Genomic DNA, 57,671 nt, shown 5'->3' with positions numbered 1-57,671 from the left:
TTTTTTGTACGTCATATCTAGTTGTTTTTGATTTAATTGGTCGTTTTTTACATGAGTATGTGACATTAAAGTCGTATCAATTTGCTTATTAAGATGGTGCAACTTCTTTTCTACACGTTGAAGTTCTTTTTTTCGTTTGGTGATATCAGTTTTTAACTGGTGATAATTTGCATCTTTTCTTGATAATCTGTCTTCTGTTTGATAAAGCCTTTTTTGTTGTCTCTTATTTTTTCTAGTTAGTATTCGTAATTCTCGTTTTAATTCGGTTAATTCTTTTTTTCGTTTGAAGTATCGTTTAAATTGACTAAAGAGAATGGTTAAAGCAATCATTGATAAAATAACGATGGCTGTTGTGATAAATTCTTTTGTAGATATACTAGCCATTAATAATAATAACGAAAAGAGATAGAGGAACACAAAGGCTATTTTTACAATAAGGTTCATAGTGTCTCCCACAGTGCTGTTTTTGTTCAAAAATATCTGTATTAATATATTAACAGACTTTAGAAGATAAGGCGAATCGTCTTGAAAAAGAAAAAACTCTCATCGATTAGGATGAGAGAAGGAAGGATTAAAAATGAAAAAAGTTATTTAGCGTTTTATTTCTTTTTGGGGGAAAAGAAATAAAAGTGGATGGTAGGATTCGAACCTACACCTCAATGGATAGAGAATGAACCGTTTGTTAAATCTCAATGAGTCAAAACACCTCGTTCACCCACAAATGATTAAGTTGTATTACTTAACTATGAGACTAGTTTAATTTGATAGTCTTAAATTTAGCTTAAAAAAGTTTGTAGAAAAAATGAAATGAAAGATTATCTTGTTAAAAATGTTTGGACATGCTCTTTTAGAAGAAAGCAGAATCAATTAAACAATCGCTTTAAAATTTGTTATAATGGAGAGAAGACCTTTTTGGAGGGATACGATGAAATTTTTACATACAGCAGATTGGCATATTGGTCGTAAATTAAACGGATTTAGTTTACTTGAAGAACAAAAAGATGTGTTTGAAAAAATGTTGACCATTGCCGTTACTCAACAAGTAGATGCGATTGTTGTGGCAGGTGATTTATATGATCGTTCGATGCCATCAGTTGAGTCAGTTGAATTATTAAACGCCATGATGATTGAAATGAATTTAGAGAAAAAATTTCCTGTATTAGCTATATCTGGCAACCATGATAGTGCAACGCGTTTATCCACTGGTTCTCCTTGGCTAGAGAAGGAACGATTTTATTTATACACACAGCTTGAACAAGTATTTTCACCAGTTGTTATTGGTGATACTCAATTTTTCTTATTGCCTTATATAGAACCTGTTCATGCAAGATTATACTTTAATGATGAAACGTTAGTTACCATCCCACTTGCGATGAAAAAAATTATAGAAGAAATTACCCCATTATTTTTACCTGATAAACATCATGTATTAGTCAGCCATTTTTTTGTGACAGGCGCTTTAAAAGGCGAATCAGAAACACCACTTGAAGTAGGTGGGTTATCTAGTGTGTCAACTGACATGTTTGAGGTGTTTGATTATGTGGCATTAGGTCATTTGCATTATAAAGATGCGATAAGTCAACATGAAAAAATAAAATACAGTGGTTCTTTATTGAAATATTCTTTATCAGAAAGAAATCAAGAAAAAGGTGTCAGGATAGTGACATTGGATGAAACTAGCGTGTCGAGTGAGTTTATACCAATCACCCCTTTAAGAGATGTCTCATTGTTGCGTGAAAAATTTACAACGTTAGTAGATTACGACTATTATCAAACCATTAATCGTGAAGACTACATAGCGATTGAATTGACGGATAAAACAAGTATCCCTAATGCTTTATCTGAATTAAGGCAAATTTATCCAAGGCTCATCAGTTTAGAGCGAATAGGTGAAGAAAAAGTTGTCTCAGATGAGCGATATGAAGCGATTGAAATAAAAAAAGTATCACCTAAAGAATTGATCGCTAATTACTTTGAAGATGTGACAGAAGAACCGTTAACTAAGCAGCAAAGTCGTTGGTTAGAAGAAGCCATGATTGAGGTAAGAAAAGAAAAATAGGAGGAAGACAATGAAACCTTTAACTTTAACACTTGAACATTTTGGTCCTTATGAAAATGAAACCATTGATTTTTCTTCTTTTTATGCCCAATCATTGTTTTTGATTTCCGGGAAAACAGGGTCTGGAAAAACAACCCTTTTTGATGCGATGAGTTATGCTCTTTATGGCAGTACATCTGGAGAATCACGCGAAGCTAAAGAGATGCGGTCAAATTTTTCAACCATTGATGATACAACACGTGTGACGTTTGCTTTTGAACATGATAAAAAAACCTATCATATTGTACGTGAACCAGAACAATTACGTCGCCGGTTACGTGGTGATGGAGAAAAATTAGAAAAAGCCAAATCTGTTTTAACGATATACAACGAAGAAGGAAAAGAAGAAGCACAGTACACCAAACAGATGGATGTCAACATGCGTATTCAGGATTTGTTACAGTTGAGTGCCAAACAATTTTCTCAAATCGTGATGCTACCACAAGGTGATTTTCAACGATTCTTACAATCGGATAGTGACAATAAAGAAGCAGTGTTGCGTCAATTATTTGATACCTCAATGTATCAAGATATTGCAAGAAGCTTAAAAGATAAGAAAAAAGAACAATCCAATCAACTAAAAAAGGAACAACAAAAGCTTTCAACCTTATTTGAGCAAATCAATTGGGATGAAGCATATATAGAAAAATCAACCGATGAGTTAACCATTGATGAAAAATTAGACTTGTATGAGGAACAAAAAGAAAGCAAAGAGCGTCACATTGCTCGTTTAGATGAAACAGTTAACACAACAAAAAAACAACGAGACAATCAGTTATCTGTATTAGAAAAAGCACGGGCACTTGCACAATGCTTTGAGGAAAAAGAAGAAACAACAAAAAAACTCGAAGTAAAATTACTTGAAGAAGAGAATATTCATCTACTAAAAGAAAAAATGAATGATTTTATTCAAGTAGAACCTCTTGAAAAAATAGTAGATGAGATATTGAAAGTCCAACAAACTATCCAAAAACTAAACGAAGAACAAGAGCAAGTCAGTCATTTATTAGAAAAAGTGACACAACAGCTGGTTGAGTTAACGGCTCGAAAACAAGCACTAGAAAAACAACAGCCTGTGATGAAAGAATACGAAAAGCGATTAGTCAAATTAGAAGAGCTCGTGCCACTTTTTGAAGAAGAAAAAAATATTAAAGTAACTCTTACAACACTTCAAAAGACAGAAGAAACACAGTCAAACCAAAAAGAGATATTAGAACAGAGCCTTAATGCTAAACAATTTCAATACACGCAATTGCAAGAATCCATAGCAACTATTCCAACTCGTTATAAAGAGCAAGCAGAGTTAAAAGAAAGATTGTCTAGGGAAGAAAAGTTGTTATCTAAGGTTGAGGCCTATCAACTACTTGAGCAACAAAATGCAACTCTTTCAAGTGAGTTAATCGTGTTAAATCATACACAAAAACAGTTGGATGAAGAATTAGCCCAAATTAAACTCACGTTATCTGATAAAAAAGATCAGTGGGCACGAGGACAAATTGCTCGTTTAAGTTTGGACTTAAAAGAAGGCATGCCATGTCCTGTGTGTGGTTCAATAGAGCATCCTACACCTGCTCATGTGACACAACTGTCGAAAGAAGAATTTAATGATTTAGAAGAGTTAATTGCTCATTTAGAACAGCGACAAGAAGAAGCTGTTCAACAATTGAGCAATATCAATGCCCAAATAACTAGTTCGCAAGAAAAACTGTCAAATGATGAGAAAGAGTTAAACGAGATGAGGAAAACCATATCAGCTGAATTAATGGATAAAGAATCATCCAGTTGGCTTGATGATATCACACAACAAGTTGGGAAAACAACAGAGCAGTTAGATAGATTAAAAGAGCAACTTGTAAATTTGGAGCAACAAGAACAAGAGATAATGACTATAAAAGAATCATCAAAAGAGATAGAACAACAACTTGCTACTGTCACAAAAGAATGGCAACAAACACAAGAAGAAAAACGTCTTCAACAACATAGCTATGAACAATTAAAGAAACGTTTAGGAGAAGAGTTTTCTTCCTTAGATGCCGTGATAAACGAACAAAAAGAATTACAGCATCAGTTAGAAAACTGGAATCAATCTTCTCGTCAGTGCGAAAAAGCTGTTTCTGATGCGACGAATGAACGTACTAAAACTCAAACAAGGTTAGAAGAAATTGAAAAAAATAATCAAATTCAAGAAAAAGAATTAGGTACATTGAAGTCAAGAAAAATAGAGTATCTATCCAACTATCAATGGGATGAAGATAAGTTGCAGGCTATTTTGACAGACAAAACACATAAAGCAAGTTACGAAAAAACAATCAATCAATATGAGAAAGAAGTCTTTTCATTAAGAGAATCTTTAGTAACATTAGAAGAAAAAACAAAAGGGACAGAAAAACCTAATGTTTTAGATATGGAAGAAAGCTACCAAGAAATTTCTCAAATATATGACGAACTAGTGGATAAAAAACGTCAAGAGGAAATACAACTTGAAAACAATAATAAAACAATCGCTACAATTCAACGATTAATGAAAAATATTAAAGAAGAGATGCAATCTTTACATGAGTTGAGCGTATTATCTGATGTATTAAATGGTGATAGTGACCATAAATTAAGTATCGAACGATATGTGTTACAAAGTTATTTACGCAAAATTTTAAACGTGGCAAATCATACATTGAAACGATTGACTCGAGGTCGTTATACATTTGCCTTAAGAGATGCCAAACAATCTTCTAAGAAAAAAACAGGACTAGAGATAGATATCTTTGATGATAACGTTGGTCGTTTAAGAGGAGTAAATACTTTATCAGGGGGCGAAAGTTTTATTGCTTCCTTAACTTTGGCACTAGCATTAGCTGAAGTGATTCAAAGCGAATCAGGAGGCGTTAAAATAGATGCGATGTTTATTGATGAAGGATTTGGTTCGTTGGATGAAGAAGCGTTAGAAACAGCCATCAGAGCATTAGAAACCATGGGTGGAAGTGACCGATTAATCGGCATCATCTCGCATGTTAATGAGTTAAAAGAAAGAATTCCACAACAATTAAAAATATCGGTGTCTAAAGACAACAGAAGTCACGCGACACCACAGCTAGAATTCACGTAAGGAGTGATAAAATGAAGTGGTCCATACCGGAAAAAGTTATAGAAGAAGGACGAGAGTGTGCCAAAGAGGGGCGGGTTGTCTCTTGGTCTAAAAATCTAGAAAGACGTGTATGGTACGCTGAAGTCATCGGAAGTGACATGCTTTATGTTGAACTAGACGGAACAGCTAAAGAAGATGATGTATGCCAGTGTATGTATTGGGAACAACACGGTTATTGTAAGCATACTGTTGCAGTAGAACTTGCAATGCGTGAAAAAGGGGTATCACGATTTATTCCTCGTACGGAAATAAAAGAAGCAGAAGCACCAAAAGTTATTTCTCCAGCTGTCGTGTTTACTAAAGGCTTTGAGCGATTACAAGATGCTGAATTGAGAAAATTAATTCGACAAACAGATGACTTATTTTTAACGTATGGTGTTGATATTGTCCCAACGTCAGACTATCATGAAGAACAATCTGTTTTGGGACTACATTTACGTATTGGTAGACGAGATACACCGAAAAAAACATATATTGTAAAAAATATGGATGAATTTTTAGAGGCTTATAAGCAGGATAAGGAAATTCGGATTAGTACAATTAATTGGAAAGTTGGTCCTAGTGCGTTTAATTCTGAAAACAATGCGTTAATTCGTTTGATGTTAATGATGAAGGATCAACAAACTTTGGTTGTCAATAGTCGCTCGCAAGCTAAATCAGTAATTGACCGTCGATATTTAATTTTAAATAAACAAGTAGCCCGTCAATTATTCGATGAGTTTAAACATGATAAATCATTTATGATTAAAGGATTAGGCTCTCAAATAAAACGAGCGGTCATTCATCAAGGAAAAATTCCGTTGACAGTGACACTCTCACCAGTTGGATTATCTGACTATGAACTAACGATTATTGATCCATTCATCGTGTTTTTAGAGGAATATCAATGGCTTGTTGGAACAGATGGTTTTTACGAATTAACTGAGGAACAAGCAGCAAGTTATCAAGTGTTAACTCAAATGTTAAAGAGATTGGATAAACCCACGATTTATTACACAAAAGACCAAGTGAATTCATTATTTTCATATGTGTTACCACAATTAGCTCTATTATGTGACTTTGATTTACCAGAGTCATTGGATGATGAGGTGTTGCGTTATCCCCTTGATATTAAATTATATTTTCATAAAGAAGACGACTCATTAGTTGTGCGTGTTGATTTTTGTTATGGTGAGTATATTTTTTCAAATGTACCAAATTACAGTACCTCAATTGGAGAAGAGGGGGCTGTCTTACGTGATAAAGTTCAAGAAGAACGGTTAATCACATTGCTCCGTCATTATGGATATGGTACATATGCCCAACGATACAGTAAAAAATTTCCAAATGATTTGGAGCGTTTTTACTTTTTCACTAGAGAAATTCCTACCCTTAAAAAATATACTGAAGTCCATCTATCTGAAGAGGTACAATCACTCTACTTGGCAGCTGATGAGCATCAACCCAAAGCACGTATTATTGAAAATGGGTCATGGTTTGACATTCAATTTGATATTTCATCAGTTGATGAAACTGAAGTTAATGATGTATTAAGTAGTTTAATGCAAAATAAAGAGTACCATCAGTTGCGAAATGGACAAGTTCTAATGCTTGATGACGAAGCATATAAGGAAACCAATCAGATGCTTCGCTTGTTACGTGAAGATATTAGATTAGATGGTAATCGTCTAGAAGTTCCGACTTATCGTAGTTTGGTCTTGAGTGAAGCCATGACACAGCTAACAGATGTAGAGACGAGTGATTATTTTGAAACAATGGTAGATGAGTTAACACATCCTGAAACGGCTGATATCGCATTACCAGCACAATTAAATGCTACTTTGCGTGACTATCAAATCACGGGATTTAAATGGTTTAAAACGTTAAGTAAGTATCATTTTGGTGGGATATTAGCCGATGACATGGGGTTAGGAAAAACGATTCAGACAATCGCTTATTTATTATCTGAAAAAGAAGAAGGCGAACTAACGAAACCAAGTGTGATTGTGGCACCTGCGAGCTTACTTTATAATTGGCAACTTGAATTAGAAAAATTTGCGCCAAGCCTAAAATCTAAGTTGATTATCGGTGGGAAAGAAGAACGAAATGCTCAAATAGCATCACTAGATGACATAGATGTAGCCATTATTTCTTATTCGACATTGCGTCAAGATAGTGCAGAATTAAAAAAAATAGATTGTCATAGCGTGATTTTAGATGAAGCACAGATGGTGAAAAATTCGGCAACAAAAACGTTCCAATCGATTTCTGAGTTAAAATCAGATCGCGTATTTGCTTTAAGTGGGACGCCAATTGAAAATCGATTAGAGGAATTATGGTCATTATTTAAATTATTAATGCCTGGATTTTTCCCAGCGATACGAAGTTTTAAACAACTTGAAACAACTGAAATAGCGACCATGATAAAACCGTTTGTACTCCGTCGAGTGAAAAAAGACGTGCTACAAGATTTACCTGACAAAGTTGAAACAGATAGATATTCACAGTTAACAGATGAACAAAAAACAGTCTATGTGGCTTATTTAAAACAAATACAAGATTCGCTTTCAAAACTGAATGCTAAAGACTTTAACAAACAGCGTATGTCTATTTTAGCTGGCATCACACGTCTGCGTCAGATTTGTTGTCACCCAGGATTATTTATTGAGGATTACACAGGTGGCTCTGGAAAAATGGATCAAGCACTTGATTTGATTGAACAAGCTAAAAGCAATGGTCGACGCGTGTTATTATTTTCTCAATTTACTGGAATGTTAAGTATATTAGAAGATGAGTTAGCTAAAAGAGATGTTGGTACGTTTTACTTACGTGGCAGTACACCTGTTAAAGAGCGTCAAGAATTAGTTGAACGATTTAATCGTGGTGAAAAAGATGTTTTCTTGATTTCACTTAAAGCCGGTGGAACAGGATTAAACCTTACAGGAGCAGACACGGTCATTTTATATGATTTATGGTGGAACCCGGCAGTTGAGGAACAAGCAACAGGGCGAGCTCATCGTATTGGTCAAACAAGAAAAGTAGAAGTCTGGCGCTTGTTAGCTGAAGGCACGATTGAAGAGCGAATGAATCAACTTCAATTAGAGAAAAAAGCCTTGTTCCAAAAAGTCCTTCATTCAGAAGATGCACCAGAATTATCATCCATGACAATGGATGATATCAAACATATTTTAGCTATTGGTGATGAGGATTAGCATGAAAGGAAACTCTTTCATGTTTTTCTTTTTGTATGCTATAGTTGTTTTTACAGTATTTATTTAGGAGGAGTCAGATGGTAAAACGTTTCTTTTCGTATTATCGACCATATAAGACATTATTTATTGTCGATTTTACATGTGCAATTATCGCGGCATTACTTGAATTATCCTTTCCAGTGATTGTCAATCAAGTGATTGATAAAATTATGCCACTGAAAAATATTCGCTTAATTTTAGTGGTTAGTGCAGCGTTGTTTGGGTTTTATGTGATTAATACTGCGTTACAATATGTGGTGGTTTATTTTGGTCATAAGTTAGGAGTTAATATTGAAACAGATATGCGAAATGAATTATTTACGCATTTACAAAAACAACCGTATGACTATTATGATAACCAAAAAACTGGGAAGTTGATGACCCGTTTAACAAGTGATTTATTTGAAATATCAGAATTAGCGCATCATGGACCAGAAGATGTGTTTATCACCATTATGACACTTGTTGGGTCATTTTTATTGATGTATCAAATTCATCCTCAATTAGCTTTTGCAACAGCTGTGATGGTCCCTTTCATCACAATTGCGTTAGTTTTCTTCAATAAAAAAATGACAAAAGTCAATACCACCATTTATGAAAATCTAGGCGAATTTAATGCAGGGATTGAGGCCAGTGTGAGTGGAATTCGCGTGACACAAGCTTTTGCCAATGAAGAACATGAAGTCACTCGGTTTGGGAGACTAAATGAATTGTATCGCCAGTCAAAATTAGCATTTTATAAAACAATGGCTGTGAGTTCCTCTTATAATTATTTGATGATTCGCTTGATTAATTTATTTGCCTTATTATTTGGGTCTTATTACACAATTCGAGGAGATATAACCAATGGTAATTTTGTTGGGTTTATCCTGTTATCCAATGTGTTTGCTAGACCTATAGAGAAAATTAACACGATGATAGAAAGTTATCCAAAAGGTTTTGCTGGATTTAAACGATTTGTCGAAGAAATAGACAAAGAGCCATCTATTCAAGATGGTGATGGGGCAGTTGATTTAAAACCAGTCGTTGGAAATATTACGTATCAAGATGTGTCATTTAGTTACAGTGATGGCACGCAAGTATTTGATCAATTATCTTTGGATATTAAATCAGGTGAAACGGTGGCTTTTGTTGGGCCAAGTGGGGCAGGGAAAACAACCCTGTGTCATTTGTTACCACGATTTTATGATATAGACAGTGGGAAAATTTCGATTGATGGACAAAATATTCAACACGTTACGTTAAAGTCATTACGTGAACAAATTGGATTAGTACAACAAGATGTCTTTTTATTTCCAGGGACGATTAAGGAAAATATTTTATATGGTCGATTGGATGCGACAGAAGAAGATGTGTTAGAAGCAGTGAAACTCGCTCATTTAGAACAAGTCATAGATGGTTTGCCTGATGGATTAAACACAGTGATTGGTGAGCGTGGTGTGAGGTTATCAGGTGGACAGAAACAACGTGTGGCGATTGCTCGTATGTTTTTAAAGAATCCACCAATTTTAATTTTAGATGAAGCCACATCTGCCCTTGATACAGAAACAGAACAAGTGATTCAAGAGTCATTAGGCTCACTTGCAAAAGGACGCACAACGTTAATCATTGCGCACCGCTTGGCAACAATAAAAGATGCAACACGTATTGTCGTGGTCGATACAACAGGTATTGTTGAAAGTGGGACACATGATGAGTTAATGGAAAAACAAGGAGCATATAAAAAATTATATGACGCTCAATTTAGAAGCTAAAAGTTAGGAGCAACTGCTCTTGGCTTTTTTCTTTTTATGGGAAACATATGATAAAATATAACGAAAGAAAGACGAAAAATACTCTATAATTTAAAGGACTGATGAATCAAAATTTGACGTATCAATCCTTTTTAATTTATTTTATTTCAAATGGAAATGCCTTAAGATTTCCAGCCCGTTCAAAGAATACACCTGATGTACCTTCAGCTCTATAACCTTGCTCAGCAACTATTTTACCCATTTCAATATCTCTAATAATATCTTTAATAACTTGTCCAAGTATTCTAGTAGGTACAATCATATTATATAGATGACTATCTAATGTGTATTTACTTGCGTATTCTCTTACGATTGCTTCTTTCTTTTTGCAATAAAGTTTTATACAAGTTGATTCTTCTTTAATCGGTATTTCATTTTTAGAGACTCTTTTTTGAGGAGTCCACTTGTCATTTTCTAAATAAATGGCTAGTCCTAATTGATTCAATTTTTTAATATAATCTTGTATATTACTTTTTGACTTCGTTTCAGATAATTCTACTAACAATTTATTAAGGTTATCTTGTTTTATTTCATCAATTAATTTATCATACTGATTAGTTTTTACTAATACTATAGCATTATCTTCTTTGGAATCATTGAATCCTTGTGAATCGATATGTTTAAGTAATTCTAACAATATAGTTCTATCCACATTGTTATTTTTGCACCACTGATTGAAATATAAAATTGGATTTCTAGAACGCCATGTTGAAAATATTTTTTTGAATTTCTCTGTTAATTCAAATGAATCAAAATAGTTTTGGCTATCAGCAATATTATATATTATTTTAGATTCACTTCCTCCAAATCTTATTCTATTAGTCCCAATTTGTTCATATTTATCACCTATTAATTTATAAATTGCAATAATATCATTGGTATTGACAGATATACCAATTAAATAATCGACTTGACTAGCTTTCTCTGGATTCATAATCCAATCACCTAATACTGATGGATAATTTATAGACTTAATACTAATATCTTTTATACTTTCGTTTGCCTCCAATTTTACGGAATCATTTTTTGTAGTTGTGATACTGTTATTTTCTATATTATTAGTGGGATATTCGATAGTAGGCATAGCATGATCGAATATTTCTTCCAACTCTGAAAAATTAAATTCTTGATAAATTTCTTGTTTAATTTTACTAAAATTTTCATGTATGTATATTTTTTGAAAGATATACTGTTGTTCGGTGACAACTCTAGTTGGGTCTAACATATTCTCTGCATCATCTGGAAATTCTTTTCTTAAATAATCCAACAATTGATATTGGTAAAATAATTTGACGATATCTTTTTTTAATGCGATTTTTTCATCATCTTCTATATTGGAAGACTCTAATCTATGGTAGTTTTCTATTAATATAGGACTTCCTTCTTCCTTTATTTTGAATACTAAATTATCAAATGCTTTTTCTCGTTCTTTTTCTCGTTCTTTTTCTTCTAGAGCTTTTTCTTTTTCTTTATCACTATCTTGTTCAAATAATAATATTAAAAATGCACCTAGAATACTAGCAATAGAGCCAAATACAGACCAATAGTTTTGCCAAGATTCATCATTATTAAATAAAAACAATCCAATTATCCCTAAAACTAAAGACAGACCCAGGAATACACCCAAAATGATAAATCCCCTTTGTAACTTTTCTTTTCTCATATTAGTAGCTCCTTTTTCATATATAAAATATTTCTTTATTATTTTACATAATTATTATCTTGATGTCAGTTATTAACTAACTAATAATTTAACAGAGGCTATGATTACTTTAAAAAGTATTATAATTTCTTATGTTTTATTCAATAAAAGTATTGCTAAAAAAGGAAAACAACGAGAGGAAGACGAAAAAAGAATATAAAAAAACCTTGAATGGTTTAGCCATTCAAGGAAGGAGTTGTTTTTATTTACTTTGGAGGAGTAAATAAAATGAAAAAGTTTGTTAGGGTTGTTTTGTTGGTACACTTATATAATATCCAGAATTTGTGAATTTTTTGTTAACAAACCGTGTAATAATTATAAAGATTTGATTAAAAGTTTATTTTATTAGAATAATAGTAAGTTCTGCATAAAAAAATAGACCTAACAGGATTTTGTCGTACGTTTCACATTGGAGTGCCTTTTGTTTCTCCAATCATTCTTAAACACCTGTTAGGTCTTATTCTGTTAATAAGGAAAATTTCAAATTCCCACGCCTTTCTATCTTGTTTAAACTCTAATTCACTTACATGTGTTTCTTTTAGTACATGTCAACCAGTTACAAATCTTTTAAATATTATCCTTCTCGTTTAAAATTGATAAAATCTAAATATCTTGTTAACTAATTGTGGGAATTGTAGTTCCTTATGAGTTCATATTAACTCATTTTTAAATTAAATACAAGCGTTTTCAATAAGGGTGTACAAAGAATTATCCAATCATTTTAAATAAGAGAAAACAGGAGCGCCAAACTGCTCCTGTTTTTGTTTGATAAATAATCGTTAGGAAGGCTTAGTAAGATTGATAACATCCGACAAGAGTGGGATGAGGATCAAAATCTTCAGATAATACTGGCATGTCTGTTATTATTTCTGTTGCATTATGTCCTACAATATGAGCAATAACAATCGCAACGGCAACAAATATCATCATAATCATCCACCTCCTAAAAACAAAAAAATAATCCTAACCAAATAAAGTGGTTAGGATTTGAAAGAACGAACATATTTTAAGTAATATGTTGAGCTTTAGCACTATGCAACGTAAAGAAGATTCTTAGCTATCTTATGAAAAGCCTTGACGACAATTCCTGTTCTACCCATTGGTGTCTCTCGACGTTTTTGGGCAATAGCCTGTGTTTGCATAGGAGCCTCACCTAACAAAATTCATTTATCGTGTTTTATTTTAACAGAATATAACGAATTGTCAATCTTTAACGTGTTTTGTGAGTAAGAAAATCGTAATGGGAATCGTGATAGCAATACTAATCCCACTAAAAATAATCGCAACCCACTCTGTGACAATTAATTTACTGTTTACTAGTTGTGTTAGACTATAGTTCAAATCAAATACCCAAATCAATAACGCAAACTGACTACCTATAGCTGCAAAAATGAGGGTATTAATTGTTGGTCCTAAAACATCTTTGCCCACTGCTAGACCAGAAGATTTCCATTCAGAAAGAGACAGGTCAGGAAGTTGTTCTTTAATTTCAATCATGGACGAGGTAATTGAAATAGCAATGTCATTGATGGCGCCAACAACAGTCATAAGAAGGACGGATACGCTTAAATCAATAAAAGATATTCCAATATGTAATGAGTACATATCCATTTCCATTAAGCCTTCAAGAGGAATTCCTTGAAGATGCAATAAGGAAGTGGTAAAAAATATCGGAAAAACCATGAGTAAAATAATGAATGTACTACTTAGAAAAGCTGATTTTGTTGAAGGGTTAAACCCATTAATATTAAATAGATTATTTGCGCTGATTAAAATAGAGGTTATAACCGTCAATATAACTGGCGAAAAGCCTAAGTTAATCCCCAAAATCATGAAAAATAACATGGCTAAATTAATTCCTAATGTAATTAGCGTAAGTAGTCCCTTTTTTTTCTGGAAAAACCACAATAACAAGATAAGAACTAGAAGTAATATTAAGTTAACACTCATGTTCATTCCTCCTAGTCAGAAAAATACTTGCAATGAAACTGGTAATGGGGATAGTTAAGACAATCCCAATGCTTCCAATTAAAGCTCGTGTCATTTCAAGAGATAGTGAAATAGGAAAGGTATAATTAAATGACATATCATTCCTTAAGAAAATTAAGATTAATGGAATGGATCCACTTAAGTAAGAAAAAAACATAATATTTATCATTGGTCCTATTACATCAGATCCCACTTGTAATCCTGATTGATACAATGATTGAGAGGATAGTTGAGTCTGCCTTTGAGCAATTTCATTCATGGCAGTACTGAGTGTAATGGAAATATCCATTGATGCCCCCATTGTTCCAATTAATAAACTGGAGATAAAAAGAACGTGTTGGGGCCGAGTAATCAACTCCATTTCTTCATACCGAAGTCCCTTGTGTTTTAATAGTGTTAAGATGCATACACCAATGATAAAAGTAATGAGTGTACTACAAAGCGTGGTTAAAATAGAAATGATAGTTTTTTTATTCCAACCATTTGAGATAATTAATGTACTAGATACAATGAGTGGGAAGAATAATAAGCATAGCCAAACTAGGGACTGACTAGAAAGTTTTTCATAAATTAATAATAGACAATAAAATAGTCCAGTATTTACTAGAAGTCCAAGTAAAGAGGTAATCCCATTTTTTCTTCCGATAATTATTAGTAAAAGAACAAAGCATAGTACCAACATAGCCAGAGCAGTGTCTCGTTTTTTATCAAGGATGGTAGCTTGTGAAAAGTCATTATCTTTGATAGACAGAAAAACTAATTCCCCTTTTTTATATTCTTGGTCTTTAATTTTGGATTGACTAAAAGTATTTGAAAGAGTGATTTTTTTTCCTTTATGTTGAGTAGATAATAAAATTAATTCTATCTTTTGAGTTGTTAGAACGTCTTTATTTTGATGTTCATCAGTGACGTCTTGTTTATTGACTGTTTCTACTTGAGTGATTTTACCTAAAGGTTCATGGTACTGGCTATATTGTAACGTTTGGTAAATCCACCAGCTATTTAAGATTAAAAGGATGACAGCAAAAAAACGCCATAAGTATTTTTGTAACAAAGTAAACCTCCTTATAAATCAAACTATCATCATTATTATAGTTATATTATGATGATTTTTCATTAAAAGAGTCATGATATTTATCATTTGTTAATTATTTAATCGTTTTGTAATGAAGCTAATAATCGCAGAAAAAATAGAAATTAATACAGCTCCTTTAAAAAAAGATAGCCAAAAATTAAGATAAGGAGCAAAGCCTATCCACATCATCCACAAAATAAAAATGATTAAAAGCTGTTGTTTCAAATTGAGTCGTTTGATAAGTAACCATTTTAAAAAATCATCGTTACAAGACTTTGTTTTTAAGTATTGTTGATATAATGTCATTTTAAATTCCTCCTGCAAATAATTTTTGTTTTTATAAAAAAGATAGTTTTAAAAAACAATTTATGTTAAAATTCACATATAGAAAAAATAAGTCTTTATGAAAATTAGCATGATTATATCATAGGATTCATACGAATTTTTCTAAAAATTAAAAAAAATACCAAAAAATGGTTGACAGTTTTATAAGATAAGTCTATATTTACTTTAATAATATTTTAATCAAATTCCAATTTTAAAGGGGAACGTCATTATGAGAGAGTGCAAGAATAATTTAGTCATTATTTTATTACAGGTTAGGAACTAGGACACGTTGGGTGAAAAAACATCTACAGGTCGAGTTCCTATTTGTTGTAAGATAATGGGATTCTTGCCGTTAAGCATTCCATTAAGTGTCATACTTAAATGGAGTGCTTTTTCTTTTATCCTAAGGAGGAAAAATTATGAGAAGTGATAAAATCAAAAAAGGTGTTGATGCAGCACCAGCGAGAAGTTTACTGTATGCAACAGGACAAGTAAAAAATGCAAAAGACATGAATAAACCGTTTATTGCCATATGTAATTCTTATATTGATATTGTTCCAGGTCATGTCCATCTAAGAGAATTAGCAGACATTGCTAAAGAAGCGATTCGTGAAGCAGGTGGTATACCATTTGAATTTAATACGATTGGTGTAGATGATGGGATTGCAATGGGACACATTGGGATGCGTTACTCATTACCAAGTAGAGAAATTATTGCGGATGCAGCAGAAACAGTGATTAATGCTCATTGGTTTGATGGTGTATTCTACATTCCAAATTGTGACAAAATTACACCAGGTATGTTGATGGCAGCTGTTAGAACAAATGTGCCAAGTATTTTTTGTTCAGGTGGACCGATGAAAGCAGGGATAGACCCGAATGGAAAAGCGGCTACACTATCTTCAATGTTTGAAGCAGTTGGTGCATTTAAAGACGGTGGTATGAGTAAAGAAGATTTCTTATTTATGGAACAAAATGCGTGTCCAACTTGCGGGTCATGTGCAGGCATGTTTACAGCAAATTCAATGAACTGTTTAATGGAAGTGTTAGGGATGGCAGTACCGTACAATGGCACAGCTTTAGCGGTCTCTGATGAGCGACGTGAGTTAATAAAACAATCGGCTGTTCATTTAATGAACCTTGTAGAAAAACAAATTAAACCAAGAGATATTATTACAAAAGAAGCGATTGATGATGCCTTTGCTTTAGATATGGCAATGGGAGGTTCGACTAATACGGTTTTACATACACTTGCCATTGCAAACGAAGCAGAGATTGAGTATGACTTATCTGATGTTAATGACATTGCTAAACGTGTACCATACTTATCTAAAATTGCACCGTCATCTTCTTACTCAATGCATGATGTTCATGAAGCAGGCGGAGTACCAGCCATTATTAATGAACTGACAAGTATTGAAGGAGCCATCCATCCAGATCGCATGACAGTAACTGGGAAAACACTACGAGAAAATGTTAACCATGCACTAATTAATAATGAAGAAGTCATTCGACCAAAAGAAAATGCCTATAGCCCTGTTGGTGGGTTATCTATTTTGTATGGAAACATCGCGCCAGAAGGTTGTGTGATTAAAGTTGGTGGTGTGGATCCATCCATTTCAGTCTTTAAAGGAAAAGCGATTTGTTTTGATTCACATGATGAGGCAGTTGAAGCCATTGATAATCATACTGTACAAAAAGGACACGTTGTGGTAATTCGTTACGAAGGACCTAAAGGTGGACCAGGTATGCCAGAAATGCTTGCCCCAACATCAAGTATTGTCGGGCGAGGTTTAGGGAAAGATGTTGCGTTAATTACGGATGGACGTTTTTCAGGAGCAACACGTGGGATTGCAGTCGGACACATCTCACCAGAAGCAGCAGCAGGAGGTCCAATCGGTTTAGTTGAAGATGGGGATGAAATCGAGATTGATTTAGTGAATCGAACCATTAATTTGGCTGTTTCATATGACGAATTGGATGAAAGAAAAGCTAAGAAAAAACCATTTAAAGCAAAAGTAACAAAAGGATACCTTGCAAGATACACAGCATTAGTCACATCAGCACACACAGGAGCAATTATGATAATACCAGACAATTTGATGGGTGAGTAAGGAGGGTAAATAAGTATGAATAAAAGTGGCACAGAGTTGTTTATTGATTCATTACTAGATGAAGAAGTTGAGATGATATTTGGTTATCCAGGAGGGGCAGTATTGCCTTTATATGATGGGTTATACGATAAAAAAATTCCGCATATTTTAACGCGTCATGAACAAGGAGCAGTTCATGCAGCAGAGGGATATGCTAAAGCAAGTGGCAAGCCAGGAGTCGTTTTAGTAACAAGCGGCCCTGGAGCAACAAATGTCATTACAGGAATTGCTGATGCGATGAGTGATTCTGTTCCACTTATTGTGTTTACAGGACAAGTAGCAAGTAGTGGTATTGGGAAAGACGCTTTTCAAGAGGCAGATATTTTAGGATTAACAGTACCTATTACAAAGTATAATTATCAAGTAAGACGAACAGAAGATCTTCCTAAAGTCATCAAAGAAGCATTTCACATCGCTACAACAGGTAGAAAAGGTCCTGTTGTCATTGATTTACCGAAAGATATTACGTTAAATGAAGTTGAAGTCAAACAACTAGATGATGTAAATATTCCAAGCTATCAACCAAACTATATGCCACATCCCAATCAAATAAAAAAAGTGGTAAAAGCGATAAATGAATCTGAGAGACCTCTCTTTTTAATTGGCGCTGGCATTCATCACAGTGATAGCACACAGGAATTTAGAGAATTATTAGAAAATTCAAAAATCCCAGTGGTGTCTACATTACTTGGTCTGGGAGTTGTGCCAACAGAAAATGAGTTATTTTTAGGCATGGGAGGTATGCATGGTTCTTATGCAGCCAATCAAGCCTTAATGGATGCGGATGTTTTGATAAATATTGGGTCAAGGTTTGATGACCGTTTGGCTAGTTGTCCAAAAAGTTTAGCTAAAAATAAAACGATTATTCATGTGGATATTGATCCAGCTGAGATAGGCAAAATTATTCCAACAGATATCCCAATTGTTGGCGATGCAAAAGAAGTGATTCATTTGTTAAATAAGGAAACGTTTAATCCAGAAAATTATTCTAAGTGGCGTCAAACAGTTCAAGACTATCAAGAAGAAGCGCCATTCACTTATGAAGAAACAGTTGAAGAAATAAAACCACAACGGGCGATTGAATTGATTGGAGAGATTACAAACGGCGAGGCAATTGTTGCAACTGATGTGGGACAACATCAAATGTGGACGGCTCAATTTTATCCATTTAAAAATCAAAATCAATTGATTACTAGTGGTGGTCTTGGGACGATGGGTTACGGTATTCCGGCTGGCATTGGAGCGCAACTTGCTAAGCGCGACAAACAAGTGGTTATCATCGTAGGAGACGGTGGTTTTCAAATGACGAATCAAGAATTAGCAATTTTAGAACAGTATGAGTTATCACCTAAAATCGTATTGATTAATAATCATTCATTAGGAATGGTACGTCAGTGGCAAGAAAGTTTCTTTAACGAACGACGATCAGAATCTGTTTTTGATAATCAACCAGATTTTCAAAAAATGGCAGAAGCCTACCACTTGAAATCAGTGAAATTAAATGATGCGAAAACGTTGGAAGAAGATTTGAAAGCGGCATTTAGTCAAAAAGAAGCAATGGTGATTGAAATCAACTGTTCACCAACGGAGCATGTTTTACCAATGGTGCCACCTGGTAAACCTAACAATGAAATGATTGGGGTGGTGAAAAAATGAGACGAATAATTTCAGCAAAAGTAAGAAATACGTCGGGTGTATTAAATCGTATTTCAGGTGTTCTTACAAGGCGTCAATTTAATATTGAAAGTATCTCTGTCGGAGTGACGGAAAATCCTGATGTTTCACGAATTACAATTGTAGTGAATGTCGATTCAGATTTTCAAATGGAACAGTTAATTAAACAACTAAATAAACAGATTGATGTCATTAAAGTCACAGATATGAGTGCAGATTCACACTTAGAAAGAGAATTAGCTTTAATAAAAGTTGCAACAACTAGTGCAAATAGGCAAGAAATTATGTCTATGGTTGAACCGTTTAGGGCAAGTATTATTGATGTGAGTAGTCAATCCATCATTATCCAAATAGCAGGAAGCAGTGAAAAAATTGATGCATTAGTTGATGTATTAAAAGTATATGGAATCCAAGAACTTGCAAGAACCGGAATTACTGGGTTACTTAGAAGTTCTATAAAATAAAAAATAATAAATTTATCGGAGGAATTAATCATGGCAAAAGTATATTATGAAGATTCAGTTCAAGGAGATCAATTAAAGGATAAAAAAATCGCCATCATTGGTTATGGTTCACAAGGTCATGCACATTCACAAAATTTACGTGATACAGGGCATGATGTGATTATTGGTATCAGAGAAGGTAAATCAGCAGATGCTGCAAGAGAAGCAGGTTTTGATGTGTTTCCAGTTAGTGAAGCAGTAAAACAAGCAGATGTTGTTATGATTTTAGCACCAGATGAAATTCAAGGTGAGTTATATAAAAATGAAATTGCACCGTACTTAGAAGCAGGCAATGCCTTAGCATTTGGTCATGGATTTAATATCCACTTTGATGTTATCCAACCCCCAGCTGATGTGGATGTATTTTTAGTAGCGCCAAAAGGACCAGGACACTTGGTGCGTCGTACGTTTGAAGAAGGATTTGCTGTGCCATCATTATTTGCAGTAGAACAAGACGCGACAGGAAATGCTCGTGATATTGCCTTAGCTTATACAAAAGGTATTGGTGCCACTCGTGTTGGTGTATTAGAAACAACATTTAAAGAAGAAACAGAAACTGATTTGTTTGGTGAACAAGCTGTTTTATGTGGAGGAACAACTGCACTAGTGCAAGCTGGTTTTGAAACACTTGTTGAAGCAGGATACCAACCAGAAATTGCTTACTTTGAAGTATTACATGAATTGAAATTAATCGTTGATTTAATGTATGAAGGCGGTATGGAAAAAATGCGTGATTCTATTTCTAATACAGCTGAGTATGGCGATTATGTATCAGGTCCACGTGTAGTAACAGCTGAAACAAAAGCTCGTATGAAAGATGTTTTAACAGATATCCAAGATGGAACATTTGCTAAAGGATTTATAGAAGATAATGAAAATGGATTTGAAAAATTCTATGGATTAAGAAAAGAACAACAAGGACACCAAATCGAAGCAGTCGGAAAAGAATTGCGAGAAATGATGCCATTTGTTAATAACAAATAGGAGGCGTGTCTATGGTTGATTTAGTCACAAGTGAACAAATAGAAAAAGCCTATCACGTGTTGGAGCCAGTGGTAACAAAAACACTGCTCCAATATGATGATTACTTATCTAAAAAATATCAGGCGACTGTTTATTTAAAACGAGAAGATTTACAAATTGTTCGTTCCTTTAAGTTACGTGGAGCCTATTATGCTATCAGTCAATTACCAGAAGAAAAGTTAAAAAAAGGGGTTGTCTGTGCGAGTGCTGGAAACCATGCGCAAGGAGTTGCCTATACTTGTTTTAAAATGGGCGTGTCTGCCACTATTTTTATGCCAGTTACAACACCAAAACAAAAAGTTAATCAAGTTGAAGCGTTTGGTGGTGACCAAGTGACCATAAAACTTGCTGGTGATACGTTTGATCAGTCAAAAGACATGGCAATTTTTTACGGTGAGGAACATGGATTAACATTTATCAATCCATTTGATGATGAAAACATTATTGCAGGACAAGGAACTGTTGCGCTTGAAATTGTTGAACAATTAAACAAAAAACAAGCGTCACCTGCTGATTACGTTTTTACCCCAATTGGTGGTGGAGGATTAATCAGTGGTGTTAGTGCCTACTTTAAGGATAAAAGTCCCACTACAAAAATCATTGGGGTTGAACCAATAGGCGCAGCATCGATGTTATTGTCATTAAAAGAACAACATGTTACACCGTTATCCCATTTAGATAAATTTGTTGATGGGGCTGCTGTACAAGAAGTGGGAGAAATGACTTTTTTACATAGTCAACAATTAGTAGATGCTGTGTGTGACGTACCCGTCGGAAAAGTGTGTAGCACAATTTTAGAGTTATATACTAAACAAGCTATCGTTGTTGAACCTGCTGGCGCGCTATCAGTGACAGCACTTGATGACTATAAAGAAGAAATAAAAGGTAAAACAGTGGTATGCATCATTAGTGGAGGTAACAATGATATTCAACGTATGCCTGAAATTGAAGAACGTTCACTGATTTATGAAGGACTAAAACATTATTTTGTGGTTAATTTTCCACAAAGAGCAGGAGCGTTAAAAGAATTTGTGTCAGATGTGTTAGGGCCACATGATGACATTACAAAATTTGAGTACACCAAAAAATTAAATCGAGGAAGTGGTCCTGTTGTGATAGGTATTTTATTACAAGATCATAATGATTATGCTTCGTTGATTGAAAGATTGACTATTTTTGATCCAAATTATATTAATTTACAAGAAAATGAATCATTGTATACATTATTAGTTTAAGAGGAGAGAGTGTTATGACCAAGACGACAACAAGCATTTACCGATTATTATTAATGCAGGGCCCAGTGTAGAATTATACACTCTGGGTCCTATTCGACTTTGTCTGACATGGGATTCTTTTACTTAAGACTCCTCATGTATTTGCGTGAGGAGTCTTTTTAATTTGTTAAAGGGGAGATCATAATGAAAACCATTCAATTTTTTGATACATCACTAAGAGATGGTGAACAAACACCAGGCGTTAATTTTAATACAGCTGAAAAAGTCAGAATTGCTAAACAACTAGAAAGTTATGGGATTGATGCCATTGAGGCTGGATTTCCTATTACCTCACCTGGTGATTTTGAAGCTGTGTCAGAAATTGCTAAAGCAGTTGATACAATGACAGTTGTTGGATTAGCACGCTGTCGTAAAAAAGATATTGATGCGGCATATGATGCATTAAAACATGCTAAGCATCCACAAATTCATGTGTTTTTAGCAACAAGTGAGATTCATATGAAATACAAACTTCATATGAGTGAAGAGGAAGTGCTAGCCTCGATTAAAGAGCACGTCACGTACGCCAAGACATTATTTGAAAAAGTACAGTTTTCACCAGAAGATGCCACTCGTACGGAAAAAAACTTTTTAGTCCAATCGATTCAGACAGCGATTGATGCAGGGGCAACCATTATTAATGTACCTGATACAGTGGGGTATTCTAATCCAACAGAATATGGTGAGTTATTTAAATATATTATTAGCAATTGCCAAAACATAGAAAATGTTATTTTTTCTTGTCATTGTCACAATGACTTAGGTATGGCAACAGCAAATGCACTAGCTGCAATTGAAAATGGTGCAGGACGTGTTGAAGGAACAATTAATGGCATTGGTGAGCGTGCTGGAAATACCGCGATTGAAGAAGTGGCATTAGCACTTCATATTAGACAAGATTTTTACCAAGCTAAAACAAATATTATTTTAGAACAAACTAAAATGACGAGTGACTTGATTAGCCGTCTGTCTGGTATTCCAATCCATAAAACGAAGCCAATTATTGGTGGCAATGCATTTGCACATGAATCTGGTATTCATCAAGATGGTGTATTGAAACATCCAGATACGTATGAAATCATGACACCACAATTGATTGGATTAAAAACAAATCATTTACCGCTTGGAAAATTATCTGGCAGTCATGCGTTTAGTCAGAAACTAATCGAGTTAGGTTATACAAATTTAACACCAGAAGAACAGCAAACACTATTTGAAGAGTTTAAAGTATTAGCTGACAAGAAGAAAAATATTGTCGATAGAGATATTCATGCATTAGTAGCTGGTAATGCTATTTCGACTAGTCAAAATTTGGAATTAAAAAATTTACAACTACAATTCACTTCAAATGGTCAACAAGCAGCTGTGATTGAAATCGAAACAGCCGATAATGAACAATTGTCTGACTCAGCAACAGGACTTGGAAGTATTCAAGCTATTTATAATACGATTAATCGAATCATGGATAAAAATGTTCAATTAGATGCATTTAGAATAGAGTCTCTCACTAGTGGAGAAGATGCACAAGCAGAGGTTCATGTTGAAGTATCTAATCCAGAAACAGGTGAATCCGTACATGGAGTGGGCATTGATTTTGATATTTTAACAGCTTCAGCTAAAGCTTATATCAATGCATTTAGTAAGTTAAAAGAAGGTGAAACAAATGACTAAAATAACAGTATTAAAAGGGGACGGGATTGGTCCAGAAATTATGGATGCTGGATTAAATATTTTATCCGTCTTTAAAGAAAAAGGATTATTTGATTATGAAATCTCTGAAGAATTAGTAGGAGGAGCAGCGATTGATGCAGTGGGAAAACCTCTTCCTGAGAAAACAGTTGAAAGCTGTCAGTCATCTGATGCGATTTTACTTGGTGCTATCGGTGGGCCTAAATGGGATGATTGTAAGGAACGTCCAGAGGCTGGTCTTTTAGCACTTAGAAAGCAATTATCATTGTATGCCAATATTCGTCCGATTCAAGTATCAGAAGAACTTGTTCATTTATCCCCTATAAAAGAAGATAGAATTGCAGGAACTGATTTTGTGATTGTCCGAGAATTAACTGGAGGCATTTATTTTGGAGAACCACGACAATTAAATGACACAGAGGCACTTGATACATGTGTTTACACAAAAGAAGAAATCGAACGCATTATGCGAGCAGCTTTTGAATTAGCGCAAACAAGACGAAAAAAAGTGACATCAGTGGATAAATCAAATGTGTTAGCGACAAGTAAATTATGGCGAAAAGTTGCAGAGGAGGTAAGTCAAGATTATCCAGATGTCACACTTGAACATCAATTAGTCGATTCATGTGCAATGGTGATGATTACAAAACCAAAAGAGTTTGATGTGATTGTCACTGAAAATATGTTTGGTGATATTTTGAGTGACGAAGCATCTGTTTTAACAGGAAGTTTAGGTGTTTTAGCAAGTTCTAGTCTATCCAAAACAGGCATTCATTTATTTGAACCAATTCATGGATCAGCACCAGATATTGCGGGGCAAAACGTGGCAAATCCATTATCGATGATTTACTCAGTAACAATGATGTTACGAGATAGTTTTAAACAGTATAAATTAGCCGATATGGTGGATGAAGCAGTTAAAAAAGTGATGCAAAAAGGTATCATGACAAAAGATTTAGGTGGAAATTATTCGACTACCGATGTCACAAAATACATTCGTGAAGAATTAATAGAAATTATAGGAGGTTAAATGTATGAAAACCACATTATTTGATAAAGTATGGAATAAACATGTTGTTGCGGGAAATCCTGGTGAACCTCAATTATTATACATTGATCTTCACTTGATTCATGAAGTGACGTCCCCTCAGGCATTTGAAGGGTTAAGACTAGCTAATAGACCACTTCGACGTCCTGATTTGACGTTTGGAACCATGGATCATAATGTTCCGACAAAAGATATTTATAATATTTCTGATTTGGTAGCAAAAAAACAAATTGAAGCACTTGAAAAGAATTGTGCAGAATTTAACGTGTCATTATTTGGTAATGGACATGATAAACAAGGGATTGTTCATATGATTGGCCCTGAAATTGGTGTCACACAACCAGGAAAAACCATTGTTTGTGGTGACTCCCATACAGCGACACACGGAGCATTTGGTGCGATTGCATTTGGTATTGGGACAAGTGAAGTAGAGCATGTATTTGCGACACAAACACTGTGGCAAACAAAACCTAAAAATATGGGTGTTAAAATTACTGGTGAATTACAAAAAGGGGTGTATGCAAAAGATATTATTTTGTATTTGATTTCTAAATACGGGGTAGACTTTGGGACAGGATATGCTGTTGAATACTATGGTTCAACCATTGAAGGATTAACAATGGAAGAACGTATGAGTATTTGTAATATGTCGATTGAAGGAGGAGCAAAAATGGGAATGATTGCTCCTGATGACACAACGTTTGAGTACGTAAAGGACCGCGAGTTTGCACCTAAAAATTGGAATCAAGCTGTTGAAGAATGGCGGACATTAAAAACAGATGATGAGTCATGTTTTGATAAAATCATTGAAATTGACGCTAAAGATATTGCGCCTCAAGTTAGCTGGGGAACAAATCCTGGAATGTGCGTATCCGTTGATGAAGCTTTCCCAGAAATTAAAGATGAAAATGACACAAGAGCGTATGATTACATGGATTTAAAACCAGGAGATTATGCCAAAGATATTGAACTTGGTTATGTGTTTATCGGGTCATGTACCAATGGACGTTTATCTGATTTAGAAGAAGCGGCAAAAATTGTTAAAGGGAAAAAAATTCATGAAGGTATTACAGGAATTGTCGTGCCAGGCTCTCGACCTGTGAAAAAAGCAGCTGAAAAAATTGGTTTGGATAAAATATTTGAAGAAGCAGGATTTGAATGGCGTGAACCAGGATGTTCTATGTGTTTAGGAATGAACCCAGATCAAGTGCCAACAGGTGTTCATTGTGCCTCAACTTCAAATCGAAATTTTGAAGGTCGACAAGGAAAAGGGGCAAGAACTCATCTTTGTAATCCAGCCATGGCAGCAACTGCTGCGATTAATGGTCATTTTGTTGATATTAGAAAGGAGATGGCATAAATGGAGGCAATTAATCATTATGAAGGGTATGTTGTACCAATATTAAATGATAATATAGATACAGATCAAATTATCCCGAAAAACTTTTTAAAACGAATCGAAAAGACAGGTTTTGGAGAATTTTTATTTGATGAATGGCGTTATTTAGATAACCGTGATGAAAATCCTGATTTTATTTTAAATAATGATACTTACAAAAATGCAACGATTTTATTAACAGGTGATAATTTTGGTTGTGGATCATCCCGTGAACACGCAGTTTGGGCATTAGATGATTATGGATTTCGTGTCATTATTGCTGGTGGATACAGCGATATTTTCTATATGAATTCTATTAACAATGGGTTGCTACCCATTGTGCTACCAAAAGAAGAAAGAGAAAAAATTGCTAAAGTGAAAGCATCTGATACAATTAAAATTGAATTAGACAATCAATTAATCAAAGTTGGAGATGAGTCTATCCATTTTGATATCGATAAAAAATGGCGTGATAAATTAATTAGCGGATTAGATGAAATCGATGAAACAATGGCTTATAAGGATCAAATTTTAGCTTATGAAAAAGCACATGGAATTTAAGAAGTAGCGAGTAAGTGGAGACATTTACTCGTTTTTTTGATGGATAGAGGAGAATGGAAAATGACAATTTGGCTTGAACCAGTAACAGAAACAGATACAGAGGTACTCACTGATATATTAATGAAATCATTTAATTCCGATACACAGTATTATTTTGGCGATAATGAAGTTGGCGGACCACCTGGTTATGATGATGGAACAATAGCTCAGAAACTAATCAAATCAGAAAATTTAATTAGTTTTATGATTTATAGAGAAGATGAGCGAGTTGGATGTATTAGTATAAATAGTTATGAACGGGAAATTGCTTATTTTTGTGTGTTACCCGATTATCATCAGAAAGGAATAGGTCGTACAGTATGGCAACAAATTGAATCGATGTATGGCACGAATGAGTGGCTTGTTGAAACGCCAGATTATTCCTTGAAGAATCATGCTTTTTATGAGAAGTTAGGATTTGTAAAGATAGGTGAAAAAATGTATTCACCAGTAGCTAAATCATGTGTTTTTGAAAAAATAGATAAGGATAAATTGACTAGAGATAAAGTAAAAAAGTTAATCAAACAGCAACCTGAATTCATGTCATTACTAAGAATAGTATCCGAATTACAATTAAATGATGGTTGGATAGTGGCAGGAACCATTCGAAATTATCTTTGGAATAGTTTATTAGATAATCATGTTTTAGATACCTCAACAGATATAGATGTTGCGTTTTATGATGTGGCTGTTTCCTATGAAAAAAATAGAGAAATTGAAGAGCATCTTAAACAAGTTTATCCAACGTACAAATGGGAAGTAAAAAATCAAATCTATATGAATGGTCACAATCCAAATACGTCAACTTATATGAGTACAAGAGATGCAGTCTATCATTATCCGGAAAAGTGTACAGCTATTGCAATTCGCTTAAATCAGGGAGAAATAGAAGTCTTTTGTCCCTATGGATTAGATGATATTGAACAATTTAAAGTAACGCCAACTCCGTATGTAATGCGTGATAAGAAAAGAATTAAGTTGTATAATGACCGACAAAAAACGAAAAAATGGCAAGAAAAATATCCAAAGTTAACGATTAATTATGAAGCGATGGTGAAATAAATGAAACAGTATCAAAAAAGAGTATATGAAAATAAAGTAAATCATGGTTTTAACATTACAAATGTTGAAACAGAATTCTTATTACTTTATGGTGAAGTTTCTGAAGCATTCGATGCGTTTAGAAAAAATGAAAACATAGGAGAAGAGCTAGCGGATGTTGCTATTTATTTATTAGGTATTTCAGAGATTTTAGGATTAGATTTAGAAACGGAAATACTCAAAAAAATGGAGATAAATGAGAATAGGGTATACAAATCAAATGGCACTAAATATTTAATAAAGGAGTCAGAAAAGATAGATGATTGATATTTTTGAAGAAATAAATATGCGTGAAAAAGCGGTGATTATCAAAGCCGTTTTAAACGATTTACCAGAGTGGTTTGGTATGCCAGAAGCAATACAAGAATACATCAATTGTGGTAGAGAGTATCCTTTATATGTTGCTTCAGTAGATGGGAAGGCGGTAGGATTTATCAGTTTGAAAGAAACAAGTACTAAAACAGTTGAACTTTATTGTATGGGAGTGAAAAAGGAGTACCATCATCAAGGAATAGGGCGGTTATTGGTTGATAAAGTCAAACAAATTTATACAGAAAATTATGAGTATTTGCAAGTAAAAACCGTCGCAAGAGGTTATTATCCTCAGTATGATAAGACTATCCAATTTTACGAATCAGTTGGATTTTGTGAATTAGAAATTTTTTCAACACTTTGGGATGAGTGGAATCCTTGTTTGGTGATGGTTCAAAAACTAGAAAAATAAACATATCCGTTACAAAATTTCTATGCTTTTTCGTTTATTTAAAGTATAATAATAAAAAGAAATTTTGTTTGATAGATTAGGTTGACGAAAGAGGTGAGGCATGAAGAAGTTTTGGAACGTTTTCTGGATTATAATTTATGCTATAACATTACCACTACAAGTACAGGGACTATTAAAAGATGACGATATTTGGCTAAAATTTGCTGTGTTGTTAGTGACATCAACTATTACAGTTATTGCTTTAATACAATCAATGAAAAATATTAAAGATGAATAGAGTATTGATTATCATTAAAAAACGAATATAGACTATGAGTATGAAATGAAAGCGTTTCTTTTTAGTGGCTAATTGATTTATTGCTAACTTTTATAATCAATTGAATTGATACTAATAGGCTATTTGAATATATTTTTTATAAAAAGACTTGCAAAAAAACGAGAAAAACACTATGATGATTACAATAAATTAAAAATCAATGAGAGAAAGAAACGCCTGAATTGTTTTAGAAAGCTCTTGGTCGATGAAAAAGAGTACATGAAAGGTGCATACACATTCTTGAGTGTTTTCCTGAAAATGAGTAAATGATTAGGGAAAGTCGGTGAATACCGTTAACATGTGCAGTCTATTAATTATATGGTATGACTGATTGAGTATCATTTTGTGAGAAATGATAAAATTTGAGGTGGAACCACGTATCCAACGTCCTCTAGCTTTTTGTAGCTAGAGGACGTTTTTTGTTTTAATCAATTACAAAGGAGAGGTTAAAAATGAATAGTTTAAGAAGAATAAGTCCCTATATACCAGGAGAACAACCAACAGGAGAAGGATTAATTAAACTCAACACCAATGAAAATGCTTATCCACCATCACCAAACATTATAAAAAAAATGGCTCAATTTGATTACACTGATTTACGTCACTATTCTTCTTTAGATAATCAAGAATTGCGGGTTGCGATTGGACAAAAAGAAGGAATTAATCCAGATTATATTTCACTTGGAAATGGCAGTGATGATGTATTAGCTATTGCGTTTCAAAGCTTTTTTCAGTCAGATAAACCCGTTATGTTTCCTGACATCACGTATGGATTTTATAAAATTTGGTGTGACTTGTTTCGAATCCCTTATCAAGAAGTCCCTTTATCTTCAGATTTTACATTTGATTTAGAAAACTTACCTGAGAAGATTGGTGGGATTGTGCTAGCAAACCCTAATGCTCCAACAGGATTGGTTAAAACAGTGGAAGAAATTGAAGCACTATTAAAAAAATATCCTGAAACAGTGATTATCGTGGATGAAGCCTATATCTCGTTTGGTGGTAAAAGTGTGATAAAACTGGTTGAAACCTATCCAAATCTTTATGTAACACGTACTTTTTCAAAGGATTCTGCTTTGGCAGGAATTCGCTTAGGTTATGGTGTTGGAGGAGAAAGGTTAACGTCTGTTGTTAAGGCAGTAAAAAATTCTTACAATCCTTATTCAGTGAATTCACTCACTGAAGCAGTAGGATTAGAAGCAGTCTTGGATGAGTCCTATTATAAAGACACTTTAAAAAAAATAATCGATACTAGAGAATGGTTTACAGGTGAATTATCAAAATTAGGTTTTACAACAATCGAAAGCTCAACCAATTTTGTGTTTACGAAACATAAAACGAAACAAGCAAAAGATATACAAGATTATCTGAAGGGAAAAAATATTTATGTTCGCTATTTTTCAGATAATCCACGTATCAAACAATATTTACGTATTTCAATTGGGACACAGGAAGAGATGGAGAGTGTCATCAAAGTATTGAAAGAGTATATGAATGAAAAATCAGGAGGATAGTACAACATGAAAACAAAGCGATTGCCATCAGGTACGCAAGATAAATTATTTAGACGAGCAGAAGGAGTCTATACTCTAGAACATCAGATTAGTAACATATTGAAAACAAGAGGTTTCCAACGAATAGAAACCCCAACGATTGAATTTGCAGAATTGTTTGATGATAAACCAAGTGATACCTTGTATCGTTTTTTTGACAATCAAGGTCGTTTGTTAGTCTTACGTCCTGATATGACGTTACCTGTCGGAAGAGTTGTTTCAACAACGCAAGTAAAGTTGCCATTAAAACTTTCTTATAGTGGTAAGGTTTTTCGTTATCATGATGACATGAAAGGGTTACAAAATGAGATGACACAAATCGGCATTGAAATTATGGGCTTTTCTTCGATGAAATCAGAGTATGAAGCGATATTTTCAGCTTACACAGTATTACAAGAGTTGAATGTTCCAAACTTTTTTATCGAAATGGGGCATGCAAAAGTATTAGATGCAGTGATAAATGAACTACCACTGGATAAAAAAGGGAAAAAGCAATTAAATCAAGCAATGCTTAATCGAAATATCAGTGAATTACGTGAGTTAACTCAACATTATCCTAGTGAAATAGGGGCATTTGTATCAGAGTTACCAACACTATTTGGTGATATTGTGTCAGTAGTTAACCGAGCAAAACAGTTGTTACCAACAAATCATGAAATCACGATGTATTTAGAGGAACTTTTATTTTTGAGTGAATTATTTGATGAGACTGTTCAAAAAAGGTTGAGAGTTGATTTAGGAATGGTTCGTACGATGGATTATTACACAGGAATTATGTTTGCTGGATATGGTGAGGGAATACCTGATAGTTTCTTAAATGGTGGAAGATATGACGAATTATTAGCGCACTTTGGTGTAGAAAAAGCTTATTCTGTCGGTTGGGCAATGAATTTAGAGAGTATTTTTGATTTACTTTATAAACAGAAAGAAAAAATAAATAAGCCTAAAAAAATGATTCATGTCGAAGATTTAAATCAGTTAAAAAAAATGTCGGCATTAGAAAAAGATGTGGAGCTTTCATTGTTTCATTCTTTAGAGGAAACACGAGAGTTTGCTAAAAAATGGGATTATGAGGAAGTGTGGTATCTCCAAGATAGTCAATTGATTAAGGAGGTGTTGTGATGAGTCAACCATTGACCATTGCGTTTACAAAAGGACGATTAGAAAAACCAACTGTTGAATTATTTGAAAAAGTTGGATATGATATGACTTTTTTATCAGAGAAAAACCGTCAACTTATTTTGAATAGCCCAGATGGTTCACTAAGAATTTTGCTTGTTAAGGCAGCGGATGTGACAACTTATGTTAGAAAGGGAGTCGCGGATTTAGGTGTAGTGGGGAGTGACGTGTTGTCTGAAAATCCCTATGGCTATTATGACATGCTTGATTTAAATATTGGGGTATGTAAGTTTTCAGTGGCTTCAACGAAAGAGTTTGATCCAATCAATCATCAACGAAAACGAATAGCATCAAAATATCCAACGGTTGCTAGTGATTATTTTAAAGAAAAAAATGAAGATGTTGAAATTATTCAAATTCAAGGTTCTGTTGAGTTGGCGCCTATTTTAGATTTAGCAGATGCCATTGTGGATATCGTGGAAACAGGGACCACACTAAAAGAAAATGGGTTATTTATTTTAGATGATATTTGCCGAGTATCAGCCCATTTAATCGTCAATAAATCAGCGTTAAAACATCATTCAGCTGTGATGACGTTAATAAATGATTTAGAAATAGTAATAGAAAAAGGGGTTGAAATCTAATGAGATGGTTAACAGGCAATGTTGAAGAATTATCAAAAGAAATCAGACAAGAACAAGCACAATTAAATGAAAATAATGAATTGATTGAAGCACAAGTCAGAGAAATTATCGAACAAGTAAGAGAAAAAAAAGATATAGCATTATTTGAGTACACTAAACAGTTCGATGGGATAGAACTTGATTCCCTAGAAGTACCTAGTGAGATTATTAATCAAGCCTTTGAACAAATTGAGCCAGATGTGTTAGAAGCATTAGAAAAAGCGAAAGAAAATATTGTGTCTTATCATGAAAAACAAAAAGAATTAGGTTTTGTTGATTTTCCTAAAGAGGGGATTATTCGAGGGCAAAAAATCGAACCCATCGAAAAAGTGGCAGTTTATGTACCAGGTGGAACAGCTGCTTATCCTTCAAGTGTGTTGATGAATGTTTTACCAGCAAAAATTGCTGGGGTATCCGAAGTTGTTATGCTAACGCCACCACCAAAAAATGGCAAATTTATACCAGCTATTTTAGTAGCAGCTCTTTTATCGGGTGTCGATAAAATTTATCAAATTGGTGGAGCACAAGGCATTGCTGCAGTGGCTTACGGAACGGAAACAGTTCCTAAAGTAGATAAAATCGTGGGACCAGGAAATGCTTATGTTGCAACAGCAAAAAAACAAGTATTTGGGCAAGTTGGGATTGACATGATTGCAGGACCGTCAGAAATTGGGGTTATTGCTGATGAGACGGCTAATCCTCATTTTGTTGCGGCAGATTTATTATCCCAAGCAGAGCATGATACACTATCTCGTTCTATTTTAGTAACCAATTCAAAAAAATTAGCACAAGAAGTAGAAAATGAAATAAACAACCAACTAAAACAATTATCACGTGAGTCAATCGCACGAGCATCTATTGAAAATCAAGGTCTCATTATTGTTTCAGAGACGTTTGATGAGATATTTGATTTGATGAACGAAGTTGCACCAGAGCATTTAGAAATAGCATTAGATAACTCATTGGATTATTTAGGGAAAGTGAAAAATGCAGGATCTGTTTTTTTAGGTCACTACACGACAGAACCGATTGGCGATTATTTTGCTGGAAGTAACCACGTATTGCCAACAAGTGGGACAGCTCGTTTTTCTTCGGCTCTAGGTGTACATGACTTTGTTAAACGAATCCAATACGTTCACTACACAAAAGATGCACTAAAACAAGATAGAGACTATATTAGAACACTCGCTTATCAGGAGCAACTTGATGGGCATGCAAAATCAGTTGAAATTAGAGAGGAAGATAACTAATGAGAACAGCCAGTCTTTCAAGAGATACTTTGGAAACAAAAATAACTTTATCACTTAATTTAGATGAATCACAACCTGTTTCAATTGATACAGGAGTTGGCTTTTTTGATCACATGTTAACGTTATTTGCTTATCACGCTAGAATTTCTTTACAAGTTAAGGCTGTGGGGGATTTAGAAGTGGACAGTCATCATGTCGTAGAAGATATTGGTATTTTATTAGGTCAAGCATTGCTTGAGGCTTTAGGCGATAAAGCAGGGATTAATCGGTATGGGACATCTTTTGTTCCAATGGATGAAACATTAGGAATGGCTAGTTTAGATTTATCTGGAAGAAGTTTTTTAGTTTTTGACGCAACTTTTAGCAATCCAAAATTGGGACAATTTGATACAGAATTAGCAAAAGAATTTTTTCAAGCATTGGCATTTAATAGTCGTATGACACTACATTTAAAAATTATTCATGGAGAAAACACACATCATAAAATTGAGAGCCTATTTAAAGCGACAGGTCGAGCATTACGAGAAGCAATTGATAAAAACAGCGCGATTGATGGAGTAAATTCAACTAAAGGGGTGTTGTGATGATTGTTGTCATTGATTACGGTGCAGGAAATACGAAGAGTGTTATACGAGCATTAGAAAAAAATGATATTCAAGCAGTTTTATCCAGTGATAAAAGAGACATCGAATCTGCTAATGGCTTGATTTTACCAGGTGTTGGGGCTTTTCCACTTGCAATGGAAGAGCTAGAAAAGCGACAATTAATTGATGTCATTAAACAAGAAGTGGCAAAAGGAAAACCTCTGTTGGGTATTTGTTTAGGAATGCAGCTGTTAGTAGATGGTAGTGATGAGCATCGTTACACCAAAGGATTTGGTTTTATACCAGGAGAATGTAAGCAACTGCCAGCAAGTCACACGTTCCCTGTACCTCATATGGGATGGAATCAGTTGGATATCAAACAGAATACCCCATTAACAAGAGGGATAGCTAATGAGTATGTTTATTTTGTTCATAGTTATGCAGTTGACGTTGCCCCAATCTATATAGAAGCGAGTTGTCAGTATAGCCAAGAAATTCCTGCAGTGATTAGTTATAAAAATGTTTATGGCACTCAGTTTCATCCAGAAAAATCAGGAGAAGTGGGGCATAAATTATTGAGAAATTTTAAGGAGATTGTTTATGAATATACTACCAGCAATTGATATCAAAGATGGCAAAGCTGTGAGGCTATTTAAGGGAGATTTTAATCAACAAACAGTGGTAAATACCTCGCCAATTGCTCAAGCTAAATTATTTTCAACGTCAGGATTAACGTATTTACATATTGTTGATTTGGATGGCGCTTTGCAAGGAGAGGCAGTCAATGCTGAACTAATTCAAGAGATAAAAAAAGTCAGTAATATGCGCGTTGAAGTGGGTGGCGGTATACGCCATCTATCACAAATTGCATCTTACTTAGAAAGTGGTGTTGATCGTGTCATTATTGGCTCAATGGCGGTGAAACATCCTGAATTTGTTAAAGAAGCGATTGATAGATTTGGCTCAGAAAAAATTGTTATAGGGATTGATGCTAAAAATGGGTTTGTTTCGACAGAAGGATGGTTAGAACAAAGTCAGATTAGTTATTTAGATTTAGCCAAACAAATGAGTGAATATGGCGCAACTATTTTTGTCTATACAGACATTGATAAAGATGGAACGCTAACAGGTCCAAGTTTTCCTCATTATGAAAAATTAGTTGAACAATTACCAGATTGTCAGATTATCGCTTCAGGTGGGGTTCATTCAATGACAGATTTAGAGAAGTTAGAGAAAATCGGTGTGAGTGGAACGATTGTTGGTAAAGCTTATTACAGCGGTGCTATCACATTAGAAGAGATGGTTGAAGTAGAAAAAAATTAGGAGGTGAGTGCATGCTAGCCAAACGATTTATTCCTTGTTTAGATGTGACTAATGGACGAGTGGTAAAAGGGATTAATTTTGTTGATTTAAAAGATGTGGGCGATCCCGTTGAAATTGCTAAAGCCTATTACAACCAAGGGTGTGATGAGTTAGTATTTTTAGATATTACTGCAACTTATCAAGAGCGAGCAACGATGATTGATGTTATCAGACGAACATCACGAGAAATATTTGTGCCCTTTACAGTGGGTGGTGGCGTAAGAACCGTTGATGACATGAGTTTATTATTGAGCGCTGGAGCTGATAAAATTTCGATTAATTCTTCTGCTGTTGCAACACCAGAGTTAATTCAGCAAGGGGCCAAAAAATTTGGTAATCAGTGTATTGTTGTAGCGATTGATGCTAAAAAAGTGGGGAATTCTTGGCACGTTTTTGTCACAGGAGGCCGAGAAGATACTGGATTAGATGTGATTGAGTGGGCTAAAAAAGTGGAGTCACTTGGTACAGGAGAAATTTTATTAACTTCCATGGATAAAGATGGTACTAAGTCAGGTTATGATATAGCATTGTACCAATCTGTATGTGAGGCAATATCTATTCCAGTGATTGCCTCAGGCGGTGCTGGAAATAAAGAAGATATTGTGGAGGTGTTTCAAGAAACACCTGTTACAGGAGCTCTAGCTGCTAGTGTGTTTCATTACGGAGAAATTGATATTAAACAGACAAAAATGGAACTATCTGAATTAGGAATTCCCGTTAGGTTATAGAGGAGAGACATAAAATGACTAAGATAGATTTGGCGTTTGATAAACAACATCAGCTTATTCCTACTATTATTGTTGATTGTGAGACAAAAGAAGTGTTGATGTTAGCTTACATGAATAAAGAAAGTTATGAAAAAACGTTAGAAACAAAAGAAACATGGTTTTGGTCTAGAAGTCGGCAAGAATTATGGCATAAAGGTGAAACAAGTGGCCATATTCAAAAGGTAAAAAAAATAGTGACAGATTGTGATACCGACACACTTTTAATTGAGGTAGAACAAATAGGAGTCGCATGTCATACAGGGAAAAAAACGTGTTTTTTCCAAACAATTTATGATGATAAGAAAGGAGCCGAGAGATGTTAGAAAAACTATATAATGAAATTGAAGAACGAAAAAATGACCCAAAAGAAGGCTCTTATACCACCTATTTATTTGATAAGGGATTGGATAAAATATTAAAAAAAGTGGGAGAAGAAGCAACAGAAGTGGTGATTGCAGCTAAAAATGATAAGGAAGAATTAGTTAGTGAGACGAGTGATTTATTGTATCATTTACTTGTTTTATTAGTTGAAAAAAATATTACATTAGATGAGATTAATCAAGAATTAGACTCTCGAGTAGGAAAGAAAAGTAAAATAAGTGACCGAAAAGAAATCAAAGAATATTGATAGATTATTCGTTATTTTAATGGTATGATTATTGAAAATAAAATGATTTCTACAGGAGGGACACTGCATGACAATTAGACTAGAAGATATGCCAGAAAAAGAGATGATAGAATGGAGACGCCATTTACATAAACACCCAGAATTATCGTTTCATGAAGTAGAAACAGCTAAATATATTAGAAAAGTTTTATCAGAATTTCCTAATATAACCATCTCAACGTTAACTGAAAATAGTGTGATAGGAACATTAAAAGGAAGTAAACCGGGTAAAACGATTGCGTTACGTGCGGATATTGATGCCTTACCAATTGTTGAAGAATCAGATGTTGAGTTTCAATCAGAAAATCATGGTGTGATGCATGCGTGTGGTCATGACACTCATACGGCTATCTTACTCGGGGCAGCCAAAACTCTTTCTGGTATGCAAGATGACATTGCAGGAACCGTCAAATTTATTTTTCAGCCAGCAGAAGAAGAATTACCAGGTGGAGCTAAATTATTAGTTGAAGCTGGCGTGATGGATGATGTGGATATGGTATTTGGGTTACATATTGCACCAAATATTCCAGCTGGTATGGTCGGTATTAAAGATGGTCCATTAACAGCTGCGTCAGATATGTTTGAATTAAACATTCAAGGACGTGGCTCTCATGGTTCGACTCCAGAGTTATCAGTTGATCCAATCTTAGTTGGTGTGGAAATAATCAATAATTTAAATCATATTGTATCGAGAAATGTCAGTCCATTTGCAGATGTGGTGATTTCAATTGGTGAATTTAAAGCAGGACAAAAAGGAAACATCATTCCGGATAAAGCTCTTATTACAGGAACGATTCGGACGAATGATAAGACTATCCGTCAATTTGTTCAAAAGAGAATTGAAGAAATTATTTCTGGTGTGTGTCAAATGTATGGGGCAACCTACGAATTAGATTATGAGTTGGGTTATACACCAGTCATTAATGATGTGGCTGCGACTGATATTGTGAGACAAGCAGCGACAGAAGTTCTTGGAGAAAAAGGGCAATTTGCGATGCCAAGTATGATGGGTGGCGAAGACTTTTCGGCCTATACGGATGTTGTCCCAGGTTCATTCTTTATTTTAGGTGGTGGAACGGCAGAAGATGGGTGTGGATTTATGAACCACCATCCAAAATTTAAAGTATTAGAAGAATGTTTCAAGGTAGGGGCTGCCATGCATACCCAGATTGTTTTGGACAGTTTAAAAGATTAATATAAAAAGCGATTGGAAGTTTTTTTCAATCGCTTATTTAATGTGTTCACTTGTTTGATGAATTAAATCAAATATAATAGGATGAAATAAATAAGGGATAAACTTTTGGTTTGCAACTAAATCCATAAAGTCTTTTTTACAGACAAATTTAACTCGTTGAACTTCTTCTTTTTGTAGACTTAAGTCATCCAGTTGGATATCTTTTTGGATAAAAAAGTAATGATCCCATCCTTCTTCAAAAGAACAAGTAAAACGAATCGGAATATTGGATAAGTCAATAGAAACACCAAGTTCTTCAAATAATTCTCGTTCAGCTCCTTTCAAGATAGGTTCGTGAGCTAGTACTTGACCACTAGCTGAAAAATCCCATAAATTTGGAAAAAAATCTTTATTAGAGGCTCGTTGCTGGATGAGTAACTCATTCTTAGAATTGAATATTAAGACAGTCACAACCATTCGAAATTCTCCCTGACATAATGGGACTCCTCGAACACCTATTTTATCTGTGGTTGTTGTTTAGCATCATAGATAGTAAAGAGTTCTGTCATTGTTTATACAACCTTTCCATAAAAAAATCACAAAACATTTGTTGGTTGTTTTGTGACTTTTTAGTTAATTTAGTTTTTTTATGTAATAAGCGAGGGCAAATAGATTCGCTAATTCTCCTAAAATGACACTTCCTGAAATAATCAGTTTAGAATTTTCGTTTAGTAATGATACCAATAAAATAGCCAATAAAATAATTAAAGTTATTAGGCAAATAATGATGGAAAATTGAAAATAGTGTTTATTCGTTTGTTTCATAATAGGTTTTAACAGAGTGTCATCATCTGCTAAAAATAGGCCATCTAAGGAAAAATCTAATAATTTTGCCAATTCTACTAAATGATTTATATCAGGATAAGCTTTTTCATCTTCCCATTCAACTACAGTGTCTTTTGTGACATGTAATTGTTTGGCTAATTGTTCTTGTGTTAGTTGTTTTTCAATTCGTTTGCTTGTAATAATTGTTCCTAATTCCATGTAGTCTCACTTTCTTTTGTTGGTTAATTTATTTTTCCAATTGAGTTAAATGGAAAGAATCGATAAATCATTTTTCCTACAATATCTTCTTTATTGACCCCACCAAACATGCGACTATCAGTTGAATTTCCTCTATTGTCACCTAGGACAAAATAGTCATGACTGTTTACAACATAAGAAAAATCGCCAGTATAGGATTGATCTCTTATATCAAAAGGTTCTTCTATTGGCTCATTGTTAATAAAAAGTTGATTATTCTTATAACTAACGGTTTCTCCAGGTAACCCAATAACGCGTTTGACGTATTGTTTGTCCTCACCAGTTAATTTATTTGTGTTAAAAATAATGATATCAAAGCGTTTCACTGAATTTCCTTTTAAGACAAGGCTCCGATCATTATGTTGTAGGGTATGGTTCATTGATTCACCAGATACTCTAGTTGGTGAAACGATAAATAATTGTAAAAATAAAATGAAGCAGATACTCAATATGAGTATTATATTATCTTTTAGAAGTTTTTTCATGCCAGACCTCCTATTGTCTATTATAATGCAATTTCAAAAAAAGTACTATATAATTTAGAGTAACTAATCAGAAAAAAGGTGTGTTATCATGAATAACATCTCCTTGCAAAGTGTAACAAAAATACAATAAAAGAATATATAGAAAAATTATGTTGTATTGTTGTGATATGGTATACTATAATAGTATAAAAAAGGAGGGTTATAATAAATGAAAAAAATAGTATCAATTGTTTTTGCTTTGTTAGTGGTTTTCTTGCCGATTACAGCAAATGCTGCTGGAGCAATCTCTGCAGATGAACAACGTATTCTTGATTCTTTAAACTCAGGAATCACAACAAAAGAAGGACAACGTTTTTTCTTTTCAGCAACAGATATTCAACAAGCTGAAAATGATTTAAAAGCTAATGAGTATAGTGCAGCAACAGTGAATACCGTTGTTGGACATATTGAAGCAGCAAAACAATTAGCAGTGGATAATTCAGCAGGTATTCAAGCAACTAGCTTAGAAAACTTTTTAAAGCAATTACCTAAAAATGTTCAAACACAAATTAGAAATCATGTTTTAGAAGCATCACGAGCATTAGGATTATCCGTAAGTAGCAATGGAAATATTACAAATAGTGCTGGTAAAAAAGCATTTGTGCCAACAACAAGTAGCAATCCAGTTATCAAAACAACAGGAATTTCGCTAACAAGTGCAGTTATGACGATTGCTAGTTTAGTAACATTAACAGTAGCAACAGGATTTATGTCAAAAAGAAAAGGTGCTAGTTGTTAATGAATAAAAGAGTACTGGCATATATTTATATGCCGGTACTCTTTTTTATTTCTGCTTATGCTATTTTCACGTTATTATTTTTACCATATAAAGAAACATTTGACTTATTTGTTAGTGCCGTTACGATGACAGAGCAAGCAGAAAATACAAAAATCACCTCAATTTTTAATGAAAAAAAACAAAAAGAGATTAAACCTGTAGACAATCAAATACCATCAACACAAATAGAATATCCTAGTTTGGGAACAGAGTATGGAACAGTCATTATTGATAAATTTAATGTTCAAGCAAGACTAATTTATGGTGATTCACCAGAAGATTTAAGAGTAGGTGTTGGCCAGTTTAATGGGAGCGTGTTTCCTGGAGAAGCAGGTACAACCTTAATAGGTGGTCACAATACCTCAGATTTAGCAGCACTTGATGGTGTGACAGTGAATGATACTATTACAATAAAGACGAGCTATGATACGTATCAATATAAAATTACAAATAAAAAAGTAGCCCGTTTTGATGATAAATCAGCCATTGAGTCACTATATAAAAAATCAGATAATAATCAGTTAATTTTATATACATGCTATCCAATAGATATGATTGGGTTAACAGATGACCGATTATTTGTTTATGCTGAAAGAGTCTCTGGAAAAATGATTAACTCAAGTATATAGGAAGGATATTCAAATGAATAAGACCATAAAACGTGTTTATCAGTTTTTACTAACATTACTTTCTATCTTGTGTTTAACCATTGCGTGTGAAGTCGTTATTGCAAGGACATTTTTGTTATCATCAGAGCATTGGATAACAGTGGCTAAGGAAAGTAATTATACCAAGAGTTTAACTGATTCAATAAATCAATCCATTCAAGATGTTGGAATGGCTAGTGGTATTAAAAAAGATGGGTTAAAACCAGTTGTCACTCAATCAGAGGTGACAAAAGATTTTAATCAATTTTTAACGAGTGCTTTTAAAGGGCAAACTTATGAGATAGAAAAAAGCGTAATTGAAAAAAATTACAAGTTGCTGTGGAAGAGTACGCCAAAAAGGAAAATAAACCAATCAATGAGGTTAATCAAGAGTCTGTTAACCAATTTGTTGAAGAAGGAGTCAATATTTATAATGGCAAAGTTCATAATGTCATGATTTCAACGATTGGATTACGTGTTAGTTTAATTAAAAAAATGACAAATATTTTATTGATTGTCTCTATCGTTTTACTAGGCATTTTGATGCTGTGTTTATATTTTGCTAGTGGTCGATATAAGCATGTCTTTGTCAGAAATGTAGCTTATTTAGTTACTAGTACAGGTTTGTTGTTAGTATCATTTACAATGATTTTATCTATAAATAATCCTTTAACTCATTTGTCGATTATTGATGATCATATGAAAAAATGGATTACAGAAAGCATCAAGCTACTAATGACTGTGCAAATTGTTGTCAGCATAGTATTTTTAGTGTTAGGTATATTGTTAAGTCTTTATTCTTATAAAGAATATAAAAAACTAGAACAACGAGGGTTTAGACGCAAACAACAAACATTTGATGAAATAGAAGGATATTAATCCAACCAAATTACTGGTTGGATTTTTGTTTAATCATAAGGGAGAGACAAAATGATTAGAAAAATAAATTTAACAGATGCCAATGCAATATGTCAGATAAATACAGAAGATTTAGGTTATGCCTTTCCAATAGAACAGACAAAACATCAAATTGAAAGAATTATCAATGATACAGAACATTATTATTTGATAGGGTATGAAGACAGTTCGACGAAAAAAATAGTTGGCTATTTACACGCTGAAGTGTACAGAACAACTTATTTTGAAACCCTTTTAAATGTTTTAGGTTTAGCTGTATTAGGAGATTATCAAAGACAAGGTATCGGTAAACAACTTATGTTAGAATTGGAACATGAAGCAAAATTACGTAACATTACAGCTATTAGATTAAATTCAGGAGAAGAAAGAAAAGAAGCACATTTATTTTATGAATCTCTCGGATATATTAGTAAAAAAAATCAAAAACAGTTTATGAAAAATATTGAATAAAATGAGTATGCTAGGAGTATCAATGATTTGAAAGATAAAAAGAGTGTGACATTAAGAAATGGTCTGTTAATTTATTTAAGAGATTACTAAAATATATTTATCCAGTTAAAGGATGGACTAGAAAAAAGTTAACTGGATAATTTTGTTATGTTTTAATGTCTTAATTTCTTCTTACGGTAAGACGCCATTTTTTGATTCCAAATGTTTTTATCCTCTTCATTCAGTTGGCGAATTATTTTTGCAGGGTTTCCTCCTACGATTGTATTTTTAGGAACATCTTTTGTTACAACTGAACCTGCTGCTACAATAGCATTTTCGCCAATTGATACCCCAGGTAAAATTGTTGCGTGTCCACCAATCCATACATTATCTTCAACAGTAATGGGTAATCCGAATTCTAATCCGGTATTTCTGACATTAGCATCTGTTGGATGTCCGGCTGTGTAAAACGAAGCATCAGGACCTATCATGACATTATCACCAAATGTAATATAGTTTACATCTAAAAAAGTACAATTCATATTGGCATAGAAATTTTCTCCAAGTTCAATGTGTCTCCCATAATCAGTATAAAAAGGTGGGCGAATATAAATATTTGTGCCAGTTTTACCAAATAATTCTTTTTCTAATGCTACAATCCTATCAAAATTTTCAATGGGTTCCATGTTTATTTTTTGATTCAGCTTTTCGCCTTCTAAAGAAGTATTTTCGTCAAATATATCTTGAGCTAGGTATAATTCCCCAGCTAAAAGTTGTTCATAGTCAAAGTCTTTTGTCATGATTTTTTCCTTTCTGTTAGATGTTTTTTTCATGTTAGAATGAGAATACCATAAAAAGAAAAGTTAGGTGACATAATGGAGATATTAAAAATAAGAAATCACCCAGAAATTATTAAGCAAGCATCACATTGGTTTAATCAGAAATGGGGAGTACCTATTGAGAGTTACTATGAAAGCATGAAGTCTAGTATAGAATACCCTGAAGATGTCACACAATGGTATGTAATAATGAATCAAGGAACAATCATTGCTGGAGCTGGGGTGATAGAAAATGATTTTCACAACAGAAAAGATTTATCGCCTAATTTGTGTGCTCTATATGTTGAAGAAAAATACCGTTCGCAAGGTGTCGCAGGTCAGTTGTTGAGTGAAATTACCAAAGACATGGCTAATTTAGAAGTGACAACGTTGTATTTGATAACAGATCATAAAACATTTTATGAACTGTATGGTTGGGTTTATTATGGGGAAGTGGAAGAAGAAGAGACAGGTGAACCAGTAAGAATGTATCGTGTTGATTATAAATAAAGTTAGTTAATATTAAAGGGGGATATTTATGCAAAAAATGATAATCATAGGTTCTCCTGGCACAGGAAAAAGTACCATAGCAAAGCAATTAGCAGGTAGTTTAACAATAAAACTGTATCATTTAGATAAATTATTTTGGAAACCACACTGGAAAATGAGCACGAAAGAAGAGCAACGGGAGATACTATATGATATAGTTAAACAAAATTCTTGGATTATTGATGGAAATTATAGTAGCACGTTAGATATTCGGATAAAAGAAGCAGACACCATCATTTATTTAAAACGTTCAAGAATGACTTGTTTGTATCATGTGTTCAAACGTTTTATCAGTTATCGTGGAAAAACGCGTCCTGATATGCAGGAAGACTGTCCAGAGAAATTAGATTGGGCGTTTATCAGATGGGTTTGGCAATTTCCTAAAAATCATGAGCCGTTGATAGAGGCGTATCTTAAGGATTTGACTAGTGAACAAACTTTAATCAAATTAACGAACTCAAAAGAAATAGATAATTTCTTAAATTCTTTAGAAAGTATGTGACGAAAATGATATTAATTAAACCAACAATTGAATGGGAAAAAGAGATATTAGATTATAAAACAGAATTTTTAAGTCAATCAGGTGTTAATTGGATAGACGGGTCAAGTGGGTTATCAGATTTTGTCAATATATTAGATTGGTTAGAACATCTTGTATTATACGAATCCAACGAAACAATTCCTAATCCGGATTTTGTCACTGGAGAGCAGTATTTATTTATTAGAGAAACCGACCGAAAAATTGTGGGGATGATTCACTTTCGACATGAGCTAAATGAGTATTTGTTTCATTTTGGCGGGCATATTGGTTACTCAGTTGTTCCGTCTGAAAGAAACAAAGGTTATGGGAGCCGAATGCTTAAAGAGATGTTAACCGAGAAAAAAGAAAGTCCTATTAAAAAATTCCTCATCACTTGTAATGATGACAATGTTGGATCAGCCAAAGTGATTGAACAGAATGGTGGAATACTTGAAAATAAAGTATTGGATGAATCAGACGGTCAGTTAGTCAGAAGATATTGGATAGATAATTAAAAAAACAGCAGTGGATAACTGACATTATCTCTGCTGTTCTATTTTTTTAATGATGTCAGATAAGACCTCTTTTATTGGTCTCTCATCATTCATTATTTTATCGTCTTGTGGAAAAGCATTGAATGCTTCTATTATCTCATCGACTTTACTCTCACCCCATTCAATTAATGCTTTAGGACGTTCTTGGAGTCTTGAAATAATCGTTTCTTTTGGTACATCGAGTTGAATATGACAAACTGGTATATTTTCTTCACGTAACTTTCCAAGAATCTCAGAAACAGCTTCTGTTTTGTAAATCGTCATAGGTACAATGATATCTCCATCGTATTCTTGATAAATTTTTTTAAGTAGATAAACATTCCACTGACGCCATTCAGGATAATACTGAAAATCACTTTTTTGCATACTGATTGGTAAGTTTGAACGAAAAATATCACCAATATTTTCTGGATCATACAAAAAGGAAGGTTGAATCTGTTTTACTAATTCAGTCGCCACTGTTGTTTTACCTGCGCCAAATGCCCCATTTATCCAAATAATCATATATTGTTCTCCTTGTTGTTTGTTTGGATAACTATATCATGGAAGGAAAGGAAATATCTAATTCTTTTTTTCATTCAAAGGAATAGATGATAACACTTCACCATCAGGACTGACGATATGGAGTGTATCAATGCCATTAAAGAATTCTTTATCATATGGAATGACGATGCTTTCTTTATGTTTAAAAGACCAGTCAAAACTATATCCAAGAGTTATTTCTATCACGCTACTTTCAGTATCTTTACTAGACATATAAGATGACATGCTACGATAAAATGGAATGGATGTGTTCACTTTAATATCGCCATTATTTAAAACAGTTACAAGTTGAATTTGATCATCTGAAGAAATATCAATATTTCTAATTGATCGGTAACCAAATATTCCCCCAAAACTGATTAAAACAATGATGGTAATGACTAACCATCTAATTTTTTTTGACTGGTCTTTTCTTGTTTTGGTATCATCTGAAATTTGTTCCACTACTTCTTTATCTCCTTTTAATAAGTCATCTAAGGAGATATCAAATAATTCACTCATCGCAATAATGGTTTCCAAATCAGGATAATTTCTTCCAACTTCCCAACTTGAAACAGCAGAGCGTGAGACATTCAACATTTGAGCTAGTTCTTCTTGTGTCCAATTATGTTTTAGACGTTCTTCTTTTATTTTTTCTGAAATAATCATTTTTCTACCTCCTAACAGTATTATTTATTAACAGAGTAAAATATGATAGAAAGTAGATGTATCATGGTAGTTTTTTGTATGATACAATTCGTGTCATTGGTTAAAACGCTTGATAAATAAAGGTTTTTAGATAAATTTAGAAAATGATTTCTTTTTTTGTTGGCTATATAAGTAACTCAATAAATCAGTTGTTAGTAAAGAAAAAACAATCAGTAAGACAAATAATTTTGTGTTTTGTGTAAAAAATAAAAGACTACTAAAAATAATTAATTCTATGCCAAATAGTCTATTTGTAGTAGCCCAACTATTTGATCTATTTAAAAGATACAAGATACCTCTGAATCCAATAACAGATTTGTATTTTGGTGCAATAAATAGACAGTAAAGTCCTAATAGGAAAAATGTAGTGGCTAGTAACATAAAATCGTCTCCTTTTTATTTATTATACCATTTAAATGAAGAGTTGGTGGAAATTAATGATAGTTAGTGTACTTTTTTATGCATAATTGTTAATATATAGTTATAAAAAATGATTATTAGGTGGTGCTGTTAAATATGTCTAATGATTTTGAATATGAAGAGATGTTAAATGGTGAATTGTACGTGTCAAAACATATTTTTGATGAAAATAAATCACTCCACGGGAAAATAATAGCTCAAAAAATAAATATGGAGCCATTAGAGAATCAAGATACAATTAAAGCATTAGTGAAAGAATTATTTGCAGAAACGGGAGAAAATCCTTATGTTATGCCACCTGTTCATGTTGGATATGGGCGACATACAACAGTAGGGGATCATTTTTTTGCTAATATGGATTGTATTTTTTTAGATGTTAATCGCATTACTATTGGTGATAATGTGATGTTAGGGCCACGAGTTGGCTTATATACAGCAGGTCATCCAATTGATCCAGATATCCGAATTGAAAAATTAGAGTTTGGTCATCCAATTGTGATTAAAGATAATGTGTGGATAGGAGCTAATTCAATTGTTTTACCAGGTGTAACGATTGGTAAAAACGTGGTAGTTGCAGCAGGTTCTGTTGTAACAAAAGATGTTTCAGATAATACCATTGTCGGAGGAAATCCTGCGAAAATAATTCGTGAGGTTAGTGAAAAAGATACCGTTATTTGGAATCAAAAAAAGAAAGATTATCATGATAAAAGAGCGAATTAAATAAAAAAAGAAAGTATCTGTGAACGGTACTTTCTTAGTTTGTCTTTTTTTGTTAAGTTCTTTGTTTATAATATGAAAATGCTCATTAGCGAGCACTTTTTAGTTAGGTTTTCCAGTAATAGATTTAACGTTAAAGTATTTAGCCATCCATTGGTTAAACCAAGCGTCTTTATCAGGTTTTACGTTAGCCGTACTATTAAAGGCATTATAGTTTGTTGTTGGACTAGTAATCATTGTTACTGTAACATCTTGATTGGGTTCTGCATTTTCTAAAATAGTCACTTGTTCCATGACTTGTGAATAGGTTGTTGCATTATCTTTTATAGCATAGTAATAGTTATATAGTGAAAATAATAATAATCCAAGTGTTATGAGTATTTGCATATATTTGAATGTGTATAGACGATTCAACAGGTATGTGGCAATGATAATGATAAAGATTGCTGCACCAAATAATACTCTTAGTGGTTTGTATGAAACAAATATTAAACTATAAATACTAGCAAAATGCCCGATAGATAAGATAAAAATGAAGAGAAGATCTTTTTTATTAACTTGTTTCGTTAGAGAAAGAATTAATAAGAGAACCAATACTAAAATATAAATATAGTAAAAATGTATCAAGCTACTTTTAAAAATATCATTTAAATTATTTAAAATGATATCAGTTGTAACATCCATTTTACCTCGTTTTAGGGAGCCAGCAGAGGACATCATAGAAACAAAGCCTATAATGGACGAAATTGCTCCTATAATTTGGTAAGTCTTGAATTTATTGTTAATAAATAGATTAAGAATAAAAATTAACAGTACCATGAGAATGGTTGCAGGTCCTGAATTCTCATTGGTTACACCAGCTAAAAACCCAATGACAATAGAACTCAGAATCACGATAAAACTATCATTAAAATTTTTAATACAAAATAATAAAAAGCCGGTATAAAAAAGAGAACTCCATAAATAATTTCCAGAGCCAGATACCCATAATACGGTTTGTCCAAAACTTGGAATAAATAACCATAGTAATAATATAATTTGAGTAAATAATAAGCCTGTTCTTTTTACTTTAACAACTGAATTTACAATAAAGAAAATTAAAGTCGCTAACAATAAAAAAGCTAGTGTATTAAATATATTAAAAATAATTTTATCATACTGTAAAAAAAATTGTACGATACTATGGGCGAGATACCGCCCATTCCAAAGATTATAGTGGTTTATTTGTGATTTAATGATAGATTTAACACCATCTATTTTTTCAATATCTGGTGTAGGCATATGACCTTTATAGATAAAATGATAGGTATAATCATCAGATGTAAAATAAGTCAGCTGATTTAATATAAATACAGCAATAAAACTAATAATAAAAACAATCCCAACGTGTATTCTTTTCCTATTAATCATGTAAAAATAAACTCCCTCGTATAATTATGGTAGATCAATTCATTATATACATTTTTTGGAAAAAGTGAAATATGTAATGGTAAGTTTGGTAATTAAGTAGGATAAAAATAATATTTACCAATAATTATATTATTTTGGAAAGTAATAAAAATGTTTAGGTGGGATATTGTTATTTTTCACATGGAATCTTGTTAGTAATATTTTTTGAGGATTAAAAAGATTAGGACAGTTTAGGTATCTGGTAAGAAATATATGCGTAGTCAAAAAAGTATCATTTTTTCATCAATATGATTTCTACTAATGTAAATAATTGTGTGTTATGTTTGATAAATTGAATAAATAAGATTGAAATGAACTGATAAGTAGTGTATACTTCGTTTGTATATAAAAGGAGGTTAAAATAAAATTGAATAAAAAGATGAAACATTTAATGGTGGGTGCAGTTATTGTTATGTTAACAATGTTTACAGGAAGTTTAGTTTATGCCAATGCAATGAATGATTATAATCAAGATGATTATTCTTATTCTCAAAGACATCGAGGTAGTAGACAAGGTATGATGAGACAACATCAAAGAATGACGACGCAAATGAATCATTGTCATGACAGCATGGATTCAAATGGTTATTATCAATAAAAAGTAAAATGTGCATACCGATAAAATGGGATATTATTAAAAAAAATAATTTTTAGACTATAGATTACCGATATTTTATCGGTGATGTATAGTCTAATTTTTGTTGAATTCAAGTTTTATCTTTAATGGGAATGAGTTCTTCTTGTACCCATCAAAACAAATTTTACTTAATTTAGTTTAATGGAATTTAACAGAAAGTTCATTTTATTTATTGTGTTATGTAAATTAATAGTTTATTTAGTGTAATGTATAGTAATTATTTTTTGTTAATTGTTATTTATGTATTGTTTTCAATGATTATATAAATAGTATTGTTAAAAATTTGCTAATTTTGAATATGAAAAGATAAAAATACTAGTTAATAGATATTTTGAGTTACAATAAGATTATTGTTATAAATTATTGGTAATAATTTAAATAGTTTTACTTACATTAATTTAAAATGTTTCAATAGTTTATATTAATTAGTAATAAATATCATGTTGATTCACTTGTTCAAAAAATGTATACTATAAATATAAAAGTTTATAAAAGGGGATATTTTATGAAAAAAAGGAGATTTAAAGTCAATTTAGTAACAAGTTTGTTAATAGTAGCTACTACATTATTTGGGAATGTTGGTCTATTAAATCATAGTGCTACTTCAACAGTTGTTGAAGCGGCACCTGCAAAAGTCGTGGGAGGACCAATAGCTGATGAAACATCTGAACGTTCATTAACTATTTATAAATATGTTGCAAAAGATGTCTCAGAATTCGATGAACGAGGAACAGGTGAAGCAGTTGATGGTATAACAAAGGAACCGCTTCCGGGGATTAAGTTTAAAATTCAACGTGTAAGACCTATATATGCTCCAAGAAGTACGCCTAAACCATTGGAGGATCCATTGACTGTTGTAGAAGGGGTGGATTATGACATTGTTGAGGACTTTGAAAAAATAGTGACAACAGATAGTAATGGAAAGGCAACTTATTCATTTGGTGTTGGTTTAGATGCTGATGGTACATACTTAGTGACAGAATTACCCGACGATCGTGGAGTAGTACCGAAAGTTGTTAAGCCGGCCGATCCATTTTTTGTTACTATTCCGCAAACTAAGCGTGAAGACACTGGAAAATTAATCTATGATGTCGTTGTTCAACCTAAAAATATTTTAGAAACATTAATGAATGCAACCAAAACAGTCAATGGCGGAAATGGCTATTCAATTAAAGCGGGTCAAGAATTTACATGGGAAGCGCAAATGAATGTTCCATCTGGTTTATATACAGTAGCTTCACAAGATATGAAAATTAAACCTATTTATGATGATAGTGGGAATGTTATTGATGGTACTGAACTAGATGTCAATATGGGTGATGAGATTTTTGCTAATTACTTTAAAATTTTAGATACTCTTGATAAAAACTTGGAATTATTAGATGTTACTGTTCAAGCAAGAGGTGGTGGGCAACAATCTGTTCCTGTTGCCGAAGCAAAATGGGTGGATTTAACATTTAAGACGGATTATTCTGTAGCAGTCAATGGAGTAAATAAAACAACTAAACCAATTACAGAATCTGGAACAGCTGCTACTAAGGAAGTAGAAGTAGTTCTGACAAAAGAAGGAATGAAGAAGGTTGACATATATGAACAAATAAGAGTTGTCTATAAAACCAAAACAGATGTTAATTATAACGGTACAATTAAAAATGCTTTTCAAGTTAAATTTTTGACTCCTGGTAATAAACCAGTGATATCTCGTAATGAGAATGACCCTAAATATTATACGGGCGGTTTTGATTTAACTAAAAAGGGTGAAACAGAATCAGGTGCAGAAAACCTTCCAGGTGCAGAATTCCATATAGCTGATAGTGACGAAGATGCTAAAAAGAATATCTTTTTAGGAGTAGATGGCAAACGATATGGTAAAGTATCTGGTGGTAAGATAGTTGGTGGAACATTGCAAGATGCCATTTCTGCAGCGTCAAATGCAGGAACAACATTGATGAAAAGTATCAGTGATGCAAATGGTAAAGTAACATTTAATGGATTGAAATTGATTTGGTTTGATGATGCAAATGATAACGGAATTCAAGAATCAGGTGAGGAAGATAAAACTGATCCTGCGTATATTGAAAAAACATATTGGGTGGTAGAAACAAAGTCTCCGGATGGCTATGAATTAATAAAAGATTCTATACCTATTACTGTGACGTTGGACACTGCATCAAAATCTTATCTGGAAATTACCAATCAAAAGGTAACAAAACTACCATTTACAGGTGGAACTGGGACAACAATTGTAATAGCTGTTGCGATTGGATTGATTCTTACAGGAACAGTAATGTTAACCGTTGATAACAAGCGTAAACGTGCTTAATAATAAAGGATGGCTGGCAATTAATAGTGCTGCTATTAATTCAATAGCAGCTGGTTGCCAATCTTTCTTTAGTCATAATGATGGTAACCAAACTGGTTATCATCTTTTTATTTGGATATGACATTCGTTGTTCTATTCCAATTTGTTATGAAAAATAATAGCTAAGTAGAGGTTAATTGGATCTATTTATAAGAATGATTCAAATGGAGTCATTCAAATAGTGTGATTACTTGAGAGGAGGAAAGTCATAAAATGAATTTAAATAAAAAACAAGTATTATGGTTAGTTTATTTAATTGGTCTATTCGCTTTCTTCCCTATTCAATTATATGCTGAAGATGGGTCATATGGCATTCACATTGTAAAACTAGGTATACGTGAAGATACAAAACTTCAAAATGAATTGATTCATAATGGATTGAAACTTGATGAGGTTAAGGATGAGGAAGGAAATATTTTAAATGGTGTTTCTTCTATTCAGTATACTGTTACACGAGTGACATTGAAACACTCTAATTTAGATGCGACACAAAATAGCTCTTATGAAGTTGTTAGTGGTAAAGAAGCCTTTACAAAAACAGTTACAACAAACCAATTTGGAGAAGCTGATATTGTTGGATTATCGAAAGGTATTTACCAAATAAAAGAGTTACCTAATGATTTATTATCTAATTTAATGGAACCTATTATAGTTTCTCTCCCTATGGATAGTAAAAGTGGTTTATTAAATGATGTGTATATCTACCCTAAATCAAGTTTGGTATCTAAAACCTTCGATTCAGAACCAGAACTACCAGATAAACTGCCACAAACAGATGGAGATATAGGTCAATCAAATCAATTATATTGGATGATAGGATTAATTGGTTGTATGGGGATGGTAGGTTTGCTTCAATTTAAAAAAATAAAAATTTAAATGATAGAGAACTAAAAGACATTATTTCTTTTTTAATGGAATAGTGTCTTATTTAGTAATATTCACTAAGTTAATAGTTGCTAAAAAAGTACATATTAGGTGGGTAGAAAATGAGTAGTAATAAAATGAATAAAAAAAGCAAAAGCACAAGTAAAAATAAAAGTAAAAAAAAATCTAGAAAACATGGTCATAGAAAAAAAAGCTCCTCAAAAAAAAATAATGGATTTAGTTTTTTAAAAGTAGGAGCCGTGGTAATGATTTTGTTAGGTTTAGGGGCTTTACTTTACCCAATAGTAGGTAACTATTTAGCAAATAGAGATCGTAGTGAAGCTGTAGATCAATATAATAAAGAAATGAAAGATACCGTTCAAAAAGATATTGATAAAAATATTGAGTTGGCAAAGGAATACAATAAAGAGATATATGCTAATCAACAAGGTAATCGAAATACTAAAAAAATTGATTATAACGGTTTTTTGGAAAATCAAAATGTCATGGGAACGATTGAAGTTCCTGCACTTAATATAAAATCACTTCCCTTTTATCATGGTACTAGTTACAAAACACTTGATAAAGGATTAGGTCATTTTGAACAATCTTCAATTCCAATTGGGGGAATAAATACTCGATCGGTGATAACTGGGCATAGTGGCATGAAGAATCAAGTTCTTTTTTCTGAGATAAGAAATTTAAAAGAAGGAGATATCTTTTTTATTAATATTTTAGGTGAAAAATTAGCATATGAAATAAAATCCTTTGAAGAAGTTCTTCCGTCGGATATTGAAAGTGTAGCCGTTATACCAGGAGAAGACATCGTTACATTGCTAACTTGTACACCTCCAGGCATTAATACTTATCGGTTATTAGTAAATGGCCATCGTATTAGTTATAAAGAAGCAGCTAAAAAAGATATTGTACGAAGAAACTTATTAAGTTATCAAGTCATTGTTTTGGTATTGTTAGCTGTATGTATACCACTATTTGTTGTTTTGTGGTTATTGTATAGATATTATAAAGAAAAAATGATGACGAAAAACAAAAAAATATTTAAAAAATATCGTAGAAAACTTGTTACACTTGTTAAAGTGATAAAAATGTTTTTTATTGCATTATTAATTATAATGATAGGTGTATTGTGTTATGCAGTGTATGGATTTACACAGATGCAACAAAGTGCAGAATTTGGCAAAATAGATGTAGGTGCACAGGAAGAATTGTATGCCTATAATGCTGACAAGATATTAAAAGGGAATTATGATGAACAAAAAATACGAAGTGTTAACGTTTCTGATTATGCAGAAGCTTTAGGTGATTTTCATAAAAGTGTGAATGATTGGGGGATAGGAAGATTGGTTATACCCTCAGTATCCATAGATGTTCCGATACTTTCAGGTATTTCTAACACAAATTTATTAAGTGGAGCAGCGAGTTACAGGAAAAATCAAGAACTAGGTAAGGATAATTATGTTCTGATGTCCCATAATCTTGTAGGCTCTTCAGCTTTGCTAACGGATATTGATAAATTAAAAAAAGGGGATAAGATGTATGCAACGGATTTTAAAAATATTTACACTTTTGATGTAACAGTGAATAAAGTGATAGATGAAACAGAGGTAGATGTCATAAAAAAAGTTCCAACAGAACAATTAACACTGATTAGATGTGAGGGCGATATAGGAACTAAGTATCGTAGGTTAGTACAAGGGAAATTATCGAATCAAACGTCGATTGAAGATTCTACGGATAAGCAGTTGGAGCAAGTTCAATTAGTTAAGGATGACAATTCTGATGGAACAGTCATTCCGAAAAATCCGATTACATATAAGAGTCAGTTTGGAATAAATTTAGCATCGTCTATCTTGTCCAATCCAGTTCAAACAGCAGCTCCTTTATTTTTGTTATTGCTTTTTCCGATTATCGTATTGGGATTTTTAAGATAACGTACAGAGGAAATAAGATAATGAAAAATTCGATTTTGTCTATAAAAATTAGTTGTTACTGAAAGGAGTTAAATATGTCACAGAAAAAATCATTTAATCAGTTAATCCTTTATATTATTACATTCTTTTTCGTTTGGAATGTGTATGAGTTTGTTGTGAAACCTCAAATTTTATTAAATCTATCTCAAGTATCAGGAACACTTATCCAAACAGTGATTAAATTAGGGATCTGGACAGTACCAAGTTTTCTATTGATTAAGAAGAACGAGGGAATAGCGATAAAGTACCCTGATTTATTTAGTCGACGAGTTAAATGGACGACATGGTTTTTGGTGATGTTGGCTATCATGATGTATTTGCTTATTATTTCTTATATTCAATATGGCAACATCGCTATACGTGAAAGTTTTCAACCTATTTCACTGATTAATACAGTATTATTCGTAGGAGTAACAGAAGAGATGGTCTTTAGAGGATGGCTATTAAATTCATTACTGACAAAAGTATCCAAATGGAATGCTATTATTTTATCTTCTATTCTATTTGTTTTGATTCATTTTCCTACCTGGATTTATACGAATACTTTTAATGGGATTATCTCCTCTGGTGGATTTATCCAAGTATTTCTTTTAGGTATTCTGTTTAGTTGGTCATTTATGAAAAGTAAAAATATTTTTGTACCAATGTTATTACATATGACTTGGAATCTATTTAATATTCTGTTTTTTGGTTAGAAAGAGAGGGATGTTATGGCAGATATTTGGGAAGACTTATACGTACGAGCAAAAGAATATTATCACCCCACAGAAGTAAACAGTTTTATCTATACGAATCATGTGGTCTGTGCGTTAGAAAGTGCTAGTGGAAAGATTTTTACAGGGTACTGCATTGAGGGAACAGGCGGAACGATAAATTTATGTGCTGAAAGAATGGCCTTGATTAATATGTATCAAGCAAGTGGAGAAACACAAGTTAAAAGAATCATTGCTTTTAGGGATACACCTCCAAGTGATACTCGGGGGATGCCTTGTGGTATTTGTAGAGAAACGTTGATGCAATTTTCTCCTAAAAACAAAGAAACACAAATCATGGTTGATTATGAAACTAGAGAAATCATAACATTAAAAGACTTGTTACCGAAATGGTGGGGGACATGAGATCATAATAAGCCACACACGAGTATGACGAATATCTAGTGTGTGGTTTATTTTTAATAAATAAGTAGTAAAATAAAGATGGAATGAGGTGCTCTCATGAAAATAGGAATTATCTGTGCTATGCCAATAGAATTAGATTATTTAAAGAATCAACTACAATACACTTCTGTTGTATTAAAAAAGCAGACGTTTTACTTAGCTGATTATGGTGAAAATGAATTGGTATTAGTTGTGAGTGGTGTGGGTAAAGTGAATGCAACGGTTTATACGCAATTATTGATTGATTATTTTGAGCCAAATTGCCTATTAAATATTGGAATAGCAGGAGGATTACATCCTTGTTTAAAACCATTAGATATTGTTTTAGGAGATAGATATAGTCATCATGATGTGGATAAAAACCAAATGGAGCGATTATTTCCGCATACGTCCATTTTTAAAGCAGACCCACAGTTGTTAGCTAAATTTAAAAAGTATCATAAAGAAGGAATCATAGGCTGTATGGTATCTGGTGAATCTTTCATTGCAGATGATAATGAAAAGACACGTATTATTGAAACCTTTGATGCTGTTGCGGTAGATATGGAAACAAGTGCTATTGCCCACACTTGTTTTATTAATGACATGCCATTTCTATCTATTAGAGGCGTATCTGATTTGGCAACGGAATGTTATGAAAATTACGACAAATTGGTGAGCGATAAAGTAGGGAAGTTTTGTTTAGAGGGACTGGAACATTAGAAGAAATGAAAAAGCGAGGCTGACCCAAAAGTCTCTAAAATAAAAAAACAAGGATTTAAGAATGAAAATATCATTTTTAAATCCTTATTTTTGAGTTCATTCGTACTTTTCAACTGCCTATAGGCAGTTAATTTCCTTATGTTTATTGCCATTAATGCAAAACCTAACTCATTAATCACCTTATCTTTTCCTCTAACAGAGAAACGAGTGAACGACAAATTAGCCTTTAGATTTCCAAAAGCTGGTTCTACAATTTTTCTTTGTTTATAAATTTTGCCTGTTTCTTCTGCATTGATAAGTGCTTTTGCGTGAGCTTTAAAATATTCCCAATTATAATTTTTTTGAATGACTCGATTTTTATCACTTTTAGCTTTTGTACAGGATGAACGTATCGGACAATTTTTACAACTTTCACATTCATATAATTTTAGATTTCTCTTTAAACCATACTTATCAATTCTTTTAGAATAACGTTTAAACTTCAAGCGACGATTGAGTGGTCAAAAATAAACATCTAATAATTCATCATACCTCCAATTAGTTACGTTAAAGGGGGTGATTCTATGCTTCTTTTTTAATTCTTTTTGATACATCGTGTAGGTAATTAAAGGGATTCTTTCAAAGACATCTATAATAGCTTGGTAATTTTCTTCGCTACCATACCCTACATCAGCAACAATGTATTTTGGAAGTTTAAAATAATTATCTTTAATCGTTTCTAAAAATGGAATAAGTGTTTTAAAATCCGTTTGATTTTGGAATACATCATAAGCTAGTACATATTGATTGTTAGTAGCAATTTGAACATTGTATCCAGGTTTAAGTTGCCCATTTTTCATATGATCGTCTTTCATTCTCATGAAAGTAGCATCATTATCTGTCTTTGAATAGCTATTTCTTTTATTTAATATGGCTTTTTGTTTTTGATATTTCTGTGTTCTAGTTTTAAAATCTCTGAATTGTTTAAGGTATTTTCTTGGTTTAATTCGTTTATTTCTTAATGCTTTTCGTTGCTCTACATTATTCTCATTATTTATTTTATCAGTGAGGTTATTCACTTCAGTTTCTAGAGAGTGTGTTATCTCTGTTAGATTTTCAAGATGTAATGGTTCGTCTTCATTTTGAATGGCAGGGATAATTTGTTCTTGAACAAGTTGATGATAAAGTTCTTTTGACTTATTTGTTAGGCTAACTTCATAGTTATTAATACTTTTTTTCCATACAAAAGTATATTTATTAGCATTAGCTTCTATTTTGGTACCATCTATAAAAATAGCTTCCTCATCAATTAATTTTTGGGTAACCAATTGGTTACGAAAATGAA

At 33.1% G+C, this 57,671-nt stretch carries 60 protein-coding genes, 1 riboswitch and 1 other annotated feature (1 of these 62 running past the window's edge); of the genes, 44 read left to right on the top strand and 16 right to left on the bottom strand.

What is annotated here, in order from left to right:
• On the bottom strand, nt 1-444 hold the 5' portion of the coding sequence (locus CBF36_RS12375) for a restriction endonuclease (protein ID WP_207854478.1). The gene continues 480 nt to the left of window position 1, outside the view; only the first 444 of its 924 coding nucleotides appear in the window; it begins with the start codon at nt 442-444; its stop codon lies off the left edge, out of view.
• Nucleotides 445-925: 481 nt separating this feature from the next.
• Here CBF36_RS12375 and CBF36_RS06860 point away from each other — a divergent pair, with 481 nt between their 5' ends.
• The 4 genes from CBF36_RS06860 (at nt 926) to CBF36_RS06845 (ending at nt 10,224) form a co-directional block, all read left to right on the top strand.
• Nucleotides 926-2,059: an exonuclease SbcCD subunit D gene (locus CBF36_RS06860; protein WP_125957716.1), complete on the top strand. Its 1,134-nt coding sequence runs from the start codon at nt 926-928 to the stop codon at nt 2,057-2,059.
• Nucleotides 2,060-2,069: 10 nt separating this feature from the next.
• Nucleotides 2,070-5,201, top strand: coding sequence for an AAA family ATPase (locus CBF36_RS06855; protein WP_125957715.1), 3,132 nt, complete (start codon nt 2,070-2,072; stop codon nt 5,199-5,201).
• 11 nt (nt 5,202-5,212) lie between these two features.
• Complete coding sequence (locus CBF36_RS06850; RefSeq protein ID WP_125957714.1) at nt 5,213-8,431, top strand: DEAD/DEAH box helicase; 3,219 nt, start codon at nt 5,213-5,215, stop codon at nt 8,429-8,431.
• Between the two features lie 77 nt (nt 8,432-8,508).
• Nucleotides 8,509-10,224, top strand: a complete 1,716-nt coding sequence (locus CBF36_RS06845) for an ABC transporter ATP-binding protein (RefSeq protein ID WP_125957713.1) — start codon at nt 8,509-8,511, stop codon at nt 10,222-10,224.
• Nucleotides 10,225-10,360: 136 nt separating this feature from the next.
• Here the strand turns inward: CBF36_RS06845 and CBF36_RS06840 are convergent, their stop codons facing one another.
• From CBF36_RS06840 to CBF36_RS06825, 5 genes are all read right to left on the bottom strand, one after another.
• Complete coding sequence (locus tag CBF36_RS06840) at nt 10,361-11,926, bottom strand: hypothetical protein (RefSeq protein ID WP_125957712.1); 1,566 nt, start codon at nt 11,924-11,926, stop codon at nt 10,361-10,363.
• Nucleotides 11,927-12,754: 828 nt separating this feature from the next.
• Nucleotides 12,755-12,895 carry a hypothetical protein gene (locus tag CBF36_RS12280; protein WP_165865410.1) on the bottom strand — a complete coding sequence of 47 codons (141 nt, stop codon included), beginning with the start codon at nt 12,893-12,895 and terminating at the stop codon, nt 12,755-12,757.
• 73 nt (nt 12,896-12,968) lie between these two features.
• Nucleotides 12,969-13,133: riboswitch (M-box (ykoK) riboswitch) on the bottom strand.
• A gap of 35 nt (nt 13,134-13,168) precedes the next feature.
• Nucleotides 13,169-13,915: a YibE/F family protein gene (locus CBF36_RS06835; RefSeq protein ID WP_165865409.1), complete on the bottom strand. Its 747-nt coding sequence runs from the start codon at nt 13,913-13,915 to the stop codon at nt 13,169-13,171.
• Complete coding sequence (locus CBF36_RS06830) at nt 13,905-15,008, bottom strand: YibE/F family protein (RefSeq protein WP_125957710.1); 1,104 nt, start codon at nt 15,006-15,008, stop codon at nt 13,905-13,907. Before CBF36_RS06830 ends, CBF36_RS06835 begins: the two co-directional genes overlap by 11 nt.
• Nucleotides 15,009-15,098: 90 nt before the next feature.
• A complete protein-coding gene (locus tag CBF36_RS06825; protein ID WP_125957709.1) occupies nt 15,099-15,335 on the bottom strand; it encodes a hypothetical protein in 237 nt (78 codons plus the stop codon).
• A gap of 440 nt (nt 15,336-15,775) precedes the next feature.
• Between CBF36_RS06825 and ilvD the strand changes: the two genes are divergently transcribed.
• The 24 genes from ilvD to CBF36_RS06710 all read left to right on the top strand — a co-directional run bounded on the left by ilvD (nt 15,776) and on the right by CBF36_RS06710 (nt 38,019).
• Nucleotides 15,776-17,470: a dihydroxy-acid dehydratase gene (gene ilvD / locus CBF36_RS06820; RefSeq protein WP_125957708.1), complete on the top strand. Its 1,695-nt coding sequence runs from the start codon at nt 15,776-15,778 to the stop codon at nt 17,468-17,470.
• 15 nt (nt 17,471-17,485) lie between these two features.
• Nucleotides 17,486-19,165, top strand: coding sequence for a biosynthetic-type acetolactate synthase large subunit (gene ilvB, locus CBF36_RS06815; protein ID WP_125957707.1), 1,680 nt, complete (start codon nt 17,486-17,488; stop codon nt 19,163-19,165).
• A complete protein-coding gene (gene ilvN, locus CBF36_RS06810; RefSeq protein WP_125957706.1) occupies nt 19,162-19,647 on the top strand; it encodes an acetolactate synthase small subunit in 486 nt (161 codons plus the stop codon). Before ilvB ends, ilvN begins: the two co-directional genes overlap by 4 nt.
• A gap of 30 nt (nt 19,648-19,677) precedes the next feature.
• Entirely contained in the window at nt 19,678-20,670 is a 993-nt protein-coding gene (gene ilvC, locus CBF36_RS06805) for a ketol-acid reductoisomerase (RefSeq protein WP_125957705.1), read from the top strand.
• An 11-nt stretch (nt 20,671-20,681) separates the two neighbouring features.
• A complete protein-coding gene (gene ilvA / locus CBF36_RS06800; RefSeq protein WP_125957704.1) occupies nt 20,682-21,944 on the top strand; it encodes a threonine ammonia-lyase IlvA in 1,263 nt (420 codons plus the stop codon).
• A gap of 183 nt (nt 21,945-22,127) precedes the next feature.
• Nucleotides 22,128-23,654 carry a 2-isopropylmalate synthase gene (locus CBF36_RS06795; RefSeq protein ID WP_125957703.1) on the top strand — a complete coding sequence of 509 codons (1,527 nt, stop codon included), beginning with the start codon at nt 22,128-22,130 and terminating at the stop codon, nt 23,652-23,654.
• A complete protein-coding gene (leuB, locus tag CBF36_RS06790; protein WP_125957702.1) occupies nt 23,647-24,702 on the top strand; it encodes a 3-isopropylmalate dehydrogenase in 1,056 nt (351 codons plus the stop codon). The genes CBF36_RS06795 and leuB overlap by 8 nt, the downstream gene beginning before the upstream one ends.
• A 4-nt stretch (nt 24,703-24,706) precedes the next feature.
• Nucleotides 24,707-26,080, top strand: a complete 1,374-nt coding sequence (gene leuC / locus CBF36_RS06785; RefSeq protein WP_125957701.1) for a 3-isopropylmalate dehydratase large subunit — start codon at nt 24,707-24,709, stop codon at nt 26,078-26,080.
• Nucleotides 26,081-26,659: a 3-isopropylmalate dehydratase small subunit gene (gene leuD, locus CBF36_RS06780; RefSeq protein WP_125957700.1), complete on the top strand. Its 579-nt coding sequence runs from the start codon at nt 26,081-26,083 to the stop codon at nt 26,657-26,659. It begins immediately after the preceding gene.
• Nucleotides 26,660-26,719: 60 nt separating this feature from the next.
• Complete coding sequence (locus CBF36_RS12580) at nt 26,720-27,760, top strand: nucleotidyltransferase family protein (protein ID WP_165865408.1); 1,041 nt, start codon at nt 26,720-26,722, stop codon at nt 27,758-27,760.
• The gene (locus tag CBF36_RS06770; protein WP_125957698.1) at nt 27,761-28,066 is read left to right on the top strand and encodes a nucleoside triphosphate pyrophosphohydrolase family protein; all 306 of its coding nucleotides are present in this window, start codon (nt 27,761-27,763) and stop codon (nt 28,064-28,066) included.
• Nucleotides 28,059-28,523: a GNAT family N-acetyltransferase gene (locus CBF36_RS06765; protein ID WP_125957697.1), complete on the top strand. Its 465-nt coding sequence runs from the start codon at nt 28,059-28,061 to the stop codon at nt 28,521-28,523. The genes CBF36_RS06770 and CBF36_RS06765 overlap by 8 nt, the downstream gene beginning before the upstream one ends.
• A 100-nt stretch (nt 28,524-28,623) precedes the next feature.
• Nucleotides 28,624-28,800 carry a hypothetical protein gene (locus tag CBF36_RS12275; protein ID WP_165865407.1) on the top strand — a complete coding sequence of 59 codons (177 nt, stop codon included), beginning with the start codon at nt 28,624-28,626 and terminating at the stop codon, nt 28,798-28,800.
• 190 nt (nt 28,801-28,990) lie between these two features.
• Nucleotides 28,991-29,234 (top strand) — a binding site (T-box leader).
• A gap of 57 nt (nt 29,235-29,291) precedes the next feature.
• Entirely contained in the window at nt 29,292-30,353 is a 1,062-nt protein-coding gene (locus CBF36_RS06760) for a pyridoxal phosphate-dependent aminotransferase (protein ID WP_125957696.1), read from the top strand.
• A 6-nt stretch (nt 30,354-30,359) separates the two neighbouring features.
• The gene (locus tag CBF36_RS06755) at nt 30,360-31,514 is read left to right on the top strand and encodes an ATP phosphoribosyltransferase regulatory subunit (RefSeq protein ID WP_125957695.1); all 1,155 of its coding nucleotides are present in this window, start codon (nt 30,360-30,362) and stop codon (nt 31,512-31,514) included.
• Nucleotides 31,514-32,155, top strand: coding sequence for an ATP phosphoribosyltransferase (gene hisG, locus CBF36_RS06750; protein ID WP_125957694.1), 642 nt, complete (start codon nt 31,514-31,516; stop codon nt 32,153-32,155). The genes CBF36_RS06755 and hisG overlap by 1 nt, the downstream gene beginning before the upstream one ends.
• Nucleotides 32,155-33,444, top strand: coding sequence for a histidinol dehydrogenase (gene hisD / locus CBF36_RS06745; protein WP_125957693.1), 1,290 nt, complete (start codon nt 32,155-32,157; stop codon nt 33,442-33,444). Before hisG ends, hisD begins: the two co-directional genes overlap by 1 nt.
• Complete coding sequence (hisB, locus tag CBF36_RS06740) at nt 33,444-34,028, top strand: imidazoleglycerol-phosphate dehydratase HisB (RefSeq protein WP_125957692.1); 585 nt, start codon at nt 33,444-33,446, stop codon at nt 34,026-34,028. The genes hisD and hisB overlap by 1 nt, the downstream gene beginning before the upstream one ends.
• On the top strand, nt 34,028-34,651 hold the full coding sequence (gene hisH, locus CBF36_RS06735) for an imidazole glycerol phosphate synthase subunit HisH (protein ID WP_125957691.1): 624 nt from the start codon (nt 34,028-34,030) through the stop codon (nt 34,649-34,651). The genes hisB and hisH overlap by 1 nt, the downstream gene beginning before the upstream one ends.
• Nucleotides 34,629-35,351, top strand: a complete 723-nt coding sequence (gene hisA / locus CBF36_RS06730) for a 1-(5-phosphoribosyl)-5-[(5-phosphoribosylamino)methylideneamino]imidazole-4-carboxamide isomerase (protein WP_125957690.1) — start codon at nt 34,629-34,631, stop codon at nt 35,349-35,351. Before hisH ends, hisA begins: the two co-directional genes overlap by 23 nt.
• An 11-nt stretch (nt 35,352-35,362) precedes the next feature.
• A complete protein-coding gene (gene hisF, locus CBF36_RS06725) occupies nt 35,363-36,118 on the top strand; it encodes an imidazole glycerol phosphate synthase subunit HisF (RefSeq protein WP_125957689.1) in 756 nt (251 codons plus the stop codon).
• Between the two features lie 14 nt (nt 36,119-36,132).
• The gene (gene hisI / locus CBF36_RS06720) at nt 36,133-36,480 is read left to right on the top strand and encodes a phosphoribosyl-AMP cyclohydrolase (RefSeq protein WP_125957688.1); all 348 of its coding nucleotides are present in this window, start codon (nt 36,133-36,135) and stop codon (nt 36,478-36,480) included.
• The gene (gene hisE, locus CBF36_RS06715; RefSeq protein WP_125957687.1) at nt 36,474-36,785 is read left to right on the top strand and encodes a phosphoribosyl-ATP diphosphatase; all 312 of its coding nucleotides are present in this window, start codon (nt 36,474-36,476) and stop codon (nt 36,783-36,785) included. The genes hisI and hisE overlap by 7 nt, the downstream gene beginning before the upstream one ends.
• 67 nt (nt 36,786-36,852) lie before the next feature.
• Nucleotides 36,853-38,019 carry a M20 metallopeptidase family protein gene (locus tag CBF36_RS06710; protein ID WP_125957686.1) on the top strand — a complete coding sequence of 389 codons (1,167 nt, stop codon included), beginning with the start codon at nt 36,853-36,855 and terminating at the stop codon, nt 38,017-38,019.
• Between the two features lie 33 nt (nt 38,020-38,052).
• Here CBF36_RS06710 and CBF36_RS06705 read toward each other — a convergent pair whose 3' ends face one another.
• From CBF36_RS06705 to lepB, 3 genes are all read right to left on the bottom strand, one after another.
• A complete protein-coding gene (locus CBF36_RS06705) occupies nt 38,053-38,475 on the bottom strand; it encodes an NUDIX domain-containing protein (RefSeq protein ID WP_125957685.1) in 423 nt (140 codons plus the stop codon).
• 156 nt (nt 38,476-38,631) lie between these two features.
• Nucleotides 38,632-39,042: a helix-turn-helix domain-containing protein gene (locus CBF36_RS06700; protein WP_125957684.1), complete on the bottom strand. Its 411-nt coding sequence runs from the start codon at nt 39,040-39,042 to the stop codon at nt 38,632-38,634.
• Nucleotides 39,043-39,065: 23 nt separating this feature from the next.
• Nucleotides 39,066-39,566, bottom strand: a complete 501-nt coding sequence (gene lepB, locus CBF36_RS06695; RefSeq protein ID WP_125957683.1) for a signal peptidase I — start codon at nt 39,564-39,566, stop codon at nt 39,066-39,068.
• A gap of 208 nt (nt 39,567-39,774) precedes the next feature.
• Between lepB and CBF36_RS06690 the strand changes: the two genes are divergently transcribed.
• The 5 genes from CBF36_RS06690 to CBF36_RS06670 are packed head-to-tail and all read left to right on the top strand — an operon-like array spanning nt 39,775 to nt 42,398.
• Nucleotides 39,775-40,344: a hypothetical protein gene (locus tag CBF36_RS06690; protein WP_125957682.1), complete on the top strand. Its 570-nt coding sequence runs from the start codon at nt 39,775-39,777 to the stop codon at nt 40,342-40,344.
• Nucleotides 40,344-41,012: a class D sortase gene (locus CBF36_RS06685; RefSeq protein ID WP_125957681.1), complete on the top strand. Its 669-nt coding sequence runs from the start codon at nt 40,344-40,346 to the stop codon at nt 41,010-41,012. The genes CBF36_RS06690 and CBF36_RS06685 overlap by 1 nt, the downstream gene beginning before the upstream one ends.
• Nucleotides 41,013-41,025: 13 nt before the next feature.
• Nucleotides 41,026-41,487: a hypothetical protein gene (locus CBF36_RS06680; protein WP_125957680.1), complete on the top strand. Its 462-nt coding sequence runs from the start codon at nt 41,026-41,028 to the stop codon at nt 41,485-41,487.
• Nucleotides 41,484-41,909, top strand: a complete 426-nt coding sequence (locus tag CBF36_RS06675) for a hypothetical protein (protein WP_125957679.1) — start codon at nt 41,484-41,486, stop codon at nt 41,907-41,909. Before CBF36_RS06680 ends, CBF36_RS06675 begins: the two co-directional genes overlap by 4 nt.
• Nucleotides 41,910-41,960: 51 nt before the next feature.
• Entirely contained in the window at nt 41,961-42,398 is a 438-nt protein-coding gene (locus CBF36_RS06670) for a GNAT family N-acetyltransferase (protein ID WP_125957678.1), read from the top strand.
• A 152-nt stretch (nt 42,399-42,550) separates the two neighbouring features.
• On the opposite strand, the gene CBF36_RS06665 is transcribed toward CBF36_RS06670, so the two are convergent.
• A complete protein-coding gene (locus tag CBF36_RS06665; RefSeq protein WP_125957677.1) occupies nt 42,551-43,177 on the bottom strand; it encodes a sugar O-acetyltransferase in 627 nt (208 codons plus the stop codon).
• 75 nt (nt 43,178-43,252) lie between these two features.
• On the opposite strand from CBF36_RS06665, the gene CBF36_RS06660 reads away from it, so the two are divergent.
• Genes CBF36_RS06660 through CBF36_RS06650 form a run of 3 tightly spaced genes read left to right on the top strand, consistent with a single transcriptional unit; the run spans nt 43,253 to nt 44,779 of the window.
• Nucleotides 43,253-43,705 (top strand): GNAT family N-acetyltransferase, encoded by a 453-nt coding sequence (locus CBF36_RS06660; RefSeq protein ID WP_125957676.1) that lies wholly within the window; start codon nt 43,253-43,255, stop codon nt 43,703-43,705.
• A gap of 28 nt (nt 43,706-43,733) precedes the next feature.
• The gene (locus CBF36_RS06655) at nt 43,734-44,246 is read left to right on the top strand and encodes a DNA topology modulation protein (RefSeq protein ID WP_125957675.1); all 513 of its coding nucleotides are present in this window, start codon (nt 43,734-43,736) and stop codon (nt 44,244-44,246) included.
• A 5-nt stretch (nt 44,247-44,251) separates the two neighbouring features.
• Nucleotides 44,252-44,779 (top strand): GNAT family N-acetyltransferase, encoded by a 528-nt coding sequence (locus tag CBF36_RS06650; protein WP_125957674.1) that lies wholly within the window; start codon nt 44,252-44,254, stop codon nt 44,777-44,779.
• Between the two features lie 24 nt (nt 44,780-44,803).
• Here the strand turns inward: CBF36_RS06650 and CBF36_RS06645 are convergent, their stop codons facing one another.
• The 3 genes from CBF36_RS06645 to CBF36_RS06635 all read right to left on the bottom strand — a co-directional run bounded on the left by CBF36_RS06645 (nt 44,804) and on the right by CBF36_RS06635 (nt 46,429).
• Nucleotides 44,804-45,322 (bottom strand): AAA family ATPase, encoded by a 519-nt coding sequence (locus tag CBF36_RS06645; RefSeq protein WP_125957673.1) that lies wholly within the window; start codon nt 45,320-45,322, stop codon nt 44,804-44,806.
• Nucleotides 45,323-45,379: 57 nt separating this feature from the next.
• A complete protein-coding gene (locus tag CBF36_RS06640; RefSeq protein WP_125957672.1) occupies nt 45,380-46,009 on the bottom strand; it encodes a helix-turn-helix transcriptional regulator in 630 nt (209 codons plus the stop codon).
• A 126-nt stretch (nt 46,010-46,135) separates the two neighbouring features.
• Nucleotides 46,136-46,429, bottom strand: coding sequence for a hypothetical protein (locus CBF36_RS06635; RefSeq protein ID WP_125957671.1), 294 nt, complete (start codon nt 46,427-46,429; stop codon nt 46,136-46,138).
• A gap of 135 nt (nt 46,430-46,564) precedes the next feature.
• Between CBF36_RS06635 and CBF36_RS06630 the strand changes: the two genes are divergently transcribed.
• The gene (locus CBF36_RS06630) at nt 46,565-47,188 is read left to right on the top strand and encodes a sugar O-acetyltransferase (RefSeq protein WP_125957670.1); all 624 of its coding nucleotides are present in this window, start codon (nt 46,565-46,567) and stop codon (nt 47,186-47,188) included.
• 99 nt (nt 47,189-47,287) lie between these two features.
• Here the strand turns inward: CBF36_RS06630 and CBF36_RS06625 are convergent, their stop codons facing one another.
• Nucleotides 47,288-48,595, bottom strand: coding sequence for a DUF3329 domain-containing protein (locus CBF36_RS06625; protein ID WP_125957669.1), 1,308 nt, complete (start codon nt 48,593-48,595; stop codon nt 47,288-47,290).
• 406 nt (nt 48,596-49,001) lie between these two features.
• Here CBF36_RS06625 and CBF36_RS06620 point away from each other — a divergent pair, with 406 nt between their 5' ends.
• From CBF36_RS06620 to mtnN, 7 genes are all read left to right on the top strand, one after another.
• Nucleotides 49,002-49,232 (top strand): hypothetical protein, encoded by a 231-nt coding sequence (locus CBF36_RS06620; protein WP_125957668.1) that lies wholly within the window; start codon nt 49,002-49,004, stop codon nt 49,230-49,232.
• Nucleotides 49,233-49,776: 544 nt separating this feature from the next.
• Nucleotides 49,777-51,594, top strand: a complete 1,818-nt coding sequence (locus CBF36_RS12270; protein WP_165865406.1) for a SpaH/EbpB family LPXTG-anchored major pilin — start codon at nt 49,777-49,779, stop codon at nt 51,592-51,594.
• A gap of 252 nt (nt 51,595-51,846) precedes the next feature.
• Nucleotides 51,847-52,509 carry a pilin N-terminal domain-containing protein gene (locus CBF36_RS06610; protein ID WP_125957667.1) on the top strand — a complete coding sequence of 221 codons (663 nt, stop codon included), beginning with the start codon at nt 51,847-51,849 and terminating at the stop codon, nt 52,507-52,509.
• 110 nt (nt 52,510-52,619) lie between these two features.
• Complete coding sequence (locus CBF36_RS06605; protein WP_243637989.1) at nt 52,620-54,449, top strand: class C sortase; 1,830 nt, start codon at nt 52,620-52,622, stop codon at nt 54,447-54,449.
• 74 nt (nt 54,450-54,523) lie between these two features.
• On the top strand, nt 54,524-55,183 hold the full coding sequence (locus CBF36_RS06600; RefSeq protein ID WP_125957666.1) for a CPBP family intramembrane glutamic endopeptidase: 660 nt from the start codon (nt 54,524-54,526) through the stop codon (nt 55,181-55,183).
• A 15-nt stretch (nt 55,184-55,198) separates the two neighbouring features.
• Nucleotides 55,199-55,606: a cytidine deaminase family protein gene (locus CBF36_RS06595; RefSeq protein ID WP_125957665.1), complete on the top strand. Its 408-nt coding sequence runs from the start codon at nt 55,199-55,201 to the stop codon at nt 55,604-55,606.
• Nucleotides 55,607-55,702: 96 nt separating this feature from the next.
• Nucleotides 55,703-56,347, top strand: coding sequence for a 5'-methylthioadenosine/S-adenosylhomocysteine nucleosidase (gene mtnN, locus CBF36_RS06590; RefSeq protein ID WP_125957664.1), 645 nt, complete (start codon nt 55,703-55,705; stop codon nt 56,345-56,347).
• On the opposite strand, the gene CBF36_RS12615 is transcribed toward mtnN, so the two are convergent.
• Nucleotides 56,344-56,832, bottom strand: a complete 489-nt coding sequence (locus tag CBF36_RS12615) for a transposase (RefSeq protein WP_125957663.1) — start codon at nt 56,830-56,832, stop codon at nt 56,344-56,346. The genes mtnN and CBF36_RS12615 overlap by 4 nt on opposite strands.
• 15 nt (nt 56,833-56,847) lie before the next feature.
• Nucleotides 56,848-57,671 (bottom strand): transposase (locus CBF36_RS12610; protein ID WP_133306813.1); only part of this gene is annotated, 824 nt, incomplete at its 5' end.

This window comes from Vagococcus bubulae, assembly GCF_003950315.1.
GTDB lineage: Bacteria > Bacillota > Bacilli > Lactobacillales > Vagococcaceae > Vagococcus > Vagococcus bubulae.
The sequence above is the reverse complement of the archived record's forward strand: the minus strand, read 5'-3'. Positions and strand labels throughout refer to the sequence as shown.

Bases quoted from the DNA above. Each gene is read 5' to 3' on its own strand.
- CBF36_RS06860 (WP_125957716.1), top strand. From the start codon at position 926: ATGAAATTTTTACATACAGCAGATTGGCATATTGGTCGTAAATTAAAC.
- CBF36_RS06855 (WP_125957715.1), top strand. From the start codon at position 2,070: ATGAAACCTTTAACTTTAACACTTGAACATTTTGGTCCTTATGAAAAT.
- CBF36_RS06850 (WP_125957714.1), top strand. From the start codon at position 5,213: ATGAAGTGGTCCATACCGGAAAAAGTTATAGAAGAAGGACGAGAGTGT.
- CBF36_RS06845 (WP_125957713.1), top strand. From the start codon at position 8,509: ATGGTAAAACGTTTCTTTTCGTATTATCGACCATATAAGACATTATTT.
- CBF36_RS06840 (WP_125957712.1), bottom strand. From the start codon at position 11,926: ATGAGAAAAGAAAAGTTACAAAGGGGATTTATCATTTTGGGTGTATTC.
- CBF36_RS12280 (WP_165865410.1), bottom strand. From the start codon at position 12,895: ATGATGATATTTGTTGCCGTTGCGATTGTTATTGCTCATATTGTAGGA.
- CBF36_RS06835 (WP_165865409.1), bottom strand. From the start codon at position 13,915: ATGAGTGTTAACTTAATATTACTTCTAGTTCTTATCTTGTTATTGTGG.
- CBF36_RS06825 (WP_125957709.1), bottom strand. From the start codon at position 15,335: ATGACATTATATCAACAATACTTAAAAACAAAGTCTTGTAACGATGAT.
- ilvD (WP_125957708.1), top strand. From the start codon at position 15,776: ATGAGAAGTGATAAAATCAAAAAAGGTGTTGATGCAGCACCAGCGAGA.
- ilvB (WP_125957707.1), top strand. From the start codon at position 17,486: ATGAATAAAAGTGGCACAGAGTTGTTTATTGATTCATTACTAGATGAA.
- ilvN (WP_125957706.1), top strand. From the start codon at position 19,162: ATGAGACGAATAATTTCAGCAAAAGTAAGAAATACGTCGGGTGTATTA.
- ilvC (WP_125957705.1), top strand. From the start codon at position 19,678: ATGGCAAAAGTATATTATGAAGATTCAGTTCAAGGAGATCAATTAAAG.
- ilvA (WP_125957704.1), top strand. From the start codon at position 20,682: ATGGTTGATTTAGTCACAAGTGAACAAATAGAAAAAGCCTATCACGTG.
- CBF36_RS06795 (WP_125957703.1), top strand. From the start codon at position 22,128: ATGAAAACCATTCAATTTTTTGATACATCACTAAGAGATGGTGAACAA.
- leuB (WP_125957702.1), top strand. From the start codon at position 23,647: ATGACTAAAATAACAGTATTAAAAGGGGACGGGATTGGTCCAGAAATT.
- leuC (WP_125957701.1), top strand. From the start codon at position 24,707: ATGAAAACCACATTATTTGATAAAGTATGGAATAAACATGTTGTTGCG.
- leuD (WP_125957700.1), top strand. From the start codon at position 26,081: ATGGAGGCAATTAATCATTATGAAGGGTATGTTGTACCAATATTAAAT.
- CBF36_RS12580 (WP_165865408.1), top strand. From the start codon at position 26,720: ATGACAATTTGGCTTGAACCAGTAACAGAAACAGATACAGAGGTACTC.
- CBF36_RS06770 (WP_125957698.1), top strand. From the start codon at position 27,761: ATGAAACAGTATCAAAAAAGAGTATATGAAAATAAAGTAAATCATGGT.
- CBF36_RS06765 (WP_125957697.1), top strand. From the start codon at position 28,059: ATGATTGATATTTTTGAAGAAATAAATATGCGTGAAAAAGCGGTGATT.
- CBF36_RS12275 (WP_165865407.1), top strand. From the start codon at position 28,624: ATGAAGAAGTTTTGGAACGTTTTCTGGATTATAATTTATGCTATAACA.
- CBF36_RS06760 (WP_125957696.1), top strand. From the start codon at position 29,292: ATGAATAGTTTAAGAAGAATAAGTCCCTATATACCAGGAGAACAACCA.
- CBF36_RS06755 (WP_125957695.1), top strand. From the start codon at position 30,360: ATGAAAACAAAGCGATTGCCATCAGGTACGCAAGATAAATTATTTAGA.
- hisG (WP_125957694.1), top strand. From the start codon at position 31,514: ATGAGTCAACCATTGACCATTGCGTTTACAAAAGGACGATTAGAAAAA.
- hisD (WP_125957693.1), top strand. From the start codon at position 32,155: ATGAGATGGTTAACAGGCAATGTTGAAGAATTATCAAAAGAAATCAGA.
- hisB (WP_125957692.1), top strand. From the start codon at position 33,444: ATGAGAACAGCCAGTCTTTCAAGAGATACTTTGGAAACAAAAATAACT.
- hisH (WP_125957691.1), top strand. From the start codon at position 34,028: ATGATTGTTGTCATTGATTACGGTGCAGGAAATACGAAGAGTGTTATA.
- hisA (WP_125957690.1), top strand. From the start codon at position 34,629: ATGAATATACTACCAGCAATTGATATCAAAGATGGCAAAGCTGTGAGG.
- hisF (WP_125957689.1), top strand. From the start codon at position 35,363: ATGCTAGCCAAACGATTTATTCCTTGTTTAGATGTGACTAATGGACGA.
- hisI (WP_125957688.1), top strand. From the start codon at position 36,133: ATGACTAAGATAGATTTGGCGTTTGATAAACAACATCAGCTTATTCCT.
- hisE (WP_125957687.1), top strand. From the start codon at position 36,474: ATGTTAGAAAAACTATATAATGAAATTGAAGAACGAAAAAATGACCCA.
- CBF36_RS06710 (WP_125957686.1), top strand. From the start codon at position 36,853: ATGACAATTAGACTAGAAGATATGCCAGAAAAAGAGATGATAGAATGG.
- CBF36_RS06705 (WP_125957685.1), bottom strand. From the start codon at position 38,475: ATGGTTGTGACTGTCTTAATATTCAATTCTAAGAATGAGTTACTCATC.
- CBF36_RS06700 (WP_125957684.1), bottom strand. From the start codon at position 39,042: ATGGAATTAGGAACAATTATTACAAGCAAACGAATTGAAAAACAACTA.
- lepB (WP_125957683.1), bottom strand. From the start codon at position 39,566: ATGAAAAAACTTCTAAAAGATAATATAATACTCATATTGAGTATCTGC.
- CBF36_RS06690 (WP_125957682.1), top strand. From the start codon at position 39,775: ATGAAAAAAATAGTATCAATTGTTTTTGCTTTGTTAGTGGTTTTCTTG.
- CBF36_RS06685 (WP_125957681.1), top strand. From the start codon at position 40,344: ATGAATAAAAGAGTACTGGCATATATTTATATGCCGGTACTCTTTTTT.
- CBF36_RS06680 (WP_125957680.1), top strand. From the start codon at position 41,026: ATGAATAAGACCATAAAACGTGTTTATCAGTTTTTACTAACATTACTT.
- CBF36_RS06675 (WP_125957679.1), top strand. From the start codon at position 41,484: ATGATTTCAACGATTGGATTACGTGTTAGTTTAATTAAAAAAATGACA.
- CBF36_RS06670 (WP_125957678.1), top strand. From the start codon at position 41,961: ATGATTAGAAAAATAAATTTAACAGATGCCAATGCAATATGTCAGATA.
- CBF36_RS06665 (WP_125957677.1), bottom strand. From the start codon at position 43,177: ATGACAAAAGACTTTGACTATGAACAACTTTTAGCTGGGGAATTATAC.
- CBF36_RS06660 (WP_125957676.1), top strand. From the start codon at position 43,253: ATGGAGATATTAAAAATAAGAAATCACCCAGAAATTATTAAGCAAGCA.
- CBF36_RS06655 (WP_125957675.1), top strand. From the start codon at position 43,734: ATGCAAAAAATGATAATCATAGGTTCTCCTGGCACAGGAAAAAGTACC.
- CBF36_RS06650 (WP_125957674.1), top strand. From the start codon at position 44,252: ATGATATTAATTAAACCAACAATTGAATGGGAAAAAGAGATATTAGAT.
- CBF36_RS06645 (WP_125957673.1), bottom strand. From the start codon at position 45,322: ATGATTATTTGGATAAATGGGGCATTTGGCGCAGGTAAAACAACAGTG.
- CBF36_RS06640 (WP_125957672.1), bottom strand. From the start codon at position 46,009: ATGATTATTTCAGAAAAAATAAAAGAAGAACGTCTAAAACATAATTGG.
- CBF36_RS06635 (WP_125957671.1), bottom strand. From the start codon at position 46,429: ATGTTACTAGCCACTACATTTTTCCTATTAGGACTTTACTGTCTATTT.
- CBF36_RS06630 (WP_125957670.1), top strand. From the start codon at position 46,565: ATGTCTAATGATTTTGAATATGAAGAGATGTTAAATGGTGAATTGTAC.
- CBF36_RS06625 (WP_125957669.1), bottom strand. From the start codon at position 48,595: ATGATTAATAGGAAAAGAATACACGTTGGGATTGTTTTTATTATTAGT.
- CBF36_RS12270 (WP_165865406.1), top strand. From the start codon at position 49,777: ATGAAAAAAAGGAGATTTAAAGTCAATTTAGTAACAAGTTTGTTAATA.
- CBF36_RS06610 (WP_125957667.1), top strand. From the start codon at position 51,847: ATGAATTTAAATAAAAAACAAGTATTATGGTTAGTTTATTTAATTGGT.
- CBF36_RS06605 (WP_243637989.1), top strand. From the start codon at position 52,620: ATGAGTAGTAATAAAATGAATAAAAAAAGCAAAAGCACAAGTAAAAAT.
- CBF36_RS06600 (WP_125957666.1), top strand. From the start codon at position 54,524: ATGTCACAGAAAAAATCATTTAATCAGTTAATCCTTTATATTATTACA.
- CBF36_RS06595 (WP_125957665.1), top strand. From the start codon at position 55,199: ATGGCAGATATTTGGGAAGACTTATACGTACGAGCAAAAGAATATTAT.
- mtnN (WP_125957664.1), top strand. From the start codon at position 55,703: ATGAAAATAGGAATTATCTGTGCTATGCCAATAGAATTAGATTATTTA.